Below are 56057 nucleotides of genomic sequence, written 5' to 3' on the forward strand. Positions count from 1 at the left end.
CAGCCCGGGCGCGCCAGCGTCCGTGCGATCCTCCCGCACCCACACCCCCAAACCCCGGCCGGGGGTTTTCCCCCCCCCCCCCGCCACGCCGCCCCCCCGCGGGTCGGCGTCCCGGCAGGCCCGCGCCCGCTCCGCCCGGCCTGCCGCAGGTCAGGCTTCGCGGGGATGCCCGCCGCTCGGCCGGTCGCGCAGCAGTCGTACGAAGGCGCCCAGGGCCGCGGCCTGGATCAGTACCGAGAGCACGAGCGCGGTGCCGAGGAAAGGACCGGAGTCGAGGACCGACTCGCTGAACAGCCCGCCGCCCACGAAGAAGCCGAACACGGTCGGCGCGGCGACGAAGAACAGCCACACTCCGGCGAACGAGGCGTCGTCGTGGCGCACGAGAAGTGTGTCGATCGCGACGAACACGGCGACCGCGGCGACAACGCCGAGGTAGACCTGGGAAGCCCGGTTGCCGAAGGTCAGCCGCGCGAGTCCGGTAAGCCGTTCGGAGATCATGGCTTTCTCCTCCTGATGAGTTGGCTTCCAGGGTGGGATGAATCGAACGGTCACGCCTGAGTACGACTACTCACCTGCCCGCTGCGCCGGGGTGTATGGCGCCGCGTACGCGATGAGCGCGGCGGCGGCCGCCAGCAGGGCCACCGTGGTCAGGGCGAGCGGCAGCGAGAACCAGTCGGCGAGGAATCCGATCGCGGGCGGTCCCAGCAGCATGCCGCCGTAGCCGAGGGTGGACGCGGCGGCGACCCCGCCGGGGCCCGCCAGCGCGCCCGCGCGGCCGATGGCCACGGGAAAGATATTGGCGAGGCCGAGACCCGCGACGGCGAAACCCGCCAGCGCCGCCCAGACGGTCGGCGCGAGGGCGCCCAGCAGCATGCCGAGGGCGGCCGTGACACCGCCGCCGACCAGGGCGCGGGTCTGGCCGAGGCGCTCCATCAGGGCCGTGCCTGACAGCCGTCCCACGGTCATGGTGAGAGCGAAGAGCGAGTATCCGGCTGCCGCGACGCCGGGGGCGGCGTCGAGATCCTGGGTGAGGTGCAGGGCGCTCCAGTCGGCCATCGCGCCTTCGCCGTAGGCCGTGCACAGAGCGATCACCCCGAAGAGCACCACCAGCCGCCGGGCGCCCGCGTCGAGCCGCCGGGGGCCCGCACTTGTCGCGGGCCGGTCCGGGACGGGCGCGGGGTGGCGCAGCAGCGCGGGCCCCGCCACGGCGGTGACCAGCAGCCCGACGCCGGCCAGGAGGAGCAGATGGACGGTGGCGGAGAGCCCTCCCGCGACCAGCCCGCCGAGCCCGGCTCCGGCCATGCCGCCGAGGCTGAAGGCGGCGTGGAAACTGGATATCACCGGCCGCCGCAGGGCCGCGACCAGATCGACCGCCGCACTGTTCATGGAGACATTGAGCGCGCCGTACGCGCCGCCGAAGACCAGCAGCACCAGACCGAGCGACAGGGCCGAGTGGGCCCGCGGCGGCAGCACGATGCTCAGTGAGAGCAGTACCGCACTCACGACTGTCACCGGATGGCTGCCGAACCGGCGGCAGAGCCGGCCGGTGAACACCATCGTCACCACGGCGCCCGCCGAGACGCCCAGGAGGGCCAGCCCGAGATCGCTCGCCGAGGAGCCGGTCTGCTGCTTGATGGCGGGGATACGGACGACCCAGCCGGCGAACATGAAGCCGTCGAGGGCGAAGAACACGGTCAGCAGGGCGCGGAGGCGGGAGAGGGGCGACCGGGCGGCCGGAGCCGTGTCGCTTCCTGTTCTTGCGGGAGCCCTTTTGTTTAGGTCTGACACAAAGTGAGCATAGGGTCCCTGCCCCCTTCGGTACAAGGCGTCCGCAGCGCCTTCGGATCATGGGAGACTCGCCCCCATGAACGGCAAGGCGACCACCACCAGGACGAGGCTGGAGAGAGGCCGGGGCGCGCTCGGCCCGGCACTGGAACTGGTACACACGGGACGCGCGCCCACCCGCGCCGTGCTCACCTCGGAGCTGGGTGTCACCCGTGCCACGGCCGGCGCCGTCGCGGCCGAACTGGAAGCCCTCGGTCTGATCCGGGTCGACTCCCGGCCGGGCGCCGCCGCCGGCTCCCAGGGCCGGCCCTCGCACCGGCTGTCCGTCGACGACCAGGGGCCCGTCGTCCTCGCCGCGCAGGTCCACGCGGACGGCTTCCGGGCCGCGCTGGTGGGACTCGGCGGCCGGACGGTCGCCACCGCCCCCGTCCGGAGCACGGTCACGGCCGACCCGGCCCAGGTGCTCGGGGAAGTCGTCGAGGCGGGCGCCGTGCTGTTGCGCACCAGCGGACGGCGCTGTGTCGGCGCCGGACTCGCCGTGCCCTCCGCGGTCGCCGAGCCGGAGGGCACCGCGCTCAACCCGCTGCACATCGCCTGGCCGGCCGGTGCGCCGGTCCGGGAGATCTTCGCCGGGCTGGTACGCGAGGCGGGCATCGAAGGCCCCGCCTTCACCGGCAACGACGTCAATCTCGCCGCGCTCGCCGAGCACCGGCACGGCGCGGGCCGCGGCGCCCAGCATCTGCTCTGCGTCGCCACCGGCCACCGCGGTGTGGGCGGCGCGCTGGTGCTCGACGGCCGCCTGCACACCGGCAGTTCGGGCCTCGCGCTCGAAGTGGGTCACCTCACGGTCAATCCCGAGGGACGGCCCTGCTACTGCGGCAGCAGGGGATGTCTCGACGTCGAGGCCGATCCGCTCGCCTTCCTGACAGCGGCCGGCCGGGTGCCGGGCCCCGAGGTCTCGCTGCTCCAGCAGTCCCGCGATCTGCTTCTCACGGAGTACGCGGACCCCGCCGTGCGGGCCGCCACCGAGGAACTGATCGACCGGCTGGGCCTGGGGCTCGCGGGGCTGGTCAACATCCTCAACCCCGACCGGATCATCCTCGGCGGACTCCACCGGGAACTGCTCGGCGCCGACCCCGAACGGCTGCGCGCCGTCGTCGCCGACCGCAGCCTGTGGGGACGCGGCGGCGGTGTCCCCATCCTGCCCTGCACGCTCGACCACAACAGTCTGGTGGGGGCGGCCGAACTCGCCTGGCAGCCGGTGCTCGACGACCCACTGGGCGCGCTCACCCGCTGACCCCGGGCCGCCGCCGTACCGCTCAGCGCCGGGCGCCCCGGCTCAGCTCCGCCCGGTGCGGCTGGGACACACGCAGTACCTCGTAGCATTCGCCGACCTCCCGCGGGGTGCCGTCCTCCCAGAGCGTGATGTGGAGCAGCTCCCAGCGGCGCGGATCGAGGGCGAGCGACGCGCACACCACTCCGTCGAGCGTGGCCAGGTGTTCCGTCTCCCGCGTCGCCTCCTCGACCACCGAGGACAGCGAGGTGCCTTCGGGGACGGGCCGGCGGCGGCGTACGGCCGTGCGCGGGACGCCGGCGCGGGCGGGGCCCTCCGCATGGGTGAGACCGGTCCAGTGCTGGACCTCGGGCCGGCCGAAGTCGCGGACGACACCGTCGAATCCGGGCCCCAGGAGGAAGGAGTTCATGCCCTCGGGGTCGGCCCAGAGGTAGAACGGCGCGTACTGGTTCACCGGTGAGCCGGCACCACGCTCGCGGACCAGGTACGCCTTCAGACCGAGGCCGGGGAAGTCGTCGAGGAGATGGCCCCTGGTCGCGACACGCTTGCGGATGATCTCCATGTCGTAGTCGGCCGGCAGGGTGATCTCGTACTGCATGGCATGCATCGGGTGCTCCCGGTCGGAGTGGTGTGTGCGGCCCGCGTCCGGCCCTTGCCCGGAGGCGGGCAACTTCCTTACGCGCGGGGACGGTTCGGGGCGAGCAGGGCGAGCAGCCCGCGGACACCCGAGTCGAAGGCGGCCGGCGATCCGGAGGCCCGCGCCAGCACATAGCCGCCCTGTACGGTCGCGAGGATGGCCGACGCGATCTCCTCCGCGTCGAGCCCAGGAGTGAACTCGCCCCGCTCCAGGCCCTCTTCGACGATTCCCGCGAGCCGCTCGCGCAGCCAGTCCAGCGTCTGGTCCACCGGCGCGCGCAGGGTTTCGTCGGCCATGATGTCCGGGTCCATGGTCAGCCGCCCCACCGGACAGCCGCGCAGCACCTCGCGCTCGCGGCGCAGATAGGCCGAGATCCGGTCGTAGGCGGAAGCCGCGCCGTCGTCGGCCGTGTCACCGCGCAGCGCGGCCTCGGCCGTCGCCCGAAGCTCCCCGGCGGTGCGCCGGATCGCGGCGAGCGCCAGCTCGGGCTTGCCCGTGAAGTGGTGGTACATGCTGCCCTGGCCGGCGCCGGCCCGTTGCTGGATCGCCTTGGGGCTCGTGCCGACGTAGCCCCGGTCCCACAACAGCTCGCGGGTGGCCTCGATCAGTCGGTCGGGAGTGCTCACATCCTTACTGTACATACTAGTAGGTACAGAAACCAGGGCGGCCGGCGAGGGATGGGCGCGGTCCGGAACGACGTGCCGGGGGAGAGCTCGGCCGTACGGGCAGGGGGTGCGGCCGTACGGCCGCGGGGGCCGGCCGTCCCGAGCAGCCGGGTCGGAGCGCGTGGCCCTGTGCCACGCGGTCCGACCCGGCGGGCCGGACCGGCTCAGCCGACCACGGCCGACCGGGCGGCGGCGTGGCCGTGTTCCCCGGTCAGGGCGATGAACTGCGTCCCCCGGAAAGGGCCGTCGGTCGTCGCCCCGTACACCGCGCGGAGCGGCGGGGCCAGGGCGGAGGGCGGCGCGGGAAGCGTGAACCAGATGCTCTTTCCCGTGTCGCCCCGGGGGCGTACGCCCCAGCTCTCGCTCACGGCCGCGATCAGCGCGAGACCGCGGCCGCCGGTGTCGAAGGGCTGGGCGTGGTTGACCGTGGGCAGCCGCGGATCATGGTCGCTGACCGAGACCATGAGCCGTTCGAGGAGCAGCTCCACGTCGACGGTGCATATCTTGTCCGGCTGGGCGTGCCGGTGGACATTGGTCAGCAGCTCGGTGACGCCGAGAGCCGCTTGGTCGATCAAGGGATCAAGATGCCAGTAGCGCAGTTGCGCCGAGATGATTCTGCGGACCTGACCGATCCGCGACGGCAGGGCCTGGAGCTCCACCGTGCAGTGCCTGCTGGGCCGGCTGATCACGGCTGCGACTCCCCGAATGAGGTCCGGAAGACGACGAAGGATGGGAAACAGCAGCGGACTCACTGCTGTTCCTGCGCCCGGCGGGGATCTACCGCAACGTCACCGCCGGTTAACCCTGAGTGATGTGAGACCAGAGTGAACCAGCGGATTGCGCTCCGCAACTCGCGGCGGATCAGCCTCTCTCCCGTCGCCCCCGGCGCACTGCTTCCAGGAATCGCCCGGCCAACGCCGTGGCGTCGGGCCGGCGGCCGCGCTGGCCCATGGTCAGCCGGTAGCGCGTCCCGTTGACCGTGGCGACCGCGCCGCCGCGCCCCGCGAACCAGGGCCTCGCGGCGCGCACGGCCCGCAGAGGAGCGCTGTCGATCACCCGGCCGTAGCTGGTCAGCAGCGCCAGACTGCCGTCCTGGATCAGGACCTGGCCGGCGGTGGTGAGCGAGCGCGGCCACCGCACGATGCGCACCCCGCTCGCGCTGAACTCCGGCTCCGCCATGGCCCCTCAACCCCCTCCGCGCTCGTCCCCCTCAGAGAAGTCTGCACAAGGATTCCAGCGCGCACCAGAGCGCGTCCCGGGTGATCAAGAAGCCATCCCTATGGATCCCCCAAGTCGGTGTTTGTGCAGGTGGTGGGCTTACTGTGGGGGCCGGAGACCATGTCGACGAGGCGAGGAACGGCACGCATGACGCAGCAGGGCACCGTGGGAGCGGGCGATGGCAGGGCGAGCGACGGCGGCCGGTCCATGGCGCCCGGCGGGCAGGGGGCCGCGGCCACCGTCGATGTGGACCGCAGCGATCCCGAGTACCGCGCCTGGCTCAAGGAAGCCGTACGCAAGGTCCAGGCCGACGCGAACCGCTCGGCCGACACCCACCTGCTGCGGTTCCCCCTGCCCGAGCACTGGGGCATCGACCTCTATCTCAAGGACGAGTCGACCCACCCGACCGGCAGTCTCAAACACCGGCTGGCGCGTTCGCTGTTTCTCTACGGTCTCTGCAACGGCTGGATCCGGCCCGGCAAGCCGGTGATCGAGGCGTCCAGCGGATCGACCGCCGTCTCCGAGGCATATTTCGCGAAGCTGATCGGTGTGCCGTTCATCGCGGTCATGCCGCGCACCACCAGCGCCGAGAAGTGCCGGCTGATCGAATTCCACGGAGGGCAGTGTCATTTCGTGGACGACTCGCGGACGCTCTACGAGGAGTCGGCCGGTCTGGCCGCCAGGACCGGCGGCCACTACATGGACCAGTTCACCTACGCGGAGCGCGCCACCGACTGGCGGGGCAACAACAACATCGCCGAATCGATGTTCCAGCAGCTCAGGCTGGAGCGCTACCCGGAGCCCGCCTGGATCGTCGCCACGGCCGGCACCGGCGGGACCTCGGCGACCATCGCCCGCTACGTCCACTACATGCAGTACGACACCCGGATCTGTGTCCCCGACCCGGAGAACTCCTGTTTCTTCGACGGCTGGGCGCGGCACGACGCGCTGGCGACCAGTGAGCACGGTTCCCGGATCGAGGGCATCGGCCGACCACGGATGGAACCGAGCTTTGTGCCCGGCGCCATCGACCGGATGATGAAGGTGCCGGACGCGGCGAGCATCGCCGCCGTACGAGCCCTGGAGCGCGCCATCGGCCGCAAGGCGGGCGGTTCCACCGGCACCGGCCTGTGGAGCGCGCTGAAGATCGTCGCCGAGATGGTCGAGGAGGGCCGCCAGGGCAGTGTGGTGACCCTGCTCTGCGACCCGGGCGACCGGTATCTCGACAAGTACTACGCGGACACCTGGCTCGCCCGGCAGGGCCTCGACATCGCTCCGTACACGGTCACGCTCGACCACTTCCTGGCGAACGGTGTCTGGCCGGACTGAGAGCCGTGAACCCCCGGCGTACGGGGGCGTGGTACCCGCCGGGACCCGGCGCGCGGTACCTGACGGGTCGTCATGGGGCGGGCGAGGAAGGCCCGTTCAGCCGCGCAGCAGCCGTCCGACCACCCGCCCGAACACCATCTGCCCCGCCCGCGCGGTCAGCGGATCCAGCAGCCGCGGCAGCCGGCCGACGACCAGCTCCTCCTCCCAGCGCACCCGGGTGTGGCCCTCCTCGCCGCGCACCTGGATCTCGGCCCAGCCCGTAACGGTCCGGCCGCGCTTCTCCAGCCGGCAGTGGCCGGGCAGGCCCGGAGCGGGCGGCTGCCAGCGGACGACCTCCATACGGTCGTCGAACCCGGCGGGGCCGAGCGCGCTGCGGGCGACGAAGACCGTCCCCACGCGGGTGGGCCCGGGGGTCAGTACGGAGATGGTCGTCAGCGGGACCTGGTCCGCGTGCGCCGGCCAGTCGGTGAGCCGCCGCCACGCCTCGTCGGCGGACAGCGGTGTGGTGCGGTCGATGCGGAAGGCGCTCACCCGGCGATCGTAAGCCGGGGCGCCGGGCGCCGCCCGCCGGCCGGTTCAGCCGCCGCCGGGCGTGGCCGGGCGGTCGTCGGACTCGCCCGCCACCACCAGGCCCGGCAGATGTTCGGCGATCTCCCGGCGGGCCCGCTCCGGCAGCCCCGCGTCCGTGACCAGGGTGTCGACCTCCTCCAGCGTCGCGAAGGAACTCAGGCCCACCGTGCCCCACTTCGTGTGGTCGGCGACGACCACCACCCGGCGAGCGGCCCGCACGAACCGGCGGTTGGTCTCCGCCTCACCCAGGTTCGGTGTGGACAGACCGGCCTCGACCGAGATGCCGTGCACACCGAGGAACAGCACATCGAAGTGGAGCGAACGGATCGCCTGGTCGGCCACCGGACCCACCAGCGAGTCCGAGGGCGTGCGCACCCCTCCGGTGAGCACCACCATGGCCGCGCCGGGGCCCCGGCCGCCCGCCGCTCCGGCCGACTGGGCGGCATGGAACACATCGGCCACCCGCACCGAGTTGGTCACCACCGTCAGATCCGGCACGTCCACCAGATGCTGGGCCAGCGCGTAGGTCGTGGTCCCGCCGGACAGCGCGATGGCACTGCCCGGCACCGCCATGGCGGCCGCCGCACGAGCGATGTCCTCCTTGGCGCTCAGCTCCAGCGCCGACTTCGCCTCGAACCCCGGCTCGTGCGTGCTCGCCTCGACCACCGGCACAGCGCCGCCGTGCACCTTCTCGACGACTCCCTGGCGGGCCAGTGTGTCCAGATCCCGGCGCACGGTCATGTCGGACACATTGAGCTTCCGCGTCAGCTCGTTGACCCGGACCCCGCCGCGCCGGCGCACCTCGTCGAGGATCATGGCACGGCGCTGCTCCGCGAGAAGGTTCTGGTTGTCGTTCACCGCCGGGCCGGTCCTTCCGCGTCGTCATCCGCCGTCGCGTACCCGGCGGTCCTGGCCGTCCGATCGTCGCTGTCCGATCGTCAGGGGTCCCTCATCCTCCCACGGGGCCCCGGCCGGTGCGCCGGTCCGGGGTTGGCGGGGTCGGAGGCCGGGGAGATTCCGTGAGGGCCCGGCGGCGAACGGCCCGGATCCGGAATGCTGACGGGCGTTCCCCTCCGCCCCGTCGCGCCGGCCGCGCCGGCCGATCCCGCCACTCCGAGAGCGAGCCACCGAAGTGCCCCCTGAGACACCGGATCCGCGGAGCGGTGAAGCCGCGCTCGAACTGCTTGTCCACGGCGTCGGCGGGGCCACCCCGCAGGAGACGCTCGACGATCCGCGCACGGTCAGGATCACCGGTGACGAGACGGCCGCCGTGTACCGCCGGGCCGACGACACCGACGCCGAGCGCCACCCGGAGCGGTACCGGGACCAGCCGGTCCGCGAGGCGTACTGCTGGTCCAACCTCACCTCGGGCGACGGCTCCCGGGCCCTGTGGCTGCTGCTCCTCCCCTTCATGGTGGTCAACCTCGCCCACTGGATGCGGCCTGCCACCAAGGGGCTGGGCACGTCCCAGCGGCTGTACGGCGTGCTCGTACGCCTGGTCGCCCTCACGCTCACCGTGCTGCTGACGGCCTCGGCCTGCGAGGTCGCCCTCGACCTGACGGCGTGGCAGTGCGCCGGCTCCCGGGCGTGTGTCGCAGACCACTCCTGGCTCGGCTTCCTCTCCCCGGAGGGCCAGGGCTGGTGGTCGCAGCCGGGACGGCGGCTGGCCCTCGCGGCGCTGGTGCCCACGGCACTGGTGGGACTGCTGTGGTACCTGTCCAACCGGACGTGGAGCGCGTACGAGGCCCAGCGCCCACCCACCGACGAGCGGCCCCGGGAGCGTACTCAGAAGGCCCCGGAGGACTCCGGCGGCAGTGTGGACGAGCACCGGCCGGTACCGGCCGCGGGGGAGGATCCGGTGCGGGTACGGCCCGCGCTCGGCCGTCCCGGATTCTGGTACGGCCGCCGGCTCGTCGCCCGGCTCCGCGCCGCGCACACCGCCGCCGGATTCCTCACCGTGGCCGCCGCGCTCACCGCGGCCGTCGCGGAATACGACCGCGACACCGGCGGTGTGACCGCGCTCCTCGGTGCCCTGCTGCGGGCAACGATCGCCGTCTGCGCGGCCGTTGTGCTCTGGGTGGTGTGCAGCAGGGGGCGCAGTGAGCGCCGCCGCGACGGCACCCTCGACCGCGCCGTGATCAGCCGGCTGCCGTCCGCGGCGCTGGTCCTGCTGGGCCTGTCCGTGCTCTTCGCCGCCTGGTCCCGGCCGCGCTGGATCTCCACCGGCACCCTTCCCGGCGACGCCGCCTTCCAGGCGATCGCGCTGGCGCAGGTCGCGCTGATCGTCGCGCTCGCCGTCACGGCCCGCGCGCTCTACCGCCGCGTGCCGCAGCCGAGGACCGCGATGCGGGGTTTCGCCGGACCGGCCGTCGCGATGCTCGCGTGCGCGCTGGGCGGGGTGATGACCGGCGGGGTCGCCCAGCGCGTCGCCGACTGGCTCGACGGCGAGGCCACACCGGGCATGGGCGGCGGCGCGATCCTGGGCCCGCCGGTGCTGCTGAGCTGGCAGGCCGCGGCCATCCCGGTGCTGCTCGTGCTGCTGCTGGTCCCGCTCGCCGTCCTCGTCGTGCGGACCGTACGGGCCGCCCGCGCGCTGGCCCCGGTGGTGGAGGCCGAATACGGACAGGTGACACCGGACTCCATCCGCACCCGGCAGATCGCGGGTGTCCGGGCCAGGGCAGCCCTCACCGACACGGCTCCCCGGCTGGTCGCGCTTCTCGCCGGCGCGGCCCTGCTGCTCGGCGCCGCCGCGGTCGCCGGCTCCTGGATGAGCGGTGAGGTCCCCGGACAGGCGGCGGAAGGCACCGACTCCTTCGTCGAGTCGGTGGCTGACACCGCGCAGGCGCTGGGCTCCTGGCTGATCGGCCTCGGTTTCATTCTCTTCGTCACCTGGGGCCGTCGCGCCTACCGGGACGCCTCTGCCCGGCGCACCATCGGCATCCTCTGGGACGTCGGCACCTTCTGGCCGCGCGCCGCACATCCCTTCGCACCGCCCTGCTACGCCGAGCGCGCCGTCCCCGACCTCACCTGGCGAATAGAGTCGTGGACCCGCCGCACCGGCGGCCGGCTGGTGCTCTCCGGCCACTCGCAGGGCAGTGTGCTGGCCGCCGCGGCCGTCTGGCAGCTCCGGGCCGCCACCCGGCTCCGGGTGGCGCTGCTGACCTACGGCTCACCGCTGGAGCGGCTCTACGGCCGCTGGTTTCCGGCCTACTTCGGCGCCGGGCCGCTGCGCGACCTGAGCCGGGAAGTGCACTGCTGGCGCAATCTCTGGCGGGCCACCGACCCGATCGGCGGGCCCGTGCGGATCCCCGCCGGCGGCGGCCGTCCCGAGGTGGACCGGGGGCCGCTGACGGATCCGCTGGCCTACAGCCGTACGGTGCTGCACCCGCTGCCCGAGCCGGTCCTCGGGCACTCCGACTACCAGGCCGATCCGGCCTTCGCCGAGGAACGCGCGGCACTGCTCGACCGGTTGCCGCCGGCGGCGGTGCCGCGGCAGTCGCGCGGCGACGAGCGAGGCGCTCAGGGCAGCTCGGGCAGATCGTCCGCGTAGAGCAGGGTGAGATCGTCCGTGCTGGTCTCCGGAAGCTGGGCGACCCGGCCCGCGTGCCGCTCCACCATGGACTCGAAGGTCTGCCGCGCGGTACGGCCGTTGCCGAAGGCAGGGCCCTTGGGCAGCGCCGTGAAGTACTTGAGCAGCGCCTCGGCCGTGCCCTCGCCCAGCCGGTACTCGTGCTCCTCGGACTGCTGCTCCACGATCCGGAGCAGTTCCTCGGGGATGTAGTCGCTGAAGGTGATGGTGCGGGAGAAACGGGACGCCACCCCGGGGTTGACGGTGAGGAACCGCTCCATCTCGGCGGTGTAGCCCGCGACGATCACGACCACCGCCTCCCGGTGGTCCTCCATCAGCTTCACCAGGGTGTCGATCGCCTCCTTGCCGAAGTCCCGCCCGGAGTCCTCAGGGGAGAGGGCGTACGCCTCGTCGATGAACAGCACCCCGCCGCGCGCCCGGTCGAAGGCCTCCTGGGTGCGGATCGCGGTGGAGCCGATGTGCTCGCCCACCAGGTCCACCCGGGAGACCTCGACGAGGTGTCCGCTGTCCAGCACACCGAGCGAGGCCAGGATCTCGCCGTACAGCCGGGCCACGGTCGTCTTGCCGGTGCCGGGAGAGCCGGTGAAGACCAGATGGCGGCGCACCGAGGCCGCCTTGAGACCCGCCTCCTTGCGGCGCCGGCCGACCTCGATCATGTCGGTGAGCGCCCGGACCTCGCGCTTGACGCTTTCGAGGCCCACCAGGGTGTCCAGTTCCCCGAGGACCTCCTCCGAGGTCCGGACGGCGACGGGGACGGTGGGCGCGGCACTGGTGACGGTCGCGGACGTGCCCGCCTGACCGGTGGGGATCGCGCCGAGAACCCCGGCCGACTGGGTCGCGGTCAGCACGGACGGCGATTCCGGCGTGGGCGTCAGGACGCCGCTCTCGTCACTGGTGCAGTCCTCGACGGTCGGCCCGTCCTCCGCGAAGTCGTATCCGCCGCGCGCGCAACGTTCGGTGCGGCACCGTTTGAGTGTCGTACGGCAGCCGTCCATCACATGGAAGCCGTAGCCGCCGCTGCCCGTCACCCGGCAGTTGTGGAAGGTGCCGCGGCCCTCGGCGGACACATAGAAACCGGCCTCGGCGGGCGAGGTGACCGTGCAGCGCTCGATGGTGGGGTCGGCGCCCTTGGTGACGATGACGCCGGTCTGGACGGAGTCGATCGTGCAGGAGCTGAGCGTGCCGCCGCTGCCGTGGTCCCGGAACCAGGCCCCGGTGGATGCCTCCCGGATACGGCAGTCGTCGAGCTGCGCGGTCGCGCCGTCGCTCACCGACACCGCCGTGTTGCGGACCTGGGAGAGGTCGCTGTCGACCACGTCGACGCGCGAGCCCCGGTCGAGGACGAAGAGCGCGTCCGGGACGTCGTGGACCCGGCAGGATTCCAGGACGGCGGTGGCGCCGTCGCTGACCCAGACGGCCGGATAGTCACCCGTACTGTCCTGGATCTCGCACTGGTTGGCGTCGACGCGGGTGCCCGGGTCCCAGACGGAGAGGCCGTTGCGGCCGAACCGGCGGACCGTGGAGCGGGTCAGTGTCAGCACCGAACGGGACCGCAGATCGACGGCGTTCTCCGGGACGTCGTGGATGTCGCAGTCGGAGAGGGTGAGCACCGCGTCGGTGTCGAGGGTGATGCCGTCGGCCGAGGTCCGGTGCACGGAGGAGTCGCTGAGATGGGCCGAGGCCCGGGAGGCGATCTGCACCCCGGTGCCCTTGATCTCGTAGACCTCGCAGCCGATCGCCTCCAGGCCGCTGCCGTCGCCGGTGACGGACAGGCCGGACCCCGAGGAGTGGTGGATCCGGCAGCGTTCCAGCCGAGGGTGTCCGCCGCCGCGCACCGAGACGCCCGACTGCCCCGCCGCGACGATCTCGCACTCCTCGAAGACCCCGCCCGCCCCGTCGAGTACGGCGATGCCCACACCGGCCGGATTGTCGACGGTGCAGCGGCGGACCGTGGGGCGGGCCGAACCCCGCACCTCTATGCCCGCCGCGGAGCGGGTCACCACCCGCAGATCCAGCAGCTCGGGGGTGCAGTCCTCGACGAGCAGTGCCGGGGCTGTCGTGTCCTGGCCCTCGATATGGAGGTCCTGGACGGTGGCCGACGCGCGCAGGGTCAGCGGCACCCCGTCGGCGGGCGCGATGCGTACGGAGCCGAGCGAGCCCTCCGGGCCGCGCAGCGTGACCGCGTGCGCCACCACGAGGTTCTCCCGGTAGGTGCCCGGGGCGATGGTGAGGATGTCGCCGTCGCCGGCGGCCTCCAGGGCCCCGGCGAGGGAAGCGTATTCGCCTGTGCGGCGCCGCCAACGCGATGTTCCGGTGTGCGTCACCTGGACCGTGCCCTGTGCCATGGCGCTGTTGTGCCCCCGCCTCGTGCGTGCGCGTGTTGTGCCGTCCCGGGTACCTGCCCGGGACCCCGGCCGCAACGACGGACCGGGCGGGCACCACCGTAGCGCGCGTCGAGGCGCTGAGTTGACGCAAGCGGCGGGTCTCAGCTCCCCGCGCCGGTACGACCCCAGTCAGGACCGGCCTTGGCCCAGGCCCGGTCGAGCCGTTTGTATCGCCGCTGTTTCAACTGCCATACGATCAGCCGCCGCAGGGATTCCACCAGCCCGGCGGCCAGCGCGGCAGAACCGAATCCGGCCAGAATGGCGTGGACGCGGGCGCTGGTCCCGTTCATCGGACCGCGCACCTGCTTGCCCTGCTCATCGGCCCAGATGTCGAACGTCTCGCCGGGACGGGGCGCGCGCAGCGGCGCGGAGACCGTGCCGGTGTGTGTCCTGCCATCGGCCGCCCGCCACGTGGCGGTCACCCGGCTGCCCGCCTCATGGGTGGAGGCGGACTCGGTGTCGAACGCGTCGCGGTGCCGCTCCGAGGAGGGGCCGGTCACCACGGCGGTCGTCCGGTGCCGCTGCTCGTGCTGGAGGCGCGCCGTCCGCTGGAGGGACGAATCGATGAGCGTCCCGCAGATCCAGCCCGTCGCCGGTGTCGCCACGGCGAACAGCAGCACCGCCGTCAGGGCCACCCACGCTTCCACAAGATCGGTAACCCGGCGCAGGGGGTTGCGCCGCCAGCGCCAGAGTCCCGCGATCGATCGCACAGTCCCGCACCCCCTTCCGTGTCCGTCTTAGCCGCGGGCAGCACGGTTTACGCGTGACGGGTACGAAGAGAGAGCAAGCTCACCACGGTGCCCCATGCGTCAACGGGCCCGTCGCCGGGTCGTGTTCCCCCGCCGGGCGTCTTCACGCCCGGACCCGGCGGCCTCCGGCGGCCGGGCGGTACCGGTGGGAGGCGGGGCACCTGGCGGGCGTCGCCGGTCGCCGGTCGCCGGTCGCGGGCGGTGGCGGTGGCGGTGGCGGTGGCGGTGGCGAGGATCCTCCGGGGCCGTTCACCCGAGTCACTCAAGAACGGTCACCCAAGAACGGTCACCTCTAGTCAAGAACGGTCACCGGATCGCCCACCCGGACGGTGCCGGTGGACTCGGGGACGATGTTCTGTCCGAAGATCAGCCTGCCGTCGAACCGGCGGTACCGTCCGAGAGTGCGCAGCGGCTCCCTGCCGCGCTCCGACGTGCGCTGGTCGGTGGTGGTGACGACACACCGGCCGCAGGCCCTGGCGACACGGAAAGTGACCTCGCCGACGCCGAGGCGCAGCCAGTCGTCCTCGGCCCAGGGCGCCGTGCCCGCGACGACGAGATTCGGCCGGAACCGGTCCATCGGGAGCGGCCCCTCCTCCGCGTGATCCCCCTGAGCGATCAGGCAGTTGAGGGCGTCGAGCGAGGCCACCGTGGTGACCAGCAGCGGAAACCCGTCCGCGAAGCTGACCGTCTCCCCGGGCCGCGCGTACAGCGGATTGACCGGCCGGCGCACGGCCGGGTCGTCGAGATGCACCAGCCGGACCTCCACCCCGAGGTACGCGCTCAGCAGGCCGTGCACCTCCACACCGTCCGCGCCGGGACCGGCGAGAACCGCTTCGACCTTGGTCCCGAAGATGTCCGCCACGACCGTGTCGGCGGCCTCCGGCACGCCGACGTCCACGCCCAGCGGCCCGAGTCCCGGCACGCGCAGCCGGATCCCGCCGTCCGGCCGCGGCTCGGCCTGTACGAGCGCCAGCCGCGGCTGCTGGCGCTGTGTGACCGCCTTCCCCGTTTCGTCGATCAGTGCCCAACGGCGGTCGCCCGCAAGTCCCCAGGGCTCGACGAACGCGCTGTCCAGAGTGATTCCGGCCATTGACTTGACCGGGTGCACGCGCAGGGCGTGCAGAACGGGACGGACCGGCATCGACATGACGTCATCCTGTCACCGGTCGCTGGTGTCCCGCCCGTCAGTACCCCCGGTTCTGGTAAGGCCGGTTGTACGGGTCGTCGTACTGGGTGGGCGGCGCGGGCGCCGGCCGGGGAGCGGCCGGGCGCATCGCCTCGTACCCCGTGCCGGGCATCGGACGCTGCGGCTGCGGCTGGGGCTGGGCGGCCTGGTAGCCGCGCGGCGGCGCCTGCTGCGGGATGTACGGCGCCGGCGCGTGCTGGAGCGGCATGGGCTGCTGCATCGGCTGCTGCTGGTAGCCGCCGTAGGCGGGCGCGGGATGAGAGGGAGCCGCCGGGAGGGCGGGCAGCGCGGCGGGCAGCGCCGGGAGATAGCTGTTGCCCGTGTCGTAGGCGGAAGGCACTCGGATCGGGGCGATCTGAGGCGTGCCCCGCTCCGCGACCAGGGAGTCGTAGATCGGGGTGTCCGGGAACGACGGCGCGGTGTAGTAACCGCCGCCGTAGGTGGCGCGGGGGGAGGTCATAGAACATAAGTTAAGCCCACGATGTGCTGGTTGGGGAGTCCCAATCTTCGGCTCATCCGTTTTACGCGGGTTCTGTCCGTCTGGCCTGCCAAGACATTGTTAAAGCTTCTGTTAACAACATGGGTCGCTCCAGGTCGCCCCGGTCCGGTGACCGATCCGGAGACAGCTCGCGGCGCTCCAGTGATTCAGCGAGCCGGGCAGGCATGACAAGTGCTCCACCGGCTCCGTATTGGGCACGACCATGACAACGCCCCCGCACTGTCGGGGAAACCGGCGCAGACCCGCCTGGATCGCGATGAGGGACACCGGCTGGTGAAGCTCGTCCAGGACGAGGCCGTCACCGCGGTGGCAGCGGATCGTCAGCGGCGCGTGCGACGAGCTCAACCGTGCGGACTGCCTCGGGGCCGTCCCGCCCGGAGAGTTGAGGAGCGCAGCCGCCGAGGCGCGACCACCGGCCGGCTCGCGCGTTCGCGGCGCGGTGGCGGTAGTCATGGCCTGCAAGCCGCCCTGCCGCGACACGCGGTCGTCGTTCCCGTCGTAACCGGGAGTCGGTGACAGCCGCGTACGCGAGTTCACCGGCGAGTCCGCCCGTTGACGGCCGCCATGCGCTCCCTGGACGGGAAGTCTTACCTCACCAGTCGCCGCCGCGGTGCCAGCTCCGCACCTCGACGAAGACGGCACTCGGAATTCCGGCAGTGAGAAGCGCCATTCCCGCGTAGCCGAGCCCTCTGTTCACGGAAGCCTCTGTCGCCATCGACTCGTACGACCGCCCGCCCCCGCCCGTCAGGGCATTCGCGCCGCACACCTGGCCGGGATTCATTTCCTGCCCGTCGCAATCGACTTCGTGATCACTGAATACGGCATGCGCAAAGAACAGAAACAATACAAAACCGACCAAAATAGCAGGATAGGCAAAGGCTCTGATCCAGACGGATGCGGGATAGTGCGCCATGCGCGAACCGTAGCAACGTCGCCGGCCGGCTGAAGGTGCCTGTCGCGAACTCGCTTCGGACAGGGCCCCGCCAACGGATCGCCATCCCCCTGCGCATCACCGAGAGCGCGGCTCCGCATCCGCTCGCCGCGCGCGACATCGATGGACGTACCGCGCCGACATGACCCTTGCCGGAACGCGGACAGGGACCGCCGGAGCAGGTCCGGTCCGGACCCTCAATTCCTGCTCTGAGAATGGCTCCGGCGGGGTTGGCCGGGGGCGGATCCGACGACACTGATGACAGGGGAAGCGGCAGGGGCACGGAAGACAGCGGAACGGGGGGCATTACCGATGGGGAGCATATTCCGGCGGCAGGCCACGGCGGCCACGCCGGCACTGGACCAGTACGACATCGCCCATCTCGCGGGTGGAGCGAGGCGCGTGGCGGAGACGGCGCTCATAGGACTGCGCGGGCGGAGCGTCATCACGCTCCTCGGCCCGCGCGTGCGCGCGGTGGAGAGCACGGACTGGCCGGCGGGGGAAGGGGCGCACCACCCGGTCGAACGGGCCCTGGTCGCGCTCTGCCCCTGGAGCAGGAGCGTGGCGTCGGTACTTGCCGACGTGGCACGCGGAGCCGAGACGGCCGAGATCGAACGCCGGCTCGTCGCACACGGTCTGCGCACCCGCCACCGGAACCGCCTCACCCACGCCGGGCGGGAGAGTCTGGAGACCGCCGCACGAGAGGGGACCTTTCCCGCGTACGTCTTCGAGGGCCCCGCAGCCGTCCCGGACCGGCGGCTGAGCCACGTGGTGAGGGACGCCGAAATTCCTTCCGGGCTGGGCAGGGCCCTGATCAGGCTGGGCAAGGCGCTCGACTCCGACAACGACTCGGACCACGACTCCGACACGCACGGCTCCGGTCACTCCTGCGGGGGCGGCGGTGGTGGCGGGGACTGAGCCCCGTACCGAGGCGTCCGGATCACGGGCGACCGCCGCGGTACGTCCTGCTCGGCAGGCTCAGGGGTAGAGGCCGGCCCGGAAGGTGAACGAGACGAGCTGCGCTCGATCACGTGCGCCGACCTTTGTCATGGCCCGCACCGCGTGCGTCTTCACGGTGAACGGAGAGACGTGCAACTGGGCCGCGATCTCGTCGTTGCCGAGTCCGCTCGCAACGAGAACGATCACGTCCCGCTCCCTGGGCGTCAGAACGCTGAAGCGCCGCAGCAGTTCCTGGTCGATCACCGGGGGCGGACTGTCGGTCATGTGACCGATGAGCGCGGCCGTGGCGGCGGCGGACAGCGCACCACCACCGCCAATGACCTCGGTGATCCCGGCGACGAGTTCAGCAGGACTCACGGTCTTGCTCAGAAACCCGTTCGCGCCTGCGCGAAGGGCGGCGAGAACGATGTCGTCCTGGTCGAAAGTGGTCAGCACGATTACCCGCAGCTTTTCGGGCCGGTGCTCCTCGCGGATCCGGCGGGTGGCTTCGACACCGTCGATGCCGGGCATCCGGATGTCCATCAGGACCAGGTCGACGGGGTGGACTCGGAGGAAGGGGACGGCCTGGAGTCCATCGGAGAGATCACCCACGACAATCAGACTCGGGTCGAGCAGAAGCATCGCTCGGATGCCCGCCCTGATGTCGTCCTGGTCGTCGACGATCAGAATGCGTGTCATCGGACGACGGCTCCCAGGAGGCTGAACTCCGCACGGACCCGGAACCGCCCGCCGTCACTGTCGATCGTCAGTCGCCCACTGGAGGACTCGACGCGTTCGCGCATCCCCACGAGTCCGAGTCCGCTGCCGGGGGCGGAGCCGCGCGGCGAACCGACGCGGTTCTCCACGGTGACGCGGATCGTGCCGTCGCGCTCGCGCACATCCACCGTTGCCGTCCCCTCTCCATGCCGGTAGGCATTCGTCAGTGCTTCCTGAACGACCCGGTAGACCGTCACGCCGATGCTGGGCTCCACGAAAACAGCGGGGATCTCGATGGAGGGCTGGACGTCGAGGCCGATGCTCTCGAACGAGGCGACAAGTCCTTCCAGGCCGCTCAGTGCCGGGATGGGCCGGAGCGCCTCGTCGTCGGAGATGTCGTCTTCGCGGCGGAGGAGCGCCAGGATCCGTTGTGTTTCGATGACGACGGTGCGGGCGCTGGACCTGGCCGAGACGAGGGCCTGCCGGGACGATTCGGAGCCTTCGGGAAGCCCGATTTCCGCGACACCGAGATGCAGGCTCAGCATCGCGACTTGGTGGCCGATGACATCGTGGAGGTCTCGGGCGATACGGAGTCGTTCTTCGGTCACGCGTCGGGTGGCCTCGATCTCGCGGGTCGCGATGGCGCTTTCGGCCCGTTCCTCCAGGATCCACCAGTGGGCTCGATGGATGTGCAGCGCGCCCCCGGTCGCACCTCCCGCTATGGCCGAGAAGAGGGCGGCGGCGCCCACGACCGCGCCACCACGGAAACCCCCCAGCGTCATGAACGCGCCCAGGAAGAACGCCGCCACGATGACGGTGCCGGCCAGCGGCTGCTTTCCCCTGAGGGTGGCCGAGAACAGCACGAGCACCGCCATCATCCACACCGACAGGGGATCCTGGCCCACCGCTGTGACGGCGAAGGACGCCGCGCTCGTCACGACCAGTCCTGCCCACGGCCTCCACCACGAGAGGGCGACACCGCCACCGGCGAGCAGTACGGAGAGGACGGTCGGCCAACCCGACCCCCGTAGTACCACTGCCGCGATCTGACCGGAGAACACCAGCGCGGCCGCGGAATAGGCGACGCGGTGCAGCACCTCGGGGCGGCGGACCCACAGGGGCGTCGCGGGCCCGTTCTGATCGTTCTGTGCCTTGACCATGACGTGATTCTCGTTCGCGTGTGCTGTGGCCGTGTACTTCGAACGATGTAGACGGCGAATCCGCTTCGACCGGTGAAGGCGGGAGAACTACTTCGTTCGAAGTACACGGCCCTGACCCAGGCCCCCGAGACTTCTCGGCGAGGCGACCGCCTCACACCATCACGACCGCAAAGGGGAGACCCAATGACCCAGACCACCATAACTTCGACCACGAACACGACCGCGACCACGCCCTCCGGGCTCCGATCGCTCTACCTGATCCGAGTCGTCTTCTCCGTGCTCTGGGTGGCACTCGTCTTCACGACCTCCGCCTCGCTCGTGTCGCCGGACGAGCCCACCGTGATCGCGGCCGTGCTGCTTGTCGTGTACCCCCTGTGGGACGTCGTCGCCACGCTCCTCGAACGTCGGATGGCCGGCAGCGGCCCCGGCACCACGAACCGCGTCGCCACCGTCAACATGGCTGTCGGCCTCGCCACCACCCTGGGGATGATCATCGCCGTCCTCTCCACCATCGGCGCGGCCCTTCTCGTGTTCGGCATCTGGGCCCTCCTGTCCGGAGCGATCCAGCTCGTCGTAGCGGTCCGACGCCGGCGCACCGTCGGCGCCCAGTGGCCCATGATCATCAGCGGCGCCCAGTCCGTCCTCGCCGGCGCCGGTATCGCTGCCATGTCCGCCTCGGCGACGAGCGGCCTGTCCACCGTCGCCGGATATTCAGCCTTCGGAGCTTTCTGGTTCCTCGTCTCCGTCATCGTCCTGAGCGTCCGCGGCCGGAGCGGCCGCTGAGGCGGGCGCTCCGGCCGCGGACGCGCCTCGCCCGTTCCGAGAAGTGGGCGTCTGGGCTGGTGGCTCGACGGCGGCGTTTGGGTGGTACGTTATTGATCGACCACTAACGCAGGAGTGAACGTGAGAGCCAACGAAGACAACGGCAACCGCCGCGCCGCCGCCCAGCACGCCCTGGCCGAGCATCTGCGGCTGACCGCCGCAGGGCGCACCGATGAGTGGGTGCGGTTGTTCAGCCCGGACGCGGTCCTGGAGTTCCCGTTCGCGCCGGCCGGCATGCCTCGGCGGGTGACGGGGCGAGATGCGCTGTTCGCGCACATGAGTCACTTTCCCGAGACCTTTGACGTCGAGTTCGGCGACCTGGTGTTCCACGAAACGGTCGATCCGAGTCTCGTGATCGCCGAATTCCGCTCGACGGGCACCGCGCTCCCGACGGGCAAGCCGTACGAGCAGACGTGCGTCTCCGTCGTCCGGACCGATGACGACGCGCTCATCACCCACTATCTGGACTACTGGAACCCACTGGTGGCGATCGAGGCACTCACGCCCCGCGAGGTGCCGTCCGACCCTGATCGCAGCGTGACTTTTGGAGTCTGAAGGGGAGCCATGTTCCACTGATTCCCATGCCTGCCGCCGGTACCAGTACGAAGAGCGACGAACGACGTCGGGCCATCGCGGCCGCCGCGATCGAGTGCTTCGGGCAGAAGGGTTTCTACGGTACGACGACGCACGAGATAGCCGAGTGGGTCGGCATTTCTCAGCCGTATCTCTACCGTCTGTACCCGAACAAGGAAGCGCTGTTCGCGGCGGCGGTCGATCACGTGTCCGTCGTGATGACCGAAACTCTGGTCGCGCAGTCGCCGACGTCGGACAGGGCAAGACTGGCTCCCGAGGCGGCGCTGGACGCGGCGCGCGACGCCTACGCCGCGCTCGTCGCGGACCGGACCATCCTGCGTTTCCTCATGCACGCGAACTGTGCCGCCGGCGAGCCACTGGTCGGACAGGCCGTGCGCCGGTGCTACGCCAAGCAGGTCGAGACAGTTCAGCAGCTGCTGGGCGACGACGACGCCGTGCGGCTCTGGTTCGGCGCCGGAATGCTCGACAATGTGGTCGCCGTGCTGGGTCTGGCCGACATCGACGAGCCGTGGGCGCACGTCCTCACTGCGCGATGACCGGACACCGGGGTCGCACTGCTCGACTGGCCGGCGGACCGGCCGCTGCCGTACATCGCTGCTGGGGCTCTTGGCAGGGTGGTGCGGATCGACGGCCGAGACACCGGTGCCTCCCGTGAGGCACTGACCTGTGCGTTGGAGGAAGCATCCTGGCCGGACGCGCCGAAAAGGTGGTTCTGCTCGACACTCGCCGTGGCGGGCTCGCCGCCGCGTTCGCCGGCGGCTGCCGGATCGGTCATCGCGCGCAGGTGCAGATCCGCGACGTCGCGCACATGGCGGGACGTCTCTGTCGACGTTGGTCCAGTCCTCCTCGGTGAACGGGGTCGAGCGTGGCGGGTGCCCGAACCCGATGGCGCCGAAGGCGCTTGTCAGAACGACCCGGCGCACGCGGGCGTCGCGGGCCGCGCGCAGCACCCGCAGGACGCCCTCGCGGGCCGACACCACCAGGTCGTCGGCGTTCACCGGCGTATGGCGCAGGGTCGTGATCACGGCGTGCTCGAACAGGCCGATGTCCCCCATCCAGCCCCGGTGAGCACGACGCCCCGCCCGCCCGGCGCGGGCAGCGGCGCCGGAGCGGGCGACGGGACTCAGGCGAGAGCCATTCCGGGGACGCGCTTGCGGATGGCCTCCATCTCGGCTTCCTCCGAGACGCCCTGCCAGTCGTACCGGGGGGTGTACGGGGCTTCCAGGGCGCGCGCTTCGTCGTCGGTGAGCTCGATGTCGAGGGAGGCCACGGCCTCGTCGATCTGCCGGATCGAGCCGGCACCGACCAGCGGCGCGGTGACGACCGGCCGGCGTCGCAGCCAGGCGAGCGCGACCTGCGCGCGGCTGACGCCGTGGGCGTCCGCGACCTGCCCGACCGCGTCGATGATCGCGTGGTTGGACGCCTCCTGCTCGGGTGAGTAGAGCAGGTCCGCGTAGGCGCCGTCTGTCCCGGAGCGCACCGTCGAACGGGCGTCGTCCCACGCGCGGGTGAGGCGGCCGCGGGCCAGCGGCGACCAGATGATCGTGCCCACGCCCTCGTCCAGGCACAACGGGATCATCTCGCGCTCCTCCTCGCGGGCGAGGAGGTTGTAGTGGTCCTGCATCGACACGAACCGCGCCCAGCCGTGCTGCTTCTGCAGGTGCAGCGCCTTCGCGAACTCCCAAGCGTGCATGGACGAGGCACCGAGGTAGCGGACCTTGCCGGCCCTCACGAGGTCGCTGAGCGCCTCCAGGGTCTCCTCCCACGGGGTGGAGTGGTCGTTGCGGTGGATCTGGTAGAGGTCGATGTAGTCGGTGCCGAGGCGGCGCAGCGAACCGTCGACCTCAGTCATGATCGCCTTGCGGGACAGTCCCCGTCCGTTGGGTCCCAGCCGCATCGGATGGCGCAGCTTTGTGGCGATCACCACGGCATCACGGTCGGCGAACTCCTTGAGCGCCCGGCCGAGGATCTCCTCACTGGAGCCGTTCGAGTACATGTTCGCGGTGTCGAAGAAGTTGATCCCCGCCTCCACCGCGTGCCGGATGAGCGGGCGCGCGTCCTGTTCGCCCTTCGACCAGACGGGGTGCCCGCGGTCGGGCTCGCCGTAGGTCATCCCGCCGATCGCGATGGGGGATACGTCGAGGCCGGTCATGCCGAGCTTGATGTAACGCATGACACTCCTTAGAGTAGGTGGAGAGGTCTCCGAATAACGTAGTGGAGAGCTCTCCACTTAGCAAGGTGAGGTCCCTGTGGTCCGTTCGGACGCCCGTGAGAACAGGGCGCGCATCCTCGCCGCAGCACGTGAGGCGCTCGCGGCGGACGGCAGTACGTCGATGAATCAGATCTCCCAGCGCGCGGGAGTCGGCGCGGGCACCCTGTACCGCAACTTCCCCACACGCGAGTCGCTGGTCCTGGCCGTCTACCAGGACGAAGTGGCACGGATCATCGGCACCGTGCCCGATCTGCTGGCCCGGATGCCGCCCGTGGAGGCACTCCGCCACTGGACGACCGACCTCGTCGAGGCCATGCGCAGAAAGCACGGCCTCGGTGATGCCCTCGGCCCGGGCGCGTACCAGGCAGTCAACGAGCAGAGCTACGGACCGGTCATCGCCGCGATCACAGAACTCCTCGACGCCGGCAAGAAGGAAGGGAGCATCCGCCCGGACGCCGACCCGGGGGACTTCCTCCAGCTCAGCGGCGCCCTGTGGCGCGCCGCGTCCAGCCCCGAGGACAGGGCACCCCGCATGCTCGCGCTCATCCTCGACGGGCTCCGCACCCACCGGTGAACGCCGCGCACGAGACGGGGTCCGTCACCCGGTCCCGCAGCCCGGTCTGGTCAGCGTCCCCGCTCAGGGCACGGGCGGTGCAGGCGGCCCGCGGCTTCGCATCACCGTCCGGGGGAATCGGCGCAATGACCGATTTTTTCGGGCACGTGTGTCCTTGGTGAGCTGACCGGCGGTCGTGCGGACGTCCGAGGGTGCCGCCGGGACCGGCCGTACGAGGAACGGAACGCCGACCGTACGAGGACAGAGCGGAAAGGAGAAGCCCATGACCGTTCCGGAGGAGAACCGGCCCTGGACGGAGCCCGCCGACCAGGTGGTCGGCGAGCCCGGCGAACCGGAGAAGAAGCGCGCCGGCGAGGGCCGGAGCATGCGCGAGTCCATGCAAGAGGCCGGCATCTCTCCCGAGGACTACGAGGAGTGAACATCCGCTCCGGTCGGGTGAGGCAGTCCGGCACCGCTTGTGCCGAGACCGGGACGGGAACGACAGCGCCGCCGGTGCGCCTGCTTCTCATCTCCGACACCCATGTGCCGCTACGCGCCAAGCGCCTGCCCTCCGAGCTGCTGGATCAGGCGGGGCGGGCCGATGTGGTGATCCACGCCGGGGACTGGGTCGATGTCGCCACTCTCGACCTGCTCACAGCGCGCGCGCGACGGCTGATCGGTGTGTCCGGCAACAACGACGGCGCTGAGCTGCACGAGCGGCTGCCCGAGGTGGCCCGCGCGGAGCTGGGAGGTCTGCGGTTCGGTGTCGTTCACGAGACGGGCACGGCACGGGGGCGGGAGACCCGCTGCGCAGAGCGCTTTCCCGATCTGGATGTCCTGGTTTTCGGGCACAGCCACATCCCCTGGGACAGTACCGGCCCGGGTGGTCTGCGCCTGCTGAACCCGGGTTCGCCGACGGACCGCAGGCGGCAGCCGTACTGCACGTACATGACCCTGGTCGTGGCCGACGGAGGGCTGAACGAGATCACTCTGCACCGACTGCCGAGACGCTGACCGCCACCGCTGCTTCCGTCCTGCTGCGATCCGGTACGCCCGCCGGCCCGCTGACCGGCGTGAACGCCGCCCGCCCGGGGCACCGCGACGCCACCAGGCGAGGGCGAGGCGGTCACCCCGGAGGTACGGGCCGCGCAACGGCCGATGACCTGCTACTACAGCTGGAAACCCGCGGGTCCGCGCACGGCGGCGGCGCCGAGTTCCCTGACCAGGGCGGCCGATGTGGGCACTCCGGGCGCCTGCTGGACCCAGGTCACAAAGTCCTTGGGGGTGAGGCCGGACGGCGGCTGCCCCACATACGGGAGGGCGTAGAGCGGTGTGTTCGGTTCGCTGCGCCAGCTCTCCGCCAGTGTGCCGAGGTCCACCGCGTCGAAGCCGAGGACGTCCAGCAGGTCGGCCACCTCATTCTTGGCGTCCGGGTCGTCGCCGGACAGCGGCAGCGCGGTGCGGTCGGGGGCTCCGGCCGGGCGGAACAGGTCCAGCAACTGCTTGGGGCCGATGCAGTGCAATGCCTTCACCACCCGGGCACCCGCCAGGTGGCGCTGCACCAGTTCGCTGGAGGTCATCTTGTCGCTGTCGAGTTCCGGGACTCTCCAGTCGGGCTTCGGCGCGTAGTTCATCGGGTCGATCACGGTCTTGCCGGCGAGCTCCACCCGGGGCAGCCGCTCGTGGGCGGCCAGCGGCATGGACGCGATGACCAGGTCACCGGCGGTCGCCGCCTCGGCCGGGGTGGCCGCGCGGGACCGTTCGCCGAGCTCGGCGACGAGGCCGGCCAGCGTCTCGGGGCCGCGTGAGTTGCTCAGGACGACGTTCAGGCCGGCGTCGACGGCGCGGCGGGCGACCCCGACACCGACCATCCCGGTGCCGATGATGCCCAGGGTTGTTGCGCTCACGTCTGTTCTCCGTTCGGATATCCCCGCGTCGCGGCATCCAGCGGTCAGGGCCGCTCCGGCGGGTTCGTATCCATCACAGCGGGGGTGACCTGCGCGAACAAGAACCAGAAACACTGGGCAGCAATCACATCGTGTGATAGTTGAGGCCATGGAGCTGAGGGCACTGCATTACTTCGTGACCGTTGCCGAGGAGCTGCACTTCGGGCGCGCGGCGGAGCGGCTGCGTATCGTGCAGCCGGCGGTGAGCCAGCAGATCGTCCGGCTCGAACGCGAACTCGGCGTGCGCCTGCTCGAACGCTCCTCACGGCGCGTACGGCTCACCCCGGCCGGCGAGCGAGTGCTCGCCGCTGCCCGGGAGGCCCTCGCCGCGGCGGCACGGGTGCGGGTGGTCGCCGGAGAACCGGCGGCGGTCCTGCGGATCGGAGTGGCGTCCTGCGCCAACCAGCGGCTCGACCGCGCGGTGGGCCGCCTGCGCGACAGCGAACGCCCCGCCGAACCCGAACTGGTCGACCTCCCGGTGACCGCGCGCCTCGACGCCGTCCGCGACGGTGAGCTGGACCTGGCGCTGGTACGGGGCGCCGTCGCATCCACGGCGGTGACGGTGGTGCGCGCCTGGACCGAGCCGCTGCACGCGGTGCTCGCGCGCGAACACCCCGCCGCCGGCAAGCCCGCGGTCGGCCTGCGCGACCTCGACCCTCACGGTCTGCGGCTCCCCGCCCGCGAGAGTGACCCGCCGATGCACGACGCGATCCTGGCCGTCCTGCCGGTGGCCCCGCTGCGGCCCCCCGCCGGGGACATGCTCAACGTGCTGTTCGAGGTGGGCCGGGACCCCGGGGGCTGGACGCTGATGCCGGCCGAGCAACTCGCCGGATCCCGCTCCGAACGGGTGCACCACGTGCCGTTCGACCCGCCGATCACCGTCGACGGCCATGTCGTCACATCACTCGCGACACCTGAGCCGTGCGTGGCGTCGTACGTGGCCGCGTTCGCGGACTGAGCTCCCGCTTCCGGGAGGCAGGTCGTCCTGGAGCGTCACCACCCGAAGATCCAGGAGCCGATCGCATAGAGAACAGCCGCTACGCACCAGTACTGGACGGGGATCGAGTAGAGGGTGTGACGGTTACGGGGGAGGTACTCGTTTCCCTCAGGGTGCAGATAGAGCACGTCTCGGTTGATGTACCTGCCGATGAACCACAACAGGATGCCGGCAACGATCATCCCGACGTGCTCACCTGTCTCACCCCCGACTTCGGAACCGACAACCGATCCGAGGAACGCCGTGATGGGCACGATCCAGAAAAACAGCACTCCGCCGCCGGTCCACCACACAGCGCCGCCCCCTTGGCCGCTCGGATGTCAGTGTGGTCGGTGAGAGATGCCGGCGCGGGCAGGCAATGATTCGCCGGCACGCCGTCTCGACATCGCTCCTCAGGCCCCACTGTTCTTCTGTGGGGCAAAGTACACGCGTCGTTGACCACCTGTCATGACACGAGCGGATCGCCAACACCCCGGGGTTGTCCCGTGATCCGGCGGGCGCGCGACGACAGTTACGCCACGTCGCCACGTTGTCGGAACGTCTCCCGTCTGTTGACGGTCAGGCGATGGCCACGCCGAAGGGGCCGGTGCCGGCGCCGGCGCTGATGGTGGTTGCGGTGTTGGTGGTCGTGTCGATCACTGACACGGTGTTCGAGCCTTGGTTGGCGACGTAGGCGCGGGTGCCGTCCGGGGTGATGGCCACGCCGTAGGGGGTGGTGCCGACGGTGATGGGGGTGCCGATGACGGTGTTGGTGGCCGTGTTGATCACTGACACGGTGCCTGAGCCGTTGTTGGTGACATAGGCGCGGGTGCCGTCCGGGGTGATGGCCACGCCGTAGGGGGTGGTGCCGACGGTGATGGGGGTGCCGATGACGGTGTTGGTGGCGGTATTGATCACTGACACGGTGCCTGAGCCGGCATTTGCCACATAGGCGCGGGTGCCGTCCGGGGTGATGGCGATGAGCCGCGGGGTGGTGCCGACGGTGATGGGGGTGCCGATGACGGTGTTGGTGGCCGTGTTGACCACGGACACGGTGCCTGAGCCGGAGTTGGCCACGTAGACGCGGGTGCCGTCCGGAGTGACGGCCACTCCGTACGGGTTGGTGCCCAGGGTAATGGTTGTGAGAACGGTGTTGGTCGCTGTGTTGATGACCGACATGGTGGTCGAGCCGTTGTTGGTGACGTAGACATGGGTGCTGTCCGGAGTGATCGCCACCCCACGCGGGTTGGTGCCGACGGGGATGGGGTTGCCGGTGACGGTGTTGGTGGCCGTGTTGACCACCGACACCGTACTGGCACCGGAGTTGGCCACGTAGACGCGGGTGCTGTTCGGAATGACCGCCGCACCACTCGGGTTGGTGCCGACGGTGGTGGTAGTGAGAACGGTGTTGGTGAGAGTGCTGATCACTGACAAGGTGTTCGAGAAAGCATTGGTGACGTAGACCCGCCGCAGGATGAAGGTGTATCCGCCGGGGACTGTGACACTGCCGCCCGGAGTGGTGACCAGGACGACGGCGTTGCCGGCGACGCCGGCCGGGGTGGTGCCGGTGAGGGAGGTTCCGGCGGGGTTGACCGTGACGGCGGTGGCCGGGGTCCCGTCGAAGGTGACGGTGGCGCCGCTCAGATTGGTCCCGGTGAGGGTGAAGACCGTGCCGCCGGAGGCGGTGCCGGAGGTCGGGGACAGGACGGCGACGGTGGGCACGCCCACATAGGTGTAAGGCAGGCTGTTGCTGGTGCCGCCCGAGGTGGTCACCTGAACGACGGCGTTGCCGGCGACGCCGGCCGGGGTGGTGCCGGTGAGGGAGGTTCCGGCGGGGTTGACCGTGACGGCGGTGGCCGGGGTCCCGTTGAAGGTGACGGTGGCGCCGCTCAGATTGGTCCCGGTGAGGGTGAAGACCGTGCCGCCGGAGGCGGTGCCGGAGGTCGGGGACAGGACGGCGAGGGTGGGCACGCCCACATAGGTGTAGAACAAGCTGTTGCTGGTGCCACCCGGGGTGATGACGCTCACTGGGACCGTGCCCGTCGCGGCCCCCGCCGGCAGGGTGAAACTGATCTGGTGGTCGGAGATGACCGTCGGGACCGAGAAATTCGTGCCCACGCGCACGCTGGTGGCGGTGGAGAGATTGGTGCCGGTGGCGACGATGGTGCCACCGCCGGCGAGGGGCCCGGAGACGGCGCTCAGTGAGCACAGGAATGGCGGGGCCACGTAGAAGAACGGGATCGAGGTGCTGGTGCCGCCGGATGTAGTCACCGTGACCTCGACCGAACCGGCTCCGGCCGGGGAGACGGCGGTGACCTGATTGGGCGATACCTGGGTGATGTTGGTGGCGGGTCTGGTACCGAACATCACCATGGTGACCCCGGCCAAATTCGTTCCGGTGATGGTGACGTGGGTGCCACCGCTGGTGGAACCTCGATTGGGGGACATGGGCATCAGGACGCCTCCTGGGGCGGGTTGCGAAAGGAGCGCCGTCCGCCCGGAGGGCGGGGCCTGCGGGGTCCGGTGCGTGCGATCGCGCGGCGGAGGATCGTTCGCGTACTGGACGTATTCGGACGACTCCGACAACGCGGCGAGCGTGCGGGCCAGGCGTCGCGGGCCGGGCGAGACTTTCGCAACAGACCCTGGGACGGACGACGTTGGGACTGCGATCGGGCGCGACGTCGAGCAGACGGACTCCCGGCCGCAACGGACCATGCGTCACCGGTACCCAGCCACCACCACGGGCCGGCCCCGCCTGGGCTGCGGGACGCATGGATGACGAAATCAGTAAGAGCGGTTGGAGCCTGCCTACTTTTTCCACGTAGACGACCGTGACGACTGCCCCGAGGCAGAGTCCGGCGGCCAAAAAAGTGGGAAGTACGCCGTCTTCCCCTATGCACCATGGATGGCGGTCGCATGTGTGACAAGACATGCGACACGGCGTCATCCAAACGGCCCAGCGCACAAAGACAGCCCGCGCGCGATGCTCACCGTGAAAGCCACCCGCGCACATCAGGTGATGAACGGCTGCGATGCGCCAGTTCGGTGAGCGGGCGCGTAAGTGACCGTATGTCATTCCTCGGCCTCACCAACCGGCTGCGCGGCCGGCCGTCTGTCCCCGCCGACTCCCACTGTCGCCGTCGGCCTTCTCCCTGGTCATTCCCTAGCGCGTACCTCGCACAGGGGCGCACATCGCCGGCTCCGATCCCTGCGAGGCGCGCGACTTGATGTCCTGTAATCCGGCTCGACGACGGTTACGGCACCTCACCGCGTTGTCGGAACGTCCCCGTAGGTCCACTACGGGACGCCCCTCCGCCGCGCGGCCCACCCGTCCGGCACCGCTCGCCGATCCCCCACGGATCAGGGGACAGCCCGTAGATTGGCGGGACGGAAACTTCGGGCACCCCGACTCGCGATGGGGGCGAGCATGTCCATGCTTAAAGGAGCCAATCTTCCGGTCCCCGTGCCGGCTGTCCGCGTGGAGTTGGGATGGCGTTCGGCGCCGGGCGCGCCGGATGTCGACGCCTCCGCGCTGCTGCTCGTCTCCGGAAAGGTCCGCTCGGACGCGGACTTCGTCTTCTACAACCAGCCGTCGCACGCCTCCGGGGCCGTGCACCACGAGGGCAAGCGGACCGGAGCGGACGGCGTCACGGACACCCTGACGGTCGACCTCGGGCAGGTCGAGCACGCCGTGGAGCGGATCGTGCTGGCCGCTTCCGCCGACGGCGGCGACTTCGGCCGGGTACGGGGTCTCCATGTGCGCGTGCTGGACGCGGCGGCCGGCACGGAGATCGCGCGGTACGACAGCCAGGACGCGACCGTCGAGACGGCGTTCGTCCTCGGCGAGCTCTACCGGCGTCAGGGGAGCTGGAAGTTCCGGGCCGTCGGGCAGGGCTACAGCAGCGGGCTCGCGGGACTGGCCACGGATTTCGGCATCTCGGTCGACGAGCCGGGGCCCGGGACCGCCGCTGCCCCGGCCGTTCCCGCCGCGAGCCCGGAGCCCCCGGCCGCCGCCGCGACTCCCGCCCCCGCGCCCGTCCGGCTCAGCAAGGTGACACTGACAAAGGACGCCCCGACCGTTTCCCTGGCCAAACAGGGCGGTACGTCCGGCACGATGCGGGTGAACCTGAACTGGCAGGTGCGCAATCAGCCCAAGGGCTGGGCCGCCAAACTGGGCCGCGCCGTCGCCGCACCAGGCAATCTCGATCTTGATCTCTGCGCGCTCTACGAACTGACCGACGGCCGCAAGGGCGTGGTCCAGGCGCTGGGCAATGCCTTCGGCGCGCTCGGCCGGCCGCCCTACATTTACCTCGACGGAGACGACCGGACCGGCGCGGCCTCACGCGGCGAGAACCTCACCATCGACCTCGACCACAAGGACCGGCTGCGCCGCGTCGTCATCTTCGTCACCATCTATGAGGGCGCGCGCAGTTTCGCGGATCTCGACGCGACGGTCACGCTCCAGCCCCAGCACGGCGCCCCGATCGACTTCTCGCTCGGTGAATGCACGGTGCCTTCGACGGTCTGCTCGCTGGCCCTGATCACCCATACCGGCTCCGACCTCGTCGTCCAGCGGGAAGCGCGCTTTCTGGTCCCGGAACGCGGAGTCAGTCCCCAGCGCACCGTCGATTACGCCTATGGCTGGGGCATGAACTGGACGCCCGGCCGGAAGTGACGTACGGAAGCCCTCGACCGGCCTCCCGTGATCGCGCGATGTCCGTCAACGGTCCGGCGTGGCCTCGGGTCTGGCGTACGTACGGCCCTTCCAGGCCGCGCCACGGCCCCGGTAGTGCTGCACGGCCGAATCGACCGTCATCAGGAGGTAGAGCGACGCCGTCAGCGGCAGCAGCGGAGCCAGCCACAGCGACTGCCGGTAGTACCGCAGCATCGGGATGTACGTTCCTGTCATCACCGTCCACGCCGCGAACCCCAGCCACCCGGCGGCCACGTCGCCGCCGAACACGCCGTAGCCCAGCGCGGCGGGGGGCACCAGATAGATGACCGCGAGCCCCGCCACGGTGCCCGCGAGTAGCAGCGGATTGTGCCGGAGCTGTGCGTACGCGCTGCGCGAGACCATCCGCCACAGATCGGCCAGCCGGGGATACGGGCGCACACTGTCCACCCGCTCCGCCAGCCCCAGCCAGATCCGGCCGCCGCCGCGCCGCACCGCCCGCGCCAGCGCCACATCGTCGATCACGGCCTGCCGGATCGACTCGGGCAGCCGTGCGCGGTCGGCGGCCTCCGTACGCAGCAGCACACATCCGCCGGCCGCGGCGGCAGTGCGCGCGCCGGGGCGGTTGATCCACCGGAACGGATAGAGCTGGGCGAAGAAGTACACGAAAGCGGGGACGACGAGCTTCTCCCACCCGCTCGCGACCCGCAGCCGCGCCATCTGCGAGACCAGGTCCAGCCCGTTCGTCCCGGCGGCGGCGACCAGCTCCCGCAGACTGTCCGGCTCATGGGCGATGTCGGCATCGGTCAGCAGCAGATACTCGGGCCTGCCGGCCCGGGCCAGCGCGATGCCGTGCCGCAGCGCCCACAGCTTTCCCGTCCAGCCGGGCTCGGGTTCGCCGGGCGAGACGACCGTCAGCGGCAGACCCCCGTACCTGTCGGACAGCTCACGGGCCAGCGCACCCGTGCCGTCCGTGCTGCCGTCGTCGACCAGGAAGATCTCGGCCCTGCCCGGATACGCCTGTGCCAGCAGCGACGGCAGGCTCAGCGGCAGCACCCCGGCCTCGTCCCTCGCGGGTACGACCACCGCGACATACGGCCAGCGGGACCTGTCGTCCAGGGCCTCCTCCCCGCTGCCCGCGGGGACCGAGGGGTCCTCCCGCGCGGGCAGCCGCTGGTCCGTCCGCCAGAAGAATCCCTGACCCAGCAACAGCCAGCCCCACGCGGCCAGCGAACCCACGGCGATCCAGGCAATGGCGCTCATTGGCCGCAGTCTGCCGCACATCTCCGGGCCCGTGAGTACGGTCGACTAAGGTGACCGGGTGAAGATCGCGCTCATGGACTCCGGAATCGGCCTGCTCCCGACGGCTGCCGCGGTGCGCCGGCTGCGCCCGGACGCCGATCTCGTGCTCTCCTCGGATCCCGAGGGCATGCCCTGGGGCCCCCGCAGCCCCCAGGATCTGACCGAGCGCGCGCTCGCCGTCGCACGGGCGGCCGCCGAACACCGCCCCGACGCGCTGATCGTCGCCTGCAACACCGCGTCGGTGCACGCCCTGCCCGCGCTCAGGGCCGCGCTGGAGCCCGAGCTGCCGGTCATCGGTACGGTCCCGGCGATCAAGCCCGCGGCGGCCGGCGGCGGACCGTTCGTGATCTGGGCCACTCCGGCCACCACGGGCAGTCCCTACCAGCGGGGCCTGATCGACGACTTCGCCTCGGCCGCCGAGGTCACCGAAGTCGCCTGCCCCGGGCTGGCCGACGCCGTCCAGTACGCCGACGAGGCCGCGATCGACCGCGCGGTGGCCGCGGCGGCCGCCGTCACACCCCGTGACGCCAGGGCCGTCGTCCTGGGCTGTACGCATTACGAGCTGGTCGCCGATCGCATCCGCGCCGCCGTCCAGCAGCCCGGCCTGCCGCCCGTCGTCCTGTACGGCTCGGCGGACGCCGTCGCCGCGCAGACACTGCGGCGTGTCGGAGGCGGACCCGTCCCGGAGGTCCTGCCGGGAGCCCGGCTCACGGTGCTGCTCAATGGGCGCGAGTCCGTCCTCCCGAGTCCCGCAATGGCCTACGCCGAGGGACGGCTTCTCGCTTCGCTCAGCCAGGTGCGCTGACGGCGGTAGGGACCGGACTGCGGGGCCGCGGGCCGATGGCTACCCGCCGCCACGGGACTCCCCAACCGGCGGAACCTGGGTAATGTGCAAGGCATGAGGGAGCACCCCCGGCAAGAGGGCCACGCCGATGAGCCCCTGCCTGAGACCTGGACCGGCCGTGCCACCAATCGTGTGCAGTGGCTGCTCGCGGCGGCGGGCGTCGCGTGCATCGCGCTCGGTGTGGAGCTGGCCGTCAACTCCGCCTGGGATTCCGGTATAGCGGCCCTGCTGATGTCCGTCATCGGCTGTGTGGCGGCCGGCCTGCTGATGCTCTTCGGCACGCTCGCCTTCGTCCATGTGGCCGTACGGGTCGAGGGCGATTCCCTGGAGGTGCGCTGCGGCCATATGGGCCTGCCCCGCCGCCGTATTCTGCTCGCGCATGTCGTGGACGCCGTCTTCGTGCCGAAAGTCACACCGTGCCAGTGGGGTGGCTGGGGCTACCGCTGGCGCCCCGAGATGGGCACGGCGGTGGTGGTCCGCCGTGGCGAGGCATTTGTCCTCAAGATGGGTGACGGCAGGACCTTCACGGTGACGGTGGACGACGCGGAGGCGGCGGTGCGGTTCATCCGCAGCCGTCTGAGCCTCCCCGCCAAGCCCAACCCGGCCGGCGGCTGACGGAACGGATCCCGTCCGCGCCGGAGCGATGTCGGCGGACACCGCCAACCAGCCTCCGGAGAGAGCCGGTCGGCAGTGCCCACACATCGGCGGTGCGTATACCGACAGCGGTCAGCGGCGAAGGGCCGCCCAGGTCCTGACGCCCACCAGACCCTCGTCGTCGAGCCCCCGGTAGCGCTGGTAGCTCTCGACCCAGCCTTCGGTGCGGGGACCGAAGACCCCGTCCACCTCCACGATCTTCCTGCCGGCCTGTTTGTTGAGCAGACACTGGACCTCACGGACATGACGGCCGGTGTCGCCCCGCCGTGTGAGCGCCGTACCGCCGTAGTAGCCGCACGATGTGGCCGCGGACTGCGCGGCCGTCGTCCGGCCCGCCGTGTCGGAGGCCGCACCCGCACCGGACGGGACGAGAGCCAGGATCACCGCCCCCAGCCCGACCGAAGCCGAAACCACTGTGGTGCGAAGACGAGAGCTCATGAGTATTTCTCCTTCAGCCGGCATCCGGATGGGAGCTGCTGCCCGCATCCCTCCCCAGACTCGTGAGCGCGAGGTAAGGAGTCAACGCCGTGTCGAGTATTAACGGCGTTGTGTTGGGTCGCGGAAGTTGCGAACAGGGCCGTGGCGCGGAACGGGTCATCCCGCTCGCGGCGCACGCCCCGCGTGCCGGGGCGCCGCCCTCCTCGGTCACGCCCCCGCTTCGCACAACCGGCCGATCATGAGCCGCCCGGAGCCCGCACCGCCTCCTCGCCCACGGGACGTGGACGGCGGGCCACAGCCGACCGCCGTAGACTCCGCCAGGTGAGCGCCACCATGACCCCCGTCGAGACCCCTTCGCCCGCCCCCGATCCCGGCCGGGGCGGGCGGAAGCTGCTGCGGCGGCTCGCCAAGCCCGGCGCCGCGGCGCTGTCCGGCGTACTGCTCTACGCGAGCTTCCCGCCCCGCGTGCTGTGGTGGCTGGCCCTGCCCGCCTTCGCCCTGCTCGCCTGGACCCTGTACGGCCGCCGGCTGCGCGCGGGCCTCGGTCTCGGCTACCTCGCCGGGCTGGGCTTTCTGCTGCCGCTCCTGGTCTGGACCGGCGCGGAGGTCGGACCGGGGCCCTGGCTCGCGCTGGTCGCGGTCGAGGCGCTCTTCGTCGGTCTCACCGGCCTGGGAATCGCGGCCGTGACACGACTGCCCCTGTGGCCGCTCTGGGCCGCGGCCGTCTGGATCCTCGGCGAGGCGGTCCGCGCCCGCGTCCCGTTCGGCGGATTCCCCTGGGGCAAGATCGCCTTCGGCCAGGCGGACGGCGTCTTCCTGCCGCTCGCCGCGATCGGTGGGACACCGGTGCTCGGCTTCGCCGTCGTCCTGTGCGGCTTCGGGCTGTACGAGGCGCTGCACCAGGCCCTCGCGTACCGCCAGACCGGCCGGGTGCCGCGCCGCGCCGCGGCCGCCGCCGCGCTCACCGTCCTCGTCCCGGTGACGGCGGCGCTCGCCGCACTGCCCCTCGTGGACGACTCCGCCGAGGACGGCACCGCGACCGTCGCCGCCGTGCAGGGCAATGTGCCCCGGGCGGGTCTCGAATTCAACGCCCAGCGCCGTGCGGTCCTGGACAACCATGTCCGCAGGACCCTCCAGCTCGCCGCCGATGTGAAGGCGGGCAAGGAGCCGCAGCCCGACTTCGTGCTGTGGCCCGAGAACTCCTCCGACATCGACCCCTACAGCAACGCCGACGCGCGGCTCGTCATCGACGAGGCCGCCAAGGCGATCGGTGTGCCGATCTCCGTCGGCGCCGTGGTCAGCCCGCGGACCGGGCCCTTGCGCAATACGCAGATCCTCTGGGATCCGGAGCGCGGCCCGACGGACACCTATGACAAGCGGCAGATCCAGCCCTTCGGCGAATACCTTCCGATGCGCTCCCTGGTGCGGTCGATCAGCCCCGGATACGCCGACATGGTGAGCCGTGACTTCGGACGCGGCACCAAGCCCGGGGTCTTCGACCTCGCGGGCACCCATGTCGGGCTGGCCACCTGTTACGAGGCGGCCTTCGACTGGGCCGTGCGGGACACCGTCACCCATGGCGCCCAGCTCATCTCCGTGCCCAGCAACAACGCCACCTTCGACCGCAGCGAGATGACCTACCAGCAGCTCGCGATGTCACGGGTACGGGCCGTCGAGCACAGCCGGACCGTGGTCGTCCCCGTCACCAGCGGTGTGAGCGCGATCATCAAGCCGGACGGCGAGATCGTCCAGCAGACCGGCATGTTCGTGCCCGGCGCGCTGGTGGCCAAGGTGCCGCTGCGCTCCTCGCTCACGCCGGCCACCCGGCTCGGCACCCTGCCCGAGGGCGTGCTGGTGGCGGTGGCCGTTGCCGGTCTCGGCTGGGTGGCGGTCCGTTCCGTACGCGACAGGCGCCGTCCGGCGGCTGGTTGAGCCCTGACCGGCCGGTCCTCGGACCGGCCGGCGAGCGATCACAGCTCCGCTCCCGGGCTGTCGCTCAGGAGGCGTCGGTCACGGGGCTGCCGCGGGCTCGAACCAGGTCGGTTCCTCGGCGAGGGCCTGCTGGATCCTCAGCGAGCAGTACGCGCTGAGGCCGGGCAGCGCGTCCAGGGGAAACCAGCCCACCTCCAGGGACTCGTCGTCGTTCACCCGGGCCTCACCGCCGGTCGCCCGGCACAGGAAGGTGATGTCCATGAACTGGCAGCGGTCCTCGTTGGGATACTGCATCGGCTCCAGCGCCTGCACGAGCACGACGCGCTCCGCCGAACAGCGCACGGCGGTCTCCTCATAGACCTCGCGCACGGCCGTCGTGGCGGGCTGCTCTCCCGGCTCGGGAATGCCTCCCACCAGATCCCAGGCGCCGGTGTCGGCACGCCGGGCCAGCAGCACCCTGCCGTCGTCGTCGAACACGACGGCGGTCACCCCAGGCAGGAAGAGCAGTTGGTGGCCGGCGGAGGCACGGATGGTACGGATGAACTCGGGCGTCGCCATCGCAAGATCCTAACTCCCGTTCGCGGCGCACCACCCAAGCCGGAACAGGTCACTCCATTTCGCGATCAAGCAGTTGCTCATCGATACACCCACATGGTTCGAACCCACCACCTGGATGGGAAGTGTGGGCCCTGACCATATCGGTTGGACGTATGGCGCTGCTTAGGGTGCGGAACATGACCGCCCCCACCACACCAGGTCCCGTCCCTGGCACGCACGAGTCCCGCACCGCCGGCACCGCCGACACCGCCGCTCCGGCAGACGGCGGTCTCGCCCCCGGCGCTCCCGCCGCCGGCGCCGCTCCGGTCGCGCTCGATCTGCGGGGCCGTACGGCACTGGTCACCGGCGCGGCAAGCGGAATCGGCCGCGCCTGCGCCGTGCGGCTCGCGGCGGCGGGTGCCACGGTCAGAGCCCTGGACCGGGACGGCAAGGGGCTCGACGTACTGGCCGAGGCCGCCACCGGGCTGCCGGGCACCATCGAGCCGCGGGTGCTCGATCTCACCGCGCTCGACGCGGCGGAAGAGGCAGCCGCGGGCACGGACGTCCTGGTCAACAACGCGGGGCTGCAACTGGTCCGCCCCATCGAGGAATTCCCGCCCGACGTCTTCCACACCGTTCTGACGGTCATGCTCGAAGCGCCCTTCCGGCTGATCAGAGGCGCGCTGCCGCACATGTACGCCGAGGGCTGGGGCCGGATCATCAACATCTCCTCCGTACACGGGCTGCGCGCCTCCCCGTACAAGTCGGCCTATGTGGCCGCCAAACACGGTCTCGAAGGACTCTCCAAAACCGCGGCCCTCGAAGGCGCCACACGCGGCGTCACCTCGAACTGCGTCAACCCCGGCTATGTGCGCACGCCACTGGTCGAGAAGCAGATCGCCGATCAGGCCGAGGCACACCACATCCCCGAGGAACGGGTCCTGGCCGACGTCCTGCTCCAGGACTCCGCGCTCAAGCGCCTTCTGGAACCGGACGAGGTCGCGGAGGCGGTGGCCTACCTCTGCACCCCGCAGGCGTCGTTCATCACGGGCACCTCACTGACGCTCGACGGCGGCTGGACCGCGCATTAGGGACGGTCCCGTCAATCTCGCGCCTTCCGCGCCGTTTCCGTTGTCCACAGGGCTGGCGCGGCCGGCCGTACGACAGGTAATCCTGTGTCCATGTCCCACGATCAGGCTTCCTACCTGGAACTCCTCGCGCGCGGCGCCGCGGCGGAGGCATACGACCGGCCCGCGCTGCTGGCCCGCGCGGACGGCGCGGGGCCGGAGACGCTCGCCGCCCTGGAGCACGCCAAGCAGGTCGCTCTGCGGGTACGGGCCGAGCTGGAGGAGCGACGGCGCCGTGAGGCCGAGCTGTCGGCGCTCTTCGAGACCGCCCACGACCTGGCGGGGCTGCGCGACCTCGACGCCGTGCTCCGGGCGATCGTGCAGCGGGCGCGCTCGCTGCTCGGTACGGAGGTCGCCTATCTGTGCCTCAACGACCCGGCCGCCGGTGACACCTATATGCGGGTCACCGAGGGCTCGGTCTCGGCACGCTTCCAGCAGCTGAGGCTCGGCATGGGAGAGGGACTCGGCGGGCTGGTCGCCCAGACGGCCCGCCCCTATGTGACCGACAGCTATTTCGACGACCCGCGCTTCCAGCACACCAGGAGCATCGACTCCGGAGTGCGCGACGAGGGACTCGTCGCCATCCTGGGCGTGCCCCTGATGCTGGGCAGCCAGGTCATCGGTGTGCTCTTCGCCGCCGACCGTCGTGCCCGGGTCTTCGAACGCGAACAGATCGCCCTGCTGGGCTCGTTCGCGGCCCACGCGGCGGTCGCCATCGACACCGCGAATCTGCTGGGCGAGACCCGCTCGGCGCTCGCGGAGCTGGAGAAGGCCAACGAGATCATCAAAGACCACAGCGCGGTCATCGAGCGTGCCTCGGACGTGCACGACCGCCTGACCGAACTCGTGCTGCGCGGCGGCGGTGTCCACGACGTCGCGAGCGCCCTGTCCGAAGTCCTGGACGGCACGGTGGACTTCGCGGGACCCGATTCGGCCTCCGTGACCGCGCTGGAGCTGACCGGCACCGAAGGCCACGCCAAGCGCCACGGGAACGTCTGGGGCGCCGCCGTCTCGGCCGGCGGTGAACTCCTCGGCGCGCTGGTGCTGCGCGGGCATCCCGGTCTCGACCCGGTGGACCAGCGCACCCTGGAGCGGGCCGCCATGGTCACCTCGCTGCTGCTGCTCGCACGCCGTTCCGCGGGAGAGGCCGAGCAGCGGGTCCGGGGCGAACTGCTCGACGACCTCCTTGACGCGCCCGATCGCGACCCGCGCCTGCTGCGCGAGCGGGCCGTCCGGCTCCACGCGGACCTCGACGCCCCGCATGTGGTGCTGGCCGCCCGGATCGACGGACCCGCGCCCGACACCACCGAACGCGAGACCGCCGACCGGCGTCGCCTCTGGTCAGCGGCGTCTCATCTCGCGGCCACCGGCCAGGGACTCGCCGCCACCCGCCACGGAGGCACGGTCCTGCTGCTGCCCCTCGCGCCCGAGGACACAGCGGCCGACCTCGCCCGCCGTACGGCCCGGCAGCTCGGCAGCGCGCTGCGCGAGCCGGTCACCATCGGGGCCTCCGCGGCCGTCGAGGCACCGGCCGAGCGTCCTGGGGCCATAGCGGAGGCGTACGCGGAGGCCCGCCGCTGCCTCGACGCGCTGCGGCTCCTCGGCCGCTCCGGCGACGGAGCGGCCGCCCAGGACCTCGGCTTCCTCGGACTGCTCCTCGCCGACACCCGCGACATCGAGGGCTTTGTCCACCGCACGATCGGCGAAGTCGTCGACTACGACTCGCGGCGCGGCACGGATCTGGTGCGCACGCTCGGCGCCTACTTCGCGTCCGGGATGAGCCCGGCGCGTACGAAGGACGACCTGCACGTCCATGTGAACACCGTCGCCCAGCGCCTCGAACGCATCGGCCGGCTGCTCGGACCTGACTGGCAGTCACCGGCGCGGGCTCTGGAGATCCAGCTCGCGCTGCGTCTGCACACCATGTCCGCGGCCGTGTCAGCGACTCGGCGTACGGGTGGAGGCGTCGGCCCGGCGGGGCGAGGGCACCTTGTCCGGTGCCGGGTCCGCGTCGACATCCGCCAGATCACGGTGCCGGGTCTCGCGCGCACACGCGATCGCCACCACGGTGATCAGTGCGGCGGCGATGACATACAGGGAGATCGGCGTCGAGCTGTCGTAGTCGGCCAGCAGGGCCGTCGCGATCAGCGGGGCCGGGGCGCCGGCAGCCACCGAGGCGAACTGCGCGCCGATCGACGCGCCCGAGTAGCGCATCCGGGTCGCGAACATCTCGGAGAAGAAGGCCGCCTGCGGTGCGTACATCGCGCCGTGCAGCACCAGTCCGACCGTGACGGCCAGCAGCAGGTTGCCGAAGCTCGCGCTGTCGATCAGCGCGAAGAAGGGGAACATCCAGGCCCCGACACCGACCGCGCCGATCAGATACACGGGCCTGCGGCCGATCCGGTCCGACAGCGCGCCCCACGCGGGGATCACCGCGAAGTGCACGGCGGAACCGATGAGTACGGCATTGAGCGCGGTCTGCTTGCTCAGTCCCGCCGAGGTCGTGGCGTACACCAGGATGAAGGCGGTGATCACGTAGTAGCTGATGTTCTCCGCCATCCGCGCCCCCATCGCCACCAGCACATCCCGCCAGTGATGACGCAGGACGGCGACGAGCGGCATCTTCTCGGCCTGGGTGCCGGCATCCGCCTTCCGCTCCTCGGCCCGGGCCAACGCCGCCTTGAAGACCGGGGATTCATCGACGGAGAGACGAATCCACAAACCGACAAGGACCAGCACACCGGAGAGCAGGAACGGAATGCGCCAGCCCCATGACGCGAAGGCGGCATCGGAGAGCAGCGCGGTGAGCGCCGAGAGCACGCCGGTCGCGAGCAACTGACCGGCGGGAGCCCCGGTCTGCGGCCAGGACGCCCAGAATCCTCGGCGTTCCGCGTCGCCGTGCTCCGACACCAGCAGCACGGCCCCGCCCCACTCGCCACCGAGCGCGAAGCCCTGGATCAGCCGCAGCACGGTCAGCAGCACGGGAGCGGCCGTACCGATGGTGGCGTGCGTGGGCATCAGCCCAATGGCGAACGTTGCCCCGCCCATCATCAACAGGCTCAGGACCAGCAGTTTCTTGCGTCCCATCCGGTCGCCGTAGTGCCCGAAGACCAGCGCCCCGATCGGCCGCGCCGCGAATCCCACGGCATAGGTGAGGAAGGAGAGAAGCGTCCCGACGAGCGGATCGGAGTCGGGAAAGAACAGCTTGTTGAACACCAGCGCGGCGGCCGATCCGTACAGGAAGAAGTCGTACCACTCGATGGTCGTGCCGATGAGGCTCGCGGCGACGATGCGCTTGAGTGAGCTGGGCGTTGGGGGAGCGGATGCCGAGGCAGCCATGGTCACCACTTCCGAGCGGGTCCGGGGACGGTTGCTGTGTCGCCACACCGTAGGAATGCCCAGGTCAAGGGCCCATGTGGTGGGACACCATAGTTCGGGCCCAGGGTGTGCGCGGGCGACCCATGTCAGCCATCCGGTGCCTGCGACACGGGCTCGATCGACAGAGCGGTCTCCTGGCTGTCCGGATGCTTCCGCTGCACCGCCGCCATGAACACAGGGGCGAACGCTTCCCCGTCATAGCCGCAGCCTTCATCAACTACCGCCGACTCACCAAATGAAACGACGTCCTTGGCCACCCTCTCCGGCAGGCCGGCACGCCAACCTCTCTGAAAAGAGCTCTACCAGCAGATACAAGGCGCGTTCAAGGTTTGTGCAAGGTCGGCTGTGCACCGTGGTTGCTGTACAGGGCCCGTGAGGGTCTGACGAGTGCTCTGATCGGATACGCCACGTGGATGAGGAGCCGCTGGACGTAGGGAATGGCGGCCCGTCATATGCATACCCAGTGGCGAGCTTTCGGGCATTTCATCTATGAGAGAGGGAGTCAATGGTGCGTATCAAGCGCGGCATCAAGCTGGCCATTGCGGCCGGTGCCCTTGTCGTCGGCACGGCTGCACCGGCGCTGGCCACCGTGGTCGGTGTCGGTGGTGGCACCTGGGACTACGGTGCGGATGCTACCTGGACGTGGTCGGACTATTACCACGGAAGCAAGTGCCACGGTTCTTCCGTACAAGGGAAGAATTACTACACGAGTGGTGACACGGCGGCCGGCGCTTGGGCCAACGCCGGTGCCCCCGCGAAGCTGTCCGGTAATCAGGCGTACTGGCGGAATTCCTGCTGAGTTGACGAAACGTCTTCCCGGCTCTGGGTTTCCAGGCGCCCGTTTCTGACTGTTGGGGAGCGGAGAAGACCGCTCCCCAACAGCTCTTACGATATTGGGCGCAGTCCTTGAGATGTGCGCCCCGAGCGTCCTGATTTAGGTGGCGGAATGCACCGAGGCATTAAGTTCGTCCACGCCGCTGTCCTCGCTTTCTCCGCGATGCTGGCATTTCTGTTCGTCCGGGGGCTTGATGAGGACTGGGTTCTGGGCCACTCCGCTGTGGTCTGGGTGTCCGAGTCCCGCAACTCGGCGAGCGGCGAGCAGGTCACGCGGGCGATCGAGTCGTTCGCGGCCGAGCACGGGGTCACGGTGGCACGTGAGCTGCCCGATCTCAGGGATCCGGACCGGCGTAGACATCTCTATCTTGTCGCAGGCGACCCGGGGTCCGACACCGCGTCGTGGCTGACGAAGGGATATCCGGCGTTCGGCCGGGATTACCACACAGACGTCCATCCGTTCGTCGAAATCGGACAGCGGGACCCCCGTGGTTTCTACTATGTATTCGGGCCGTCCCGGGCCGACGACGCGCTGCTGGCCACGTTCGCCGGTCTCGGCCTGCATGGACAGGTGAGCCATCCCCTCTCCGTCCTCGACCTGACCTCGGTCTATTCGGACAGCGCTTTGTTGTGGGCCTTTCTCGTCGTGGCTCTCGCCGCCGTCACGTTGACCGGCGCCAGTGTGCTTCTGGGCGCGAAGGTGTACGGGGTCCTACGGCTCCAGGGAGAATCATTCGCGCAGATCCTTCGCCGGGACCTGCGGCAACTGGGGCTGTTCTGGGTGATCGCGGCCGGTGTGGTGACCGCGGCAGCATTGATCTTCCTCGGCTTGTACAACGGCCTGACATGGTTGGGCCTCTACGCCGTCGTGGCCGCAGGGATGGCCGGCCTGCTCATTCTGGTGGTGTTGGCCGCCCACGCGGCCGTCCTCGCACTGGCCTTCAAGGTTGAAGTGCCGCAGGCCCTCAAGGGCGAACTGCCTGCCCGGTCGGCGGCCTTCTGCGCCTATCTGGTGCGGGCTCCCGCCCTGCTGTTGACCCTCGGCGTCATAACGGCCGTCGTCCTGGCCGGCCAGGACGTGCTGGCCCGTCAGAACAGCCGGGATGCCTACGCCCGGGCGGGCGATGCCACTGCCATCCTCCTCAACGGCAGTCTGGGCCGCGAGTCCGGGGAGATGGAGGTCCGGGTAGGGCAGTGGCTCCGCAAGGCCGACGCGGAGGGGCAGATCATCGTCGCCGGGCGCCGGAAGCTCCAGAACCTCGGGCCGTCCACGGACTTGCCGCAGCGCGAAATGCTCATCGTCAATGACACCTTCCTGGGCGAGCAGCCGATCCTCGACCCCGAGGGACGCCGGTACACCCGTGCACCGCGAGAGGGCAAGGCCCGGGGCGCGGGCCCGGTGCGGCTCATCGTCCCCGACTCCCTGGCCCGCCACGCGTCGGCCATCGCTGCGGAGATTCCCAGCCTGTTGAGCCCGCGCGACCCGAAGCGTATACATCCGGGCGAGGTCAAAACGCTCTGGGCGAAGAGCGCGCAGCGTGTCTTTGGCTACAACAGCGGAAGCGAGAGCGGCGGTTCTGGCTCCAATCCGGGCGAGGACCGGTCATTGGTCCGTGATCCTGTTCTTGTCGTCGTTCCGAACGGGTCGACGTACCTGGCGGACAACACTTACACCGCGTTCGCCACCCAGGGGGGAGTGGTCTTCCCTGACCCTGACGACGTCCTGGGCGGCATCGCGGCGAACAAGCTGCAAACCTATGTGAGAGCCTTGCGTCCGGTCGGGCAGAACGCGGCCCTGGAGTTGCGGACTTCCGTCAACGACTTCCGGATGCGGCTGTTCAACTTCGCCGTGGCCGTGGCCGTGCTTCTTGTCTCCGGTGTTGGCGTCTGTATCGTCTACTCGCGCAAGAACGCGCAGGCGATTTTCGTCAAGCACATCAGCGGCTGGAGATTCGCGGCCACCCATCGCTCTGTGCTCGCCGGTGAGGCACTTCTCGCAGCACTTCTTGTGGCCTGGCTCCCGTTCAACGCGTGGCAGCAGAACCAGGAACTGAAGTGGTATGCCGAACGCGGTATCCCAGCCCCTCGCAACGCGGTCCAGATCACCACGCTGGATCTGGTCCTCACTGCCGCACTGATCGTCATCGAACTCGGTGCGGTGCTCCTGGCGCTGGCGGTCTTCCACCGCCGCATTGTCAAGGAGGGGGCGACTGAAGCGTGAGCATCGCTGCCCCCGCCCATATCTCTACTTCCGCAGGAGCACCGTAGTGATCGATATTGACAGTCTGTCGAAGTCCTATGGCCCCCGGACCGTATGGTCCGATGTCACCTTCTCCATCAGCCGCCGCGAGCTGGTCGCAGTCGTCGGCCCCAGCGGATCGGGAAAGTCCACCCTTCTCAACTGTCTCGGTCTCCTCGACACTCCAAGTGGCGGGGCGATCCGCCATGAAGGCAAAGAAATCACCCGATTCGACAAGCGCGGAGTCAGACACTTCCGTCGCGACGTTCTCGGTTATCTCTTCCAGAACTACGCCCTGATCGACAACGCTACCGTCGCCGCCAATGTAGAGGTCGCCGTCAGACCGCGGCAATCGTTGTGGCGCAACCCGCGCATCGCCGTCGCCGAAGCCCTCGACCGCGTCGGTCTCGCAGGGCGAGAGAAAGAGAAAGTCCATAAACTGAGCGGTGGAGAGCAGCAGCGGGTGGCCCTGGCCCGGCTCATGGTGAAGCAGCCGGCCCTCGTGCTGGCCGACGAGCCCACCGGCGCCCTGGACCACGCCAACACCACCATGGTGGTCGACATACTCCGCGAGATGAGTGACGCGGGATGCGCCGTCGTCATCGCGACGCACAACGACTATGTCCGCGACCGATGCGAGGCTGTCCTCACCCTGGGGCGGGCTCTCCCCGGTGCTGGGCTCCCGGTGGAAGCCCGCGCGAGGGAGGGATACCGACAAACGCCGTCGCTGAAAGTGAACGAAGCCACTCTGCCCTCATGAGGCAACGATCCGCCCGCGAAACCACGACGACAGTTCGTAGCCCTGCGCCAAGTTCCCCCGGCTGTTGTGGCCGTGCACTCGCCATGTCACGGCGTAGCCCAGCCGGAAGTGGTCCTGGGCCCGCTCCGGGTCCCGGTGCTCCCGGTGTGCGGTTGCCAATAATCGGACCCCGGGCATTGCCTCCATGCGTTGACACTGATCAACGGTCATGTCGCCTGCGAGTAGGTGGTTTGTCCCTGGCCGCACCGCCAGCGACGGATTGATTCCACCGAGGACGCAGCCGTGTTGTGCTCGGCACCGACGTTGCGACATGCGCCCCACCAGGACGTACTCAGTGAACCGTGTCGCCCCTGTCGGTCATTGAGGTGCCGTATGAGTCGTCCGGAATGTGCCGGGAGGAATCGTCCTGCCGCGCCGCCGCTGACGGCGGCGTACGTGTCGCCGCGGGTTTGCGGGCAGCCGCGGCGGCACCGGTGAGGACCAGCACAGTGCCGGCGATTACGCGCACGGTGACCGGTTCGGAGAGGACAACCACGCCCGCCGTGACGGCCACGACCGGAGCGACGTAGGTGATGAACGCGGCACGTGTCGGTCCCTCCTCGTTGATCAGCGCGAAGAACGCGGTGAAACCACCTGCGGTACAGGCGACGCCCAGACCGATGACCGCGAACAGGACGCGCACGGTGATCCGCGGCGCCGGCTCGGTGATCGCAGCCACCGCCAACAGCGGGGGCGCGGCCAGTGCCAGCATGCCCGCGGTGACGGTCAGGGGCGGTACGCCGGGGAAGAGCCGGTGCATCAGTAGCGCGCCCACCGCGTAACAGGCCGCAGCTATCAGCACCAACACAGCACCTGTGCCGGCCCCCGCACCCGCCCCACCGAGCAGAACGATCACTCCGAGGAAGCCAAGGGCCGCGCCGGCCCAGGCCCCGCGCGCCAGCCTCTCGCGCTTCCCCCAGAAAAAGCCCAGGGCCAGGAGGAACAGCGGTTCGGTGGCGATCAGCACCCCGGTCAGCCCGGACGACACGGTGTGTTCACTCACCGCGATGAGTGTGAAGGGTGCCGTGACCTCCACCCCGGCGAGCAGCAGCAGGGGACGCCAGCGCTCACGCAGCAACGGGGGAAGGCCGCGCCGCCAGGCCACCGGGAGCAGGATCAAAGCCCCGAGAACGACCCTCCACGCAACCACACTCACAGGGCCCATCCCTTCCAGCGCCAGGCTGATCAGGAGGTAGGGCACCCCCCACAGCACGGACACGGTCAGGAACAGCAGCAGGCCACGGCCGTTCATCGGCACACTCCACGAGTTGAGGGACAAGCCTGGATCAGGCACCGCAGAGCGTAGGGAGGAACATCACCGCACCGGAAGGCAGCTTGTGCTGTAAAAGAGGCTGATCACTTGCCATTTGTAAAGTCTCGGAGTGGGATACGGGCATGACCACTCTTGATGCCACTGACTGGCGGCTACTCGGACTTCTGCAGCAGGATGCCCGGCTCGGCTTTCGCGAGCTCGCGCGCCAGGTGGGGCTCAGTCCACCAGCCGTGGCCACTCGGGTGCGACGCCTGGAGAGCCTCCAGGTGATCACGGGCTACAGCGCGCGCGTCGACCCGGCCAAGGCGGGCTGGCCGGTCCAAGCATTCGTAGTGCTGTCCACCACCGGTATCCGCCAGTCCCACCAGGTGGCCCATCTCGCTGGAGCCGTACCGCACATCCTGGAAGATCACCGAGTGACCGGCACCGACGACCACATTCTGCGTGTTGTCGCACACGATATCGGTGCACTTGAACCGCTTGTCGACCAGCTCAACGAACTCGGCAAACCCGCGACATCCTTCGTGCTGTCCTCACCAAAGGCATGGGGCCCGCTGCCTCCGCCCGATACCTCTGCCTGAGGGCTGTCCCGCTAATCCCCGGGCGGGCGTGAGAGTCTGTTCATTTGCCACAGGACCGGCCTGTATTTCAAGGGCAAGGATCAGCTTGTACCGTATGTACTCCTCCGTTTATTCCACGCCTCGGGTGCGTTACGGGCGGGCATCTTCGGACATGAGATACGTGGCTGCTCGTTCGGCAATGGCCAGGACCGTAGCGTTCGGATTTCCCGAGACAATTGAAGGCATCACTGAAGCGTCGGCGATGCGTAGGCCGGCGATGCCGTGAACACGCAGGTGGGGATCGACAACAGCGTCTGCATCTGTGCCGATGCGGCATGTGCCGACAAGGTGGTTGTAGGAGAACAGGCTGCGGTGTACGTATTCTCGCGAGTCAACGTCATGGCCCACCTCTTTTCCGGGGGCGGCTTCGTGCCCGCGCCAATCGATCAGCGCCTCGGCCTCACCAATTTCCCGGGCTCGTTGCATACCGACCACCAGGCGGTCGAGATCGCGTTCGTCGCTCAGATAGTTCGGGTCGATGACCGGCGCGGTGTCAGGGGCGGCGTCAGCCAGATGAAGCGATCCCCGACTGGAGGGGGTCATCAGCGACACGTTGATGGAGTATCCGCTTTCCGCGCCCGGCCGCCCGCGCGGATACATGGGAGAGTCGAAGAAGATGATCTGCAGATCCGGCTGATCGGACAGACCGCTGCTGAAACGGATGGCAGGTTTACGAACGAACGCTCTGCGCACCGGTCGCGAGGCCGTGTAGGCGATAGGCGTCAGCGTATGGTCCTGCAGATTCTTTCCCACGCCGGGGAGTGACACCTCCACCGTGATGCCGACCTGGCGCAGATGCTCGGCAGGACCCACACCCGACACCATCAGCAACTGTGCCGAACCGATCGTGCCGGCGGCAAGGACGACCTCGCGTTGGGCGCGGGCCGCGCGTTCCTCGCCATTCCTGCGGTACACCACGCTGCGGCATCGCCCTCCTTCAATGACCAGCTTGCGGGCCATTGCGTTGGTGGCCACGGTGAGATTGTCGCGGTGGAGGACGGGCCGCAGGTATGCGTCAGCGGCGGACTGTCGTACTTCTTCGACGACGTTCACCTCGCTCCAGGCGACACCCTCCCCCTGCGGACCATTGAGGTCGTCGCTGGGGGGATGTCCCGCTTCGATCGCGGCGTTCCTCAATGCGTCGAACAGCGGATGAATATCGTCAGAGGGAGCCACCCGCATCGGACCGTCCGTACCCCGGTAAGAGGGATCGCGCCCCGGGGCCGTTTCGCTGCGCTTCAGGAACGGCAGTATCGCTTGATAGTTCCAGCCTGTAGCACCAGCGGCCTCCCAGGCGTCATAGCTGAGGGCATGTCCGCGAATATGCATCATCGCGTTGATGCTGCTCGACCCGCCCAGGACTTTTCCGCGGGCGAGCGGATGCACACTATCACCGGTATGGGTTTGTGGGGTGCTTGAGAATCCCCAATCGACCTCCGTGCCGGACAGCTTCGGCCAGGAAATCGGGTTCGACATGATCGGGGGCCCATCCGCAGCGCCTGCCTCCAGCAACAACACTCTCGTCACCGGATCCTCGGACAATCGGGCGGCCAAGACGCATCCAGCAGTTCCGCCCCCGACCACCACGAAATCAAATTCTTCCACGATCGCTCCACAGGGTTGTGGCGGACTCGCCACTCAGGGCCCTCCGTCTACGCCCGAGGCCCGGAGGTTCCGCTCGGGTACGCCCAAGTGGATTGTCCAGAATAGTCCAGCTCGGGGATCGCAGTAGCGGGCTTCGGAGGTGGCGAGGGGCTGTAGTTCAGCTGAAGTCGGTGGTCACGGCGATATGCCGCCAGGCGTCCATTTCCTTTTGGACGTTGTCCAGCTTGGCTTCGGCTGCTTGGAGGGTGTCGGTTCCGAGTTGCAGACGCAGTGGCGGCTCGGGAGCAGAGGCCATCTCGACGATGGCGCGGCCGCCCATGACGGGATCGCCGGGCTGGGTGCGGTGGATACTCGGGACCGCCTCGCGCATCGCTCCAGAGGTCGCCGCATAGTCGTCAATCACCTGGGCGCCAGTGTGCAGGCTCGTCGGGTCGAGGAAATCGGTGCGGAAGTACCCGGGCTCCACCAGTGTCACGTGCACGCCCAGGGGCGCCAGCTCGGCGTGGAGGGCCTCGCTGAACCCCTCCACTGCGTACTTCGTCGATGCGTAGACGCCCCAACCCGCCAGTCCACCGAAGGCCGCGATCGAACTCATGTTGATGATGTGTCCCGAGCGCTGTCGGCGCAGTGTGGGAAGCACGGCGCGCTGCACCGCGAGGAGACCGAACACATTGGTCTCGTACACCGCACGCACTGCGGCGTCGTCTGCTTCCTCCACAGCGCCCAGCAGACCCCTGCCCGCGTTGTTGACCAGCACGTCGATCCGCCCGAACCGCTCAAGGGCAGCCGCGACAGCCGCGTCGATCCCGCCTTGGTCCGTGACATCCAATGGCAGCGCCAACAGAGTGTCGCCGGCGTCCGGAAACTGCTCGCGGACGGCGTCCGCGTTACGCGCGGTGGCCACGACCTGGTGGCCGGCCTCCAGCGCGGCACGGGTGATCTCCACACCGATACCACGGGATGATCCCGTCACAAACCACACGCTCACTGTTTTCTCCTCAATGATCTGTTGCCATCGCAGCCGGCAGGCCGCGAGGGTCGCTTCCGATACCGGTCAGCGGCTTTCGCACTTCGCACTACTGACGCGGCACACTGCGGCCGGCCACTCGCAGGAGGGTGTGTACCTCCCGTGAGCAAGTCGGGCGATACGGGCTCGCGCACCACACGTGTGGTGCTTTCGATCAGACGCCCGGCGCTGTGACCAGCACGGACGCCGGACTGCGACCGGTGCGCTATGGGGTTGTGTCGGGGTCCGTGGGCGAGGACTTCGGAGCCGTCGGCTCCGGAGTGTCGACCGTACGGTAGGGCCTGGGCGGGTTCGACCAGCTCGACAGCAGCGCCAGGGCCTCGGCGGACGGCGAGTGGGCCTCGACGGTGTGCGTACCGAATGTGAGGTCGGGTTCGCCGACCGGCTTCATGGCCTCGTAGCCGAGTTCCAGGTCTCCGACGACGGGGTGGTGGTAGCGCTTGCTGCCGTGGTCGCGCAGGTACACATCGTGTTCGGCCCACCAGCACCGGAAGTCCCGGTCGCGCACGGCCAGGTCACCGACGAGGTCGGCGAGTTTCGGATCGTGCGGGTGGGTGCCGGCGTACCGGCGCAGTTCAGCGACCACCGTGCGAGCAGTGGCCGCCCAGTCGTCATACAGTTCGCGGGCCGCGTCGACCGTGAACAGGTAGCGCAGCATGTTCCGCTGCCCCGGGGGCAGCAGGTCCAGCCCAGCGTAGAACGCGGCGCCGAGGTCGTTGATGGCGATGAGGTCCTGGCGCGGTCCCAGCACCAGCGCCGGGACGTCGGTGACCAGGTCCAGAGCCCGGCGCAGCCCTGGGCGCAGGCGCGTGGCAGCCGTGCGGGGCCGCTTGGACCCGGTGGGGGCGGCGAGGGCGTAGAGATGATCCCGTTCAGCGGCGTTCAGCCGCAGTACCCGGGCGACGGAGTCGAGCACCGAGGCGGACGCGTTCTTTGTGCGGCCCCGTTCCAGCCGCTCGTAGTACTCAGCGCTGACACCGGCGAGAAGGGCTACTTCTTCGCGGCGCAGCCCCGGCACCCGGCGAATACCCATCGAAGGCGGTAGCCCGGCGTCCTGCGGGGTGATGCGAGCGCGGCGGGTACGCAGGAAATTTCCCAGGCCGTCGGCAGCAGGTTCGCTCATTCCTCCAGGTTAGCGACGTCGGCGGGTGCCAGAGGGGGGTCTGTTCGTCCCCCCTCTGGCCGGGCCCCGGTCACAGCAGTGTGTTCCGCCTGATGCGGCCGCAGTGATTTGTTCATCGCACGGACCGAGCGACAACAACGGAGTGATCATGGAACAGCGCACTTTGGGCGGATCGGGCATCGTGGTGAGCGACATCGCGTTCGGCGCGATGAACTTCGGCTTCCCCGGTGGCCCGAGCGACGAGCAGGCGGTGGCCATGGTCCGCCGGGCGCTGGACGCCGGTGTCAATCTGATCGACACCGCAGACGTCTACAGCAACGGCGAATCGGAACGGGTCGTGGGCCTGGCCATCGCCGGCCGGCGCGACGAGGTTGTTTTGGCGACCAAGTTCGGCCTGCCGATGGGTGAGCACCCGAACAAGAGCGGCGGGTCGGCGCGCTGGATCAAGCGCGCTGTCGAGGACAGCCTGCGGCGGCTGGGCACCGACTACATCGACCTTTACCAGATGCACCGGCCGGACTACCGGACCGATCTGGAGGAGACCCTCGGCGCCCTGACGGACCTGGTGCGGGACGGGAAGGTCCGTGCCATCGGCTCGTCCACCTTCCCCGCGGAGCTGATCGTTTCGGCCCGGTGGGCCGCAGAGCGGGGCGGCAGCCGGCGCTTCGTCAGCGAGCAGCCCCGTTACTCGATCTTCAATCGCCGGCCCGAGACGCACGTATTCCCCACTCTGCAGGAGTTCGGGATGGGTGCGCTCACCTACGCACCACTGGCCAGCGGCTGGCTGGCCGGCCGCGCCGATCCGACAGGCGGACAGCGCGCGGAGATGGAGAAGCACGTCTTCGACCTCGCCAGCCCGGCCAACCAGGCCAAGGTGCTCGCGGCACGCCGGCTGCGCGAGCTCGCCGATGGCATGGGCGTACCGATGACCCACTTGGCGCTGGGGTTCGTTCGGTCGCACCCGGCGGTCAGCGCGGTACTGATCGGGCCGCGTACGCCTGCACAGCTCGACGACCTGCTCGCCGGCGCCGACGTCGTCCTCGACGACGCGGTCCTGGACCGCATAGACGACATCGTGGAGCCCGGCAGCGACATCAACCCCGCCGACAACTTCGACGCCGCCATCCCGGCCTTCGCCGACAAGCGGCTGCGCCGCCGCCGCTGACCCACAACCGGGCGCGGCGGAATGCCTGCCGCGCCCACGGAACAGGAGCAAACACATGCCCGGACAATTCGAAGGCAAGACCGTTCTCGTCACCGGTGGCGGCACCGGCATCGGCCGAGCCACCGCATTCGCACTCGCCGCGGAGGGGGCGGTCGTCACCGTCGCCGGCCGCACCGAGGCCACACTGACTGACACCGTTGAGCAGATCACGGCCGCCGGCGGAACAGCACGCCACGCCATCTGCGACGTCACCGACGAGGAGGCGGTACGGGCCGCCGTCGCCATTGCCGTTGCCGACACCGGCCGGCTCGACTTCGCCGTCAACAGCGCCGGTATCGACGGCGGTAACTTCCAGTTCGACACGGTCGAGTATCCCAACGACACGTTCGAGGACATGATGGCCACCAATGTGCGCGGCATGTTCTATTCGATGAAGCACGAGCTGGCCCAGATGAAAGCACAGGGGCGTGGGTCGCTCGTGAACATCTCCTCCAGCGCCGGGATCATCGGCAACCCGGGCTACGTGGGCTACTGCGCCTCCAAGAGCGCCGAGATCGGCCTGACCAAGAGCGCGGCGCTGGACTACGCCAAGCAGCACATCCGGGTCAACGCGGTCTGTCCGGCGCTGGTCAACACGCCACTGATCGCCGGCATGGCCGAAGAGAACCCGGAATGGCGCGCGACGCTGGATTCTCTCCACCCGATTGGGCGCATCGCCGAGCCATCCGAGATCGCTGACGTCGTGGTGTGGCTGTGCTCGGACAAGTCGAGCTTTGTCACCGGGGTCGCGCTCCCCGTTGACGGCGGCTACACCGCCCAATAGCGACGTCCAACTCGGTGACGACGGGCCGGTTACGCCGACCGGTGAGTACGTCCCCCTGAAGGCGTACAGCCAGTTCAACCTGCTCTTCACTCCGGAGCTCCAGTGGCGGCCGGCTGCGCCGTCCCCGGCCTCCCGGTGAGCGAGGCCACCAGGTCGTCCACCACCGGGGGGCCGCCCGCGAGGCGCAGGGCTTCGACGCGATGGGAGAGTTCCGGGGCCGTCAGGGGGACTCCGACCAGGTCCTGACGACCGGCGAGGGCGAAGCGCGGGAGCAGGCCCAGCCCCTGGCCGCCGGCGAGGAGTTCGGTGTACGTGCGTACGTCGAGGCCGTCGTAGCACAGGGCCACCCGCAGTCGCGGCCCGTCGCCGACCGCGGCATGGAGGTCCGGCAGGGGGGCGCTCACGCCCGGTGCGTCGATCCAGCGGGCCTCCACCAGATCCGCCAGCCGCAGACCCGTTCGGTGTGCCAGCGGGTGAGAGGGCGGCAGAGCCACGACCGCCGCCTCGCGGTGGACCGGTACGGAGCGCAGCCCGGCCACCCGGGGCAGTCGCAGCGGGTCGTCGGGCAGGGCGAAGCCGTCGGCCAGGCCCAGGTCCAGTGTGCCGGTGGCAACGCCCTCGGCGACCGCCCGCCGGTGCAGCGTACGCACGGTGAACTCGTGCACCCCCGCCCGCCGGGCCGCCTCGCCGACGATCCGCAGCGCGTCCGCCGTGGCCGCCAACGGGCATACGCCGACGGTCAGTCGGCCGGTCGGGCCGCCCTTCATGCGCTGGACCTCCGCACGGGCCGCGTTGATGCGCAACAGGATGGCGGCAGTGTGTTCCAGCAGCCGCGCACCGGCCTCTGTCGGGCCTACCGGCCGCCGGCAGACCAGCTCGACGCCCAACTCCCCTTCCAACGCGGCTATCTGCTGGGACACCGCGGACTGCGTATAGCCCAGCTCCCGGGCGGCGTCGGAGAAGGAGCGGTGCGTGATGACGGACGAGAACGTCTGGAGCAGTCGCGGATCCACCACATCAGCATCGCTTATCGAGGAATAAGAAGCGATCGTTTGTGCTTTTCTCGCATCCACTGGACGATTTCGGCGTGCCCACCACCCTCGCCCGTCCTCAAGCTGGCCCGGACTCCTCGGGCACGCATCCGTCGGGCGCCCGGCCCGCCCGGATCGCGCTCGTCGGCGAGCGATCGCCGGGGGTGCCCGCGCACACCCGTTACGCACCCGTGCTCGAAGCGCTCTGGCGCCGTGAACGGCTGCTGGTGGACGCCTACTGGGTATCGACAGCGCAGGTCGGCGATCCCCGGGAACTGGCCGGGTTCGACGGTGTCTGGCTGGTGCCGGGCAGCCCGTACCGGAGCGAGGCGGGAGCGCTCACCGCGGTGCGCACCGCGCGTGAACGCGACATCCCGTTGCTGGCCACCTGCGGCGGATTCCCGCATGTCCTCCTGGAGTTCGCCCGCCATGTGTGCGCGATGGAGGACGCGTCGCACGCGGAGAACTCACCCGGCGGCGGGCTCCCGCTGATCGTCCCGCTGCCGCACGACCTCGCGGGCCACGAGGCGACCGTCCATGTCCAGCCCGGCTCACTGGCCGAGGCGGCGCTCGGCGCCCGTACCACCGTGGAGCGCTACCAGTGCACCCACGCTCCCGACCCCCGGTACGAAGGCACCCTGAGCGACCACGGGCTGCGCTTCACCGGTCACGACGACGACGGCCACCCCCGGATGGCCGAACTGCCGGGGCACCGGTTCTTTCTGTCCACCCTGTTCCAGCCCGAACTGGCCGACGACACCTCTCGCCCCCACGCCCTGGTGCGCGCCTTCGCCGCCGCCGCGGTGCGGCACAGCGCCGAAGTGCCCCGAGCGGAAGCCCAGTTCCGCCCCTCGGCACACCCGGAAACCAGAAAGGACCCAGAGTGCCAAACTCTGTAGACGCGTTGACCACCACGCCGGCCAAGGCGTGGGTACCCCAGTTCCTCATCTGTTCCATGATCTGGGGGTCCGGGTTCGCACTCATCAAGATCGGTGTCGAAGCCGGGATCGAACCCGGCTGGGTCGCCTTCTGGCGCTGCTTCTTCGGGGCCCTGGTGCTGTGGGCCCTGGTGCTGGTACGACGCCTCGGTGTGCCGCGCGACCGGCGTGTGTGGGGGCACGCCCTGGTGGTGGGCACGGTGCTCAACGCTCTCCCCTTCACCCTGTTCGCCTGGGGCGAGCAGCACATCAGCTCGGTCACGGCGGGAGTGTGGAACTCGACCATCCCCCTGTTCACACTGGTCTGGGTGCTGGTCATGCTCCCGGACGAGAAGCCGACCCTCCGCCGGCTGGTCGGCATCGGCACCGGCTTGTGCGGCGCCCTGGTGGTGCTCGGTGTGTGGTCCGGCGGCCAGGACTCGCTGATGAAGGGCAGCCTGATCTGTTTGGTCGCCACCGCCTCGTACGGGCTCGGCTACACCTACACCCGCAGGTTCCTGTCCGGCGGAGACATACCGGCGATCACCCTCACGGCCATCCAGGTCAGCTGGGGCGCCATCGAACTCGCCCTGTTCGCACCGCTGCTGGGCGGTGCGCCGCACTGGGGCGGCATGGGCCCGATGGCCGCCATGGTGGTGCTCGGTGCGGTGGGCACGGGGCTCGCGTACATGTGGAACCTGTCGGTCATCCGGGCTGTCGGCTCGACGGTCGCCTCCACGGTCGCGTATCTGACCCCGCTGTGGGCGGCGATCGTCGGTGTGTTCTTCCTCAACGAGTCGCTGGGATGGAACACCGTGGTGGGCGCGCTGTTGATCGTCAGTGGTGTGCTGCTGACCCGCACCGCGGCATCGCGTCCGGCGCCCTCGGCGCCACCGGAGCCGGGGGAGAAGCCACGACGGACCGAGGAGGCGGAGGCCGCGCAGCCCGCGAAGCCCTGACCA

General features: G+C 70.0%; 53 protein-coding genes and 2 pseudogenes. 25 read left to right on the forward strand and 30 right to left on the reverse strand.

Annotation, left to right across the window (positions count from 1 at the left end):
* Positions 1-150: 150 nt before the first annotated feature.
* Positions 151-498 carry a hypothetical protein gene (locus tag ABZ707_RS06110; RefSeq protein WP_360168567.1) on the reverse strand — a complete coding sequence of 116 codons (348 nt, stop codon included), beginning with the start codon at positions 496-498 and terminating at the stop codon, positions 151-153.
* A gap of 66 nt (positions 499-564) precedes the next feature.
* Positions 565-1692: an MFS transporter gene (locus tag ABZ707_RS06115; protein WP_360168570.1), complete on the reverse strand. Its 1128-nt coding sequence runs from the start codon at positions 1690-1692 to the stop codon at positions 565-567.
* 172 nt (positions 1693-1864) lie between these two features.
* Between ABZ707_RS06115 and ABZ707_RS06120 the strand changes: the two genes are divergently transcribed.
* Positions 1865-3082, forward strand: a complete 1218-nt coding sequence (locus ABZ707_RS06120) for an ROK family protein (RefSeq protein WP_360168573.1) — start codon at positions 1865-1867, stop codon at positions 3080-3082.
* Between the two features lie 22 nt (positions 3083-3104).
* Here ABZ707_RS06120 and ABZ707_RS06125 read toward each other — a convergent pair whose 3' ends face one another.
* From ABZ707_RS06125 to ABZ707_RS06140, 4 genes are all read right to left on the reverse strand, one after another.
* Positions 3105-3686, reverse strand: coding sequence for a DUF4865 family protein (locus tag ABZ707_RS06125; protein ID WP_360168576.1), 582 nt, complete (start codon positions 3684-3686; stop codon positions 3105-3107).
* A 68-nt stretch (positions 3687-3754) separates the two neighbouring features.
* Complete coding sequence (locus tag ABZ707_RS06130; protein ID WP_360168579.1) at positions 3755-4357, reverse strand: TetR/AcrR family transcriptional regulator; 603 nt, start codon at positions 4355-4357, stop codon at positions 3755-3757.
* A gap of 188 nt (positions 4358-4545) precedes the next feature.
* Positions 4546-5070 (reverse strand): ATP-binding protein, encoded by a 525-nt coding sequence (locus ABZ707_RS06135; protein ID WP_360168581.1) that lies wholly within the window; start codon positions 5068-5070, stop codon positions 4546-4548.
* Between the two features lie 172 nt (positions 5071-5242).
* Positions 5243-5560, reverse strand: coding sequence for a hypothetical protein (locus ABZ707_RS06140; RefSeq protein WP_360168584.1), 318 nt, complete (start codon positions 5558-5560; stop codon positions 5243-5245).
* Between the two features lie 246 nt (positions 5561-5806).
* Between ABZ707_RS06140 and ABZ707_RS06145 the strand changes: the two genes are divergently transcribed.
* Positions 5807-6928: a PLP-dependent cysteine synthase family protein gene (locus tag ABZ707_RS06145; RefSeq protein ID WP_360169856.1), complete on the forward strand. Its 1122-nt coding sequence runs from the start codon at positions 5807-5809 to the stop codon at positions 6926-6928.
* A 96-nt stretch (positions 6929-7024) separates the two neighbouring features.
* Here the strand turns inward: ABZ707_RS06145 and ABZ707_RS06150 are convergent, their stop codons facing one another.
* Together ABZ707_RS06150 and ABZ707_RS06155 are read right to left on the reverse strand one after the other, a co-directional pair.
* Complete coding sequence (locus ABZ707_RS06150; protein ID WP_360168587.1) at positions 7025-7459, reverse strand: SRPBCC family protein; 435 nt, start codon at positions 7457-7459, stop codon at positions 7025-7027.
* 45 nt (positions 7460-7504) lie between these two features.
* Positions 7505-8356: a DeoR/GlpR family DNA-binding transcription regulator gene (locus tag ABZ707_RS06155; protein ID WP_360168590.1), complete on the reverse strand. Its 852-nt coding sequence runs from the start codon at positions 8354-8356 to the stop codon at positions 7505-7507.
* A 274-nt stretch (positions 8357-8630) separates the two neighbouring features.
* Between ABZ707_RS06155 and ABZ707_RS06160 the strand changes: the two genes are divergently transcribed.
* On the forward strand, positions 8631-11048 hold the full coding sequence (locus tag ABZ707_RS06160; RefSeq protein ID WP_360168593.1) for a hypothetical protein: 2418 nt from the start codon (positions 8631-8633) through the stop codon (positions 11046-11048).
* Here the strand turns inward: ABZ707_RS06160 and ABZ707_RS06165 are convergent.
* The 5 genes from ABZ707_RS06165 to ABZ707_RS06185 all read right to left on the reverse strand — a co-directional run bounded on the left by ABZ707_RS06165 (position 11018) and on the right by ABZ707_RS06185 (position 16818).
* Positions 11018-13432: a right-handed parallel beta-helix repeat-containing protein gene (locus ABZ707_RS06165; RefSeq protein WP_360168596.1), complete on the reverse strand. Its 2415-nt coding sequence runs from the start codon at positions 13430-13432 to the stop codon at positions 11018-11020. The two genes, ABZ707_RS06160 and ABZ707_RS06165, sit on opposite strands and share 31 nt — an antisense overlap.
* A gap of 140 nt (positions 13433-13572) precedes the next feature.
* Positions 13573-14181, reverse strand: a complete 609-nt coding sequence (locus tag ABZ707_RS06170; RefSeq protein WP_360168599.1) for a hypothetical protein — start codon at positions 14179-14181, stop codon at positions 13573-13575.
* Between the two features lie 331 nt (positions 14182-14512).
* Positions 14513-15361 (reverse strand): MOSC N-terminal beta barrel domain-containing protein, encoded by an 849-nt coding sequence (locus tag ABZ707_RS06175; RefSeq protein ID WP_360169859.1) that lies wholly within the window; start codon positions 15359-15361, stop codon positions 14513-14515.
* Between the two features lie 43 nt (positions 15362-15404).
* Positions 15405-15866: a DUF6643 family protein gene (locus ABZ707_RS06180; protein WP_319682664.1), complete on the reverse strand. Its 462-nt coding sequence runs from the start codon at positions 15864-15866 to the stop codon at positions 15405-15407.
* Positions 15867-16497: 631 nt separating this feature from the next.
* A complete protein-coding gene (locus ABZ707_RS06185) occupies positions 16498-16818 on the reverse strand; it encodes a hypothetical protein (protein ID WP_360168602.1) in 321 nt (106 codons plus the stop codon).
* A 330-nt stretch (positions 16819-17148) separates the two neighbouring features.
* Here ABZ707_RS06185 and ABZ707_RS06190 point away from each other — a divergent pair, with 330 nt between their 5' ends.
* Positions 17149-17754, forward strand: coding sequence for a TIGR04222 domain-containing membrane protein (locus ABZ707_RS06190; protein ID WP_360168605.1), 606 nt, complete (start codon positions 17149-17151; stop codon positions 17752-17754).
* Positions 17755-17814: 60 nt separating this feature from the next.
* Here ABZ707_RS06190 and ABZ707_RS06195 read toward each other — a convergent pair whose 3' ends face one another.
* Both ABZ707_RS06195 and ABZ707_RS06200 read right to left on the reverse strand, forming a co-directional pair.
* A complete protein-coding gene (locus ABZ707_RS06195) occupies positions 17815-18474 on the reverse strand; it encodes a response regulator transcription factor (protein WP_360168608.1) in 660 nt (219 codons plus the stop codon).
* Positions 18471-19652, reverse strand: coding sequence for a histidine kinase (locus ABZ707_RS06200; RefSeq protein ID WP_360168611.1), 1182 nt, complete (start codon positions 19650-19652; stop codon positions 18471-18473). Before ABZ707_RS06200 ends, ABZ707_RS06195 begins: the two co-directional genes overlap by 4 nt.
* 183 nt (positions 19653-19835) lie before the next feature.
* Between ABZ707_RS06200 and ABZ707_RS06205 the strand changes: the two genes are divergently transcribed.
* From ABZ707_RS06205 to ABZ707_RS06215, 3 genes are all read left to right on the forward strand, one after another.
* Positions 19836-20435, forward strand: coding sequence for a DUF308 domain-containing protein (locus ABZ707_RS06205; RefSeq protein ID WP_360168614.1), 600 nt, complete (start codon positions 19836-19838; stop codon positions 20433-20435).
* A 114-nt stretch (positions 20436-20549) separates the two neighbouring features.
* Positions 20550-21029, forward strand: coding sequence for a nuclear transport factor 2 family protein (locus ABZ707_RS06210; RefSeq protein WP_360168617.1), 480 nt, complete (start codon positions 20550-20552; stop codon positions 21027-21029).
* A gap of 26 nt (positions 21030-21055) precedes the next feature.
* Complete coding sequence (locus ABZ707_RS06215; protein ID WP_360168620.1) at positions 21056-21604, forward strand: TetR/AcrR family transcriptional regulator; 549 nt, start codon at positions 21056-21058, stop codon at positions 21602-21604.
* A gap of 209 nt (positions 21605-21813) precedes the next feature.
* On the opposite strand, the pseudogene ABZ707_RS06220 reads toward ABZ707_RS06215, so the two are convergent.
* Positions 21814-22084: pseudogene (locus ABZ707_RS06220) on the reverse strand (hypothetical protein); the annotation flags it as partial.
* A gap of 107 nt (positions 22085-22191) precedes the next feature.
* Positions 22192-23241: an aldo/keto reductase gene (locus ABZ707_RS06225; RefSeq protein ID WP_360168623.1), complete on the reverse strand. Its 1050-nt coding sequence runs from the start codon at positions 23239-23241 to the stop codon at positions 22192-22194.
* Positions 23242-23317: 76 nt separating this feature from the next.
* Between ABZ707_RS06225 and ABZ707_RS06230 the strand changes: the two genes are divergently transcribed.
* From ABZ707_RS06230 to ABZ707_RS06240, 3 genes are all read left to right on the forward strand, one after another.
* The gene (locus ABZ707_RS06230; protein ID WP_360168626.1) at positions 23318-23854 is read left to right on the forward strand and encodes a TetR/AcrR family transcriptional regulator; all 537 of its coding nucleotides are present in this window, start codon (positions 23318-23320) and stop codon (positions 23852-23854) included.
* 262 nt (positions 23855-24116) lie between these two features.
* Entirely contained in the window at positions 24117-24272 is a 156-nt protein-coding gene (locus ABZ707_RS06235) for a hypothetical protein (RefSeq protein WP_360168629.1), read from the forward strand.
* A gap of 74 nt (positions 24273-24346) precedes the next feature.
* Positions 24347-24847, forward strand: a complete 501-nt coding sequence (locus ABZ707_RS06240) for a metallophosphoesterase (protein WP_360168632.1) — start codon at positions 24347-24349, stop codon at positions 24845-24847.
* 155 nt (positions 24848-25002) lie between these two features.
* On the opposite strand, the gene ABZ707_RS06245 is transcribed toward ABZ707_RS06240, so the two are convergent.
* Positions 25003-25740, reverse strand: a complete 738-nt coding sequence (locus ABZ707_RS06245; protein ID WP_360168635.1) for an NAD(P)-binding domain-containing protein — start codon at positions 25738-25740, stop codon at positions 25003-25005.
* Between the two features lie 148 nt (positions 25741-25888).
* On the opposite strand from ABZ707_RS06245, the gene ABZ707_RS06250 reads away from it, so the two are divergent.
* Positions 25889-26737, forward strand: a complete 849-nt coding sequence (locus tag ABZ707_RS06250) for a LysR family transcriptional regulator (RefSeq protein ID WP_360168638.1) — start codon at positions 25889-25891, stop codon at positions 26735-26737.
* 35 nt (positions 26738-26772) lie between these two features.
* Here the strand turns inward: ABZ707_RS06250 and ABZ707_RS06255 are convergent, their stop codons facing one another.
* Positions 26773-26958, reverse strand: a complete 186-nt coding sequence (locus ABZ707_RS06255; protein ID WP_360168641.1) for a hypothetical protein — start codon at positions 26956-26958, stop codon at positions 26773-26775.
* A gap of 376 nt (positions 26959-27334) precedes the next feature.
* Complete coding sequence (locus ABZ707_RS06260) at positions 27335-29203, reverse strand: IPT/TIG domain-containing protein (RefSeq protein WP_360168644.1); 1869 nt, start codon at positions 29201-29203, stop codon at positions 27335-27337.
* A gap of 967 nt (positions 29204-30170) precedes the next feature.
* Between ABZ707_RS06260 and ABZ707_RS06265 the strand changes: the two genes are divergently transcribed.
* On the forward strand, positions 30171-31430 hold the full coding sequence (locus ABZ707_RS06265) for a TerD family protein (protein WP_360168647.1): 1260 nt from the start codon (positions 30171-30173) through the stop codon (positions 31428-31430).
* A gap of 45 nt (positions 31431-31475) precedes the next feature.
* Here the strand turns inward: ABZ707_RS06265 and ABZ707_RS06270 are convergent, their stop codons facing one another.
* Positions 31476-32690, reverse strand: a complete 1215-nt coding sequence (locus ABZ707_RS06270) for a glycosyltransferase (RefSeq protein ID WP_360168650.1) — start codon at positions 32688-32690, stop codon at positions 31476-31478.
* Positions 32691-32748: 58 nt separating this feature from the next.
* Between ABZ707_RS06270 and ABZ707_RS06275 the strand changes: the two genes are divergently transcribed.
* Positions 32749-33534 (forward strand): aspartate/glutamate racemase family protein, encoded by a 786-nt coding sequence (locus ABZ707_RS06275; protein ID WP_360168653.1) that lies wholly within the window; start codon positions 32749-32751, stop codon positions 33532-33534.
* A 93-nt stretch (positions 33535-33627) separates the two neighbouring features.
* A complete protein-coding gene (locus tag ABZ707_RS06280) occupies positions 33628-34188 on the forward strand; it encodes a hypothetical protein (RefSeq protein WP_360168656.1) in 561 nt (186 codons plus the stop codon).
* A gap of 111 nt (positions 34189-34299) precedes the next feature.
* On the opposite strand, the gene ABZ707_RS06285 is transcribed toward ABZ707_RS06280, so the two are convergent.
* Complete coding sequence (locus ABZ707_RS06285; protein ID WP_360168659.1) at positions 34300-34665, reverse strand: peptidoglycan-binding protein; 366 nt, start codon at positions 34663-34665, stop codon at positions 34300-34302.
* Between the two features lie 321 nt (positions 34666-34986).
* Here ABZ707_RS06285 and lnt point away from each other — a divergent pair, with 321 nt between their 5' ends.
* On the forward strand, positions 34987-36597 hold the full coding sequence (gene lnt, locus ABZ707_RS06290; RefSeq protein ID WP_360168662.1) for an apolipoprotein N-acyltransferase: 1611 nt from the start codon (positions 34987-34989) through the stop codon (positions 36595-36597).
* Between the two features lie 78 nt (positions 36598-36675).
* On the opposite strand, the gene ABZ707_RS06295 is transcribed toward lnt, so the two are convergent.
* A complete protein-coding gene (locus ABZ707_RS06295; RefSeq protein ID WP_360168665.1) occupies positions 36676-37155 on the reverse strand; it encodes an NUDIX domain-containing protein in 480 nt (159 codons plus the stop codon).
* 176 nt (positions 37156-37331) lie between these two features.
* On the opposite strand from ABZ707_RS06295, the gene ABZ707_RS06300 reads away from it, so the two are divergent.
* Both ABZ707_RS06300 and ABZ707_RS06305 read left to right on the forward strand, forming a co-directional pair.
* Positions 37332-38225 (forward strand): 3-hydroxybutyrate dehydrogenase, encoded by an 894-nt coding sequence (locus ABZ707_RS06300; protein WP_360168668.1) that lies wholly within the window; start codon positions 37332-37334, stop codon positions 38223-38225.
* Positions 38226-38315: 90 nt separating this feature from the next.
* Positions 38316-40193: pseudogene (locus ABZ707_RS06305) on the forward strand (GAF domain-containing protein); the annotation flags it as partial.
* Positions 40194-40199: 6 nt separating this feature from the next.
* Here the strand turns inward: ABZ707_RS06305 and ABZ707_RS06310 are convergent.
* The gene (locus ABZ707_RS06310; RefSeq protein WP_360168671.1) at positions 40200-41600 is read right to left on the reverse strand and encodes an MFS transporter; all 1401 of its coding nucleotides are present in this window, start codon (positions 41598-41600) and stop codon (positions 40200-40202) included.
* Positions 41601-41725: 125 nt separating this feature from the next.
* Positions 41726-41896, reverse strand: coding sequence for a hypothetical protein (locus ABZ707_RS06315; RefSeq protein ID WP_360168674.1), 171 nt, complete (start codon positions 41894-41896; stop codon positions 41726-41728).
* Positions 41897-42144: 248 nt separating this feature from the next.
* Between ABZ707_RS06315 and ABZ707_RS06320 the strand changes: the two genes are divergently transcribed.
* From ABZ707_RS06320 to ABZ707_RS06330, 3 genes are all read left to right on the forward strand, one after another.
* Positions 42145-42438: a lactococcin 972 family bacteriocin gene (locus ABZ707_RS06320; RefSeq protein WP_360168677.1), complete on the forward strand. Its 294-nt coding sequence runs from the start codon at positions 42145-42147 to the stop codon at positions 42436-42438.
* A 114-nt stretch (positions 42439-42552) separates the two neighbouring features.
* Entirely contained in the window at positions 42553-44694 is a 2142-nt protein-coding gene (locus tag ABZ707_RS06325; RefSeq protein ID WP_360168680.1) for a hypothetical protein, read from the forward strand.
* A 46-nt stretch (positions 44695-44740) separates the two neighbouring features.
* Entirely contained in the window at positions 44741-45472 is a 732-nt protein-coding gene (locus tag ABZ707_RS06330) for an ABC transporter ATP-binding protein (protein WP_360168683.1), read from the forward strand.
* A 331-nt stretch (positions 45473-45803) separates the two neighbouring features.
* Here the strand turns inward: ABZ707_RS06330 and ABZ707_RS06335 are convergent, their stop codons facing one another.
* Positions 45804-46763, reverse strand: coding sequence for a DMT family transporter (locus ABZ707_RS06335; RefSeq protein WP_360168686.1), 960 nt, complete (start codon positions 46761-46763; stop codon positions 45804-45806).
* 143 nt (positions 46764-46906) lie between these two features.
* On the opposite strand from ABZ707_RS06335, the gene ABZ707_RS06340 reads away from it, so the two are divergent.
* Positions 46907-47365, forward strand: a complete 459-nt coding sequence (locus ABZ707_RS06340) for an Lrp/AsnC family transcriptional regulator (RefSeq protein ID WP_360168689.1) — start codon at positions 46907-46909, stop codon at positions 47363-47365.
* Positions 47366-47494: 129 nt separating this feature from the next.
* On the opposite strand, the gene ABZ707_RS06345 is transcribed toward ABZ707_RS06340, so the two are convergent.
* The 3 genes from ABZ707_RS06345 to ABZ707_RS06355 all read right to left on the reverse strand — a co-directional run bounded on the left by ABZ707_RS06345 (position 47495) and on the right by ABZ707_RS06355 (position 51159).
* Positions 47495-49009, reverse strand: coding sequence for a GMC family oxidoreductase N-terminal domain-containing protein (locus ABZ707_RS06345; protein ID WP_360168692.1), 1515 nt, complete (start codon positions 49007-49009; stop codon positions 47495-47497).
* Positions 49010-49166: 157 nt separating this feature from the next.
* Positions 49167-49997, reverse strand: a complete 831-nt coding sequence (locus ABZ707_RS06350; protein ID WP_360168695.1) for an oxidoreductase — start codon at positions 49995-49997, stop codon at positions 49167-49169.
* Between the two features lie 244 nt (positions 49998-50241).
* The gene (locus ABZ707_RS06355; protein WP_360168697.1) at positions 50242-51159 is read right to left on the reverse strand and encodes a helix-turn-helix transcriptional regulator; all 918 of its coding nucleotides are present in this window, start codon (positions 51157-51159) and stop codon (positions 50242-50244) included.
* A gap of 148 nt (positions 51160-51307) precedes the next feature.
* Between ABZ707_RS06355 and ABZ707_RS06360 the strand changes: the two genes are divergently transcribed.
* Together ABZ707_RS06360 and ABZ707_RS06365 are read left to right on the forward strand one after the other, a co-directional pair.
* Positions 51308-52324, forward strand: coding sequence for an aldo/keto reductase (locus ABZ707_RS06360; RefSeq protein ID WP_360168700.1), 1017 nt, complete (start codon positions 51308-51310; stop codon positions 52322-52324).
* A 55-nt stretch (positions 52325-52379) separates the two neighbouring features.
* The gene (locus tag ABZ707_RS06365) at positions 52380-53147 is read left to right on the forward strand and encodes a glucose 1-dehydrogenase (protein ID WP_360168703.1); all 768 of its coding nucleotides are present in this window, start codon (positions 52380-52382) and stop codon (positions 53145-53147) included.
* Between the two features lie 86 nt (positions 53148-53233).
* Here ABZ707_RS06365 and ABZ707_RS06370 read toward each other — a convergent pair whose 3' ends face one another.
* Entirely contained in the window at positions 53234-54160 is a 927-nt protein-coding gene (locus ABZ707_RS06370) for a LysR family transcriptional regulator (RefSeq protein ID WP_360168706.1), read from the reverse strand.
* A 74-nt stretch (positions 54161-54234) separates the two neighbouring features.
* On the opposite strand from ABZ707_RS06370, the gene ABZ707_RS06375 reads away from it, so the two are divergent.
* Both ABZ707_RS06375 and ABZ707_RS06380 read left to right on the forward strand, forming a co-directional pair.
* Positions 54235-55077, forward strand: a complete 843-nt coding sequence (locus ABZ707_RS06375) for a hypothetical protein (RefSeq protein WP_360168709.1) — start codon at positions 54235-54237, stop codon at positions 55075-55077.
* Entirely contained in the window at positions 55062-56054 is a 993-nt protein-coding gene (locus ABZ707_RS06380) for a DMT family transporter (RefSeq protein ID WP_360168712.1), read from the forward strand. The genes ABZ707_RS06375 and ABZ707_RS06380 overlap by 16 nt, the downstream gene beginning before the upstream one ends.
* Positions 56055-56057 lie beyond the last annotated feature (3 nt).

Origin of the sequence: Streptomyces sp. NPDC006923 (assembly GCF_040635655.1) — a bacterium.
Classification (GTDB): domain Bacteria; phylum Actinomycetota; class Actinomycetes; order Streptomycetales; family Streptomycetaceae; genus Streptomyces.

Bases quoted from the DNA above. Each gene is read 5' to 3' on its own strand.
- ABZ707_RS06110 (WP_360168567.1), bottom strand. From the start codon at position 498: ATGATCTCCGAACGGCTTACCGGACTCGCGCGGCTGACCTTCGGCAAC.
- ABZ707_RS06120 (WP_360168573.1), top strand. From the start codon at position 1,865: ATGAACGGCAAGGCGACCACCACCAGGACGAGGCTGGAGAGAGGCCGG.
- ABZ707_RS06125 (WP_360168576.1), bottom strand. From the start codon at position 3,686: ATGCATGCCATGCAGTACGAGATCACCCTGCCGGCCGACTACGACATG.
- ABZ707_RS06130 (WP_360168579.1), bottom strand. From the start codon at position 4,357: ATGTACAGTAAGGATGTGAGCACTCCCGACCGACTGATCGAGGCCACC.
- ABZ707_RS06140 (WP_360168584.1), bottom strand. From the start codon at position 5,560: ATGGCGGAGCCGGAGTTCAGCGCGAGCGGGGTGCGCATCGTGCGGTGG.
- ABZ707_RS06145 (WP_360169856.1), top strand. From the start codon at position 5,807: ATGGCGCCCGGCGGGCAGGGGGCCGCGGCCACCGTCGATGTGGACCGC.
- ABZ707_RS06165 (WP_360168596.1), bottom strand. From the start codon at position 13,432: ATGGCACAGGGCACGGTCCAGGTGACGCACACCGGAACATCGCGTTGG.
- ABZ707_RS06175 (WP_360169859.1), bottom strand. From the start codon at position 15,361: ATGCCGGTCCGTCCCGTTCTGCACGCCCTGCGCGTGCACCCGGTCAAG.
- ABZ707_RS06180 (WP_319682664.1), bottom strand. From the start codon at position 15,866: ATGACCTCCCCCCGCGCCACCTACGGCGGCGGTTACTACACCGCGCCG.
- ABZ707_RS06185 (WP_360168602.1), bottom strand. From the start codon at position 16,818: ATGGCGCACTATCCCGCATCCGTCTGGATCAGAGCCTTTGCCTATCCT.
- ABZ707_RS06190 (WP_360168605.1), top strand. From the start codon at position 17,149: ATGGGGAGCATATTCCGGCGGCAGGCCACGGCGGCCACGCCGGCACTG.
- ABZ707_RS06195 (WP_360168608.1), bottom strand. From the start codon at position 18,474: ATGACACGCATTCTGATCGTCGACGACCAGGACGACATCAGGGCGGGC.
- ABZ707_RS06200 (WP_360168611.1), bottom strand. From the start codon at position 19,652: ATGGTCAAGGCACAGAACGATCAGAACGGGCCCGCGACGCCCCTGTGG.
- ABZ707_RS06205 (WP_360168614.1), top strand. From the start codon at position 19,836: ATGACCCAGACCACCATAACTTCGACCACGAACACGACCGCGACCACG.
- ABZ707_RS06215 (WP_360168620.1), top strand. From the start codon at position 21,056: ATGCCTGCCGCCGGTACCAGTACGAAGAGCGACGAACGACGTCGGGCC.
- ABZ707_RS06225 (WP_360168623.1), bottom strand. From the start codon at position 23,241: ATGCGTTACATCAAGCTCGGCATGACCGGCCTCGACGTATCCCCCATC.
- ABZ707_RS06235 (WP_360168629.1), top strand. From the start codon at position 24,117: ATGACCGTTCCGGAGGAGAACCGGCCCTGGACGGAGCCCGCCGACCAG.
- ABZ707_RS06250 (WP_360168638.1), top strand. From the start codon at position 25,889: ATGGAGCTGAGGGCACTGCATTACTTCGTGACCGTTGCCGAGGAGCTG.
- ABZ707_RS06255 (WP_360168641.1), bottom strand. From the start codon at position 26,958: ATGATCGTTGCCGGCATCCTGTTGTGGTTCATCGGCAGGTACATCAAC.
- ABZ707_RS06260 (WP_360168644.1), bottom strand. From the start codon at position 29,203: ATGTCCCCCAATCGAGGTTCCACCAGCGGTGGCACCCACGTCACCATC.
- ABZ707_RS06265 (WP_360168647.1), top strand. From the start codon at position 30,171: ATGGGGGCGAGCATGTCCATGCTTAAAGGAGCCAATCTTCCGGTCCCC.
- ABZ707_RS06270 (WP_360168650.1), bottom strand. From the start codon at position 32,690: ATGAGCGCCATTGCCTGGATCGCCGTGGGTTCGCTGGCCGCGTGGGGC.
- ABZ707_RS06280 (WP_360168656.1), top strand. From the start codon at position 33,628: ATGAGGGAGCACCCCCGGCAAGAGGGCCACGCCGATGAGCCCCTGCCT.
- ABZ707_RS06285 (WP_360168659.1), bottom strand. From the start codon at position 34,665: ATGAGCTCTCGTCTTCGCACCACAGTGGTTTCGGCTTCGGTCGGGCTG.
- ABZ707_RS06295 (WP_360168665.1), bottom strand. From the start codon at position 37,155: ATGGCGACGCCCGAGTTCATCCGTACCATCCGTGCCTCCGCCGGCCAC.
- ABZ707_RS06300 (WP_360168668.1), top strand. From the start codon at position 37,332: ATGACCGCCCCCACCACACCAGGTCCCGTCCCTGGCACGCACGAGTCC.
- ABZ707_RS06310 (WP_360168671.1), bottom strand. From the start codon at position 41,600: ATGGCTGCCTCGGCATCCGCTCCCCCAACGCCCAGCTCACTCAAGCGC.
- ABZ707_RS06320 (WP_360168677.1), top strand. From the start codon at position 42,145: ATGGTGCGTATCAAGCGCGGCATCAAGCTGGCCATTGCGGCCGGTGCC.
- ABZ707_RS06335 (WP_360168686.1), bottom strand. From the start codon at position 46,763: ATGAACGGCCGTGGCCTGCTGCTGTTCCTGACCGTGTCCGTGCTGTGG.
- ABZ707_RS06340 (WP_360168689.1), top strand. From the start codon at position 46,907: ATGACCACTCTTGATGCCACTGACTGGCGGCTACTCGGACTTCTGCAG.
- ABZ707_RS06355 (WP_360168697.1), bottom strand. From the start codon at position 51,159: ATGAGCGAACCTGCTGCCGACGGCCTGGGAAATTTCCTGCGTACCCGC.
- ABZ707_RS06360 (WP_360168700.1), top strand. From the start codon at position 51,308: ATGGAACAGCGCACTTTGGGCGGATCGGGCATCGTGGTGAGCGACATC.
- ABZ707_RS06365 (WP_360168703.1), top strand. From the start codon at position 52,380: ATGCCCGGACAATTCGAAGGCAAGACCGTTCTCGTCACCGGTGGCGGC.